Source organism: Psychrobacter glaciei, from assembly GCF_014652895.1.
GTDB lineage: Bacteria > Pseudomonadota > Gammaproteobacteria > Pseudomonadales > Moraxellaceae > Psychrobacter > Psychrobacter glaciei.
Genome location: NZ_BMZR01000010.1, coordinates 1 through 49022, shown reverse-complemented (window position 1 = coordinate 49022; position 49022 = coordinate 1). Strand labels below are relative to the sequence as shown.

The 49022-nt window shown below is 40.6% G+C and carries 49 protein-coding genes and 6 pseudogenes; 22 read left to right on the top strand and 33 right to left on the bottom strand.

The window, feature by feature from the left end; all coding sequences use genetic code 11:
- Nucleotides 1–176: 176 nt before the first annotated feature.
- From IE130_RS13760 to IE130_RS13715, 10 genes are all read right to left on the bottom strand, one after another.
- A complete protein-coding gene (locus IE130_RS13760) occupies nucleotides 177–1535 on the bottom strand; it encodes a sensor histidine kinase (protein WP_102090549.1) in 1359 nt (452 codons plus the stop codon).
- A 100-nt stretch (nucleotides 1536–1635) separates the two neighbouring features.
- Nucleotides 1636–2322, bottom strand: a complete 687-nt coding sequence (locus IE130_RS13755) for a response regulator transcription factor (protein WP_025645038.1) — start codon at nucleotides 2320–2322, stop codon at nucleotides 1636–1638.
- 45 nt (nucleotides 2323–2367) lie between these two features.
- A complete protein-coding gene (locus IE130_RS13750) occupies nucleotides 2368–4038 on the bottom strand; it encodes a phosphoethanolamine transferase (protein WP_102090548.1) in 1671 nt (556 codons plus the stop codon).
- Between the two features lie 914 nt (nucleotides 4039–4952).
- A complete protein-coding gene (locus IE130_RS13745; protein WP_087813587.1) occupies nucleotides 4953–5315 on the bottom strand; it encodes a DUF3817 domain-containing protein in 363 nt (120 codons plus the stop codon).
- 245 nt (nucleotides 5316–5560) lie between these two features.
- Complete coding sequence (gene lspA, locus IE130_RS13740) at nucleotides 5561–6268, bottom strand: signal peptidase II (RefSeq protein ID WP_045448075.1); 708 nt, start codon at nucleotides 6266–6268, stop codon at nucleotides 5561–5563.
- 141 nt (nucleotides 6269–6409) lie between these two features.
- Nucleotides 6410–7690 (bottom strand): c-type cytochrome biogenesis protein CcmI, encoded by a 1281-nt coding sequence (gene ccmI, locus IE130_RS13735; RefSeq protein ID WP_045448072.1) that lies wholly within the window; start codon nucleotides 7688–7690, stop codon nucleotides 6410–6412.
- On the bottom strand, nucleotides 7687–8169 hold the full coding sequence (locus IE130_RS13730) for a cytochrome c-type biogenesis protein (RefSeq protein WP_020443538.1): 483 nt from the start codon (nucleotides 8167–8169) through the stop codon (nucleotides 7687–7689). Before IE130_RS13730 ends, ccmI begins: the two co-directional genes overlap by 4 nt.
- Nucleotides 8170–8252: 83 nt before the next feature.
- Nucleotides 8253–8846 carry a DsbE family thiol:disulfide interchange protein gene (locus tag IE130_RS13725; RefSeq protein ID WP_045448106.1) on the bottom strand — a complete coding sequence of 198 codons (594 nt, stop codon included), beginning with the start codon at nucleotides 8844–8846 and terminating at the stop codon, nucleotides 8253–8255.
- A 69-nt stretch (nucleotides 8847–8915) separates the two neighbouring features.
- Nucleotides 8916–10964: a heme lyase CcmF/NrfE family subunit gene (locus IE130_RS13720; protein ID WP_058368779.1), complete on the bottom strand. Its 2049-nt coding sequence runs from the start codon at nucleotides 10962–10964 to the stop codon at nucleotides 8916–8918.
- 121 nt (nucleotides 10965–11085) lie between these two features.
- Entirely contained in the window at nucleotides 11086–13302 is a 2217-nt protein-coding gene (locus tag IE130_RS13715; protein ID WP_058368778.1) for a heavy metal translocating P-type ATPase, read from the bottom strand.
- Between the two features lie 142 nt (nucleotides 13303–13444).
- On the opposite strand from IE130_RS13715, the gene cadR reads away from it, so the two are divergent.
- Complete coding sequence (gene cadR / locus IE130_RS13710) at nucleotides 13445–13855, top strand: Cd(II)/Pb(II)-responsive transcriptional regulator (RefSeq protein ID WP_060492340.1); 411 nt, start codon at nucleotides 13445–13447, stop codon at nucleotides 13853–13855.
- Nucleotides 13856–14003: 148 nt separating this feature from the next.
- On the opposite strand, the gene IE130_RS13705 is transcribed toward cadR, so the two are convergent.
- The gene (locus IE130_RS13705; protein ID WP_011513678.1) at nucleotides 14004–14726 is read right to left on the bottom strand and encodes a CHAP domain-containing protein; all 723 of its coding nucleotides are present in this window, start codon (nucleotides 14724–14726) and stop codon (nucleotides 14004–14006) included.
- A gap of 799 nt (nucleotides 14727–15525) precedes the next feature.
- Complete coding sequence (locus tag IE130_RS14350; protein ID WP_011513677.1) at nucleotides 15526–16176, bottom strand: DUF411 domain-containing protein; 651 nt, start codon at nucleotides 16174–16176, stop codon at nucleotides 15526–15528.
- A 239-nt stretch (nucleotides 16177–16415) separates the two neighbouring features.
- Between IE130_RS14350 and lnt the strand changes: the two genes are divergently transcribed.
- The gene (gene lnt, locus IE130_RS13695; RefSeq protein ID WP_045448063.1) at nucleotides 16416–17984 is read left to right on the top strand and encodes an apolipoprotein N-acyltransferase; all 1569 of its coding nucleotides are present in this window, start codon (nucleotides 16416–16418) and stop codon (nucleotides 17982–17984) included.
- 186 nt (nucleotides 17985–18170) lie between these two features.
- Here lnt and IE130_RS13690 read toward each other — a convergent pair whose 3' ends face one another.
- From IE130_RS13690 to parA, 4 genes are all read right to left on the bottom strand, one after another.
- Nucleotides 18171–19097, bottom strand: a complete 927-nt coding sequence (locus IE130_RS13690; RefSeq protein ID WP_087813585.1) for a cation diffusion facilitator family transporter — start codon at nucleotides 19095–19097, stop codon at nucleotides 18171–18173.
- A 245-nt stretch (nucleotides 19098–19342) separates the two neighbouring features.
- Entirely contained in the window at nucleotides 19343–19537 is a 195-nt protein-coding gene (locus tag IE130_RS13685) for a hypothetical protein (protein ID WP_140412949.1), read from the bottom strand.
- 356 nt (nucleotides 19538–19893) lie between these two features.
- A complete protein-coding gene (locus IE130_RS13680; RefSeq protein ID WP_025652656.1) occupies nucleotides 19894–20103 on the bottom strand; it encodes a plasmid partition protein ParG in 210 nt (69 codons plus the stop codon).
- A 3-nt stretch (nucleotides 20104–20106) separates the two neighbouring features.
- Complete coding sequence (gene parA, locus IE130_RS13675; RefSeq protein ID WP_101204381.1) at nucleotides 20107–20745, bottom strand: ParA family partition ATPase; 639 nt, start codon at nucleotides 20743–20745, stop codon at nucleotides 20107–20109.
- A 349-nt stretch (nucleotides 20746–21094) separates the two neighbouring features.
- On the opposite strand from parA, the gene IE130_RS13670 reads away from it, so the two are divergent.
- Together IE130_RS13670 and IE130_RS13665 are read left to right on the top strand one after the other, a co-directional pair.
- Complete coding sequence (locus tag IE130_RS13670) at nucleotides 21095–21319, top strand: helix-turn-helix domain-containing protein (RefSeq protein ID WP_025652654.1); 225 nt, start codon at nucleotides 21095–21097, stop codon at nucleotides 21317–21319.
- A 156-nt stretch (nucleotides 21320–21475) separates the two neighbouring features.
- Nucleotides 21476–21751, top strand: a complete 276-nt coding sequence (locus tag IE130_RS13665; RefSeq protein WP_058368517.1) for a hypothetical protein — start codon at nucleotides 21476–21478, stop codon at nucleotides 21749–21751.
- Between the two features lie 188 nt (nucleotides 21752–21939).
- Here the strand turns inward: IE130_RS13665 and IE130_RS13660 are convergent, their stop codons facing one another.
- Together IE130_RS13660 and IE130_RS13655 are read right to left on the bottom strand one after the other, a co-directional pair.
- Nucleotides 21940–22896 (bottom strand): hypothetical protein, encoded by a 957-nt coding sequence (locus IE130_RS13660; RefSeq protein WP_189586940.1) that lies wholly within the window; start codon nucleotides 22894–22896, stop codon nucleotides 21940–21942.
- A 25-nt stretch (nucleotides 22897–22921) separates the two neighbouring features.
- On the bottom strand, nucleotides 22922–25570 hold the full coding sequence (locus IE130_RS13655) for a MobA/MobL family protein (RefSeq protein WP_189586938.1): 2649 nt from the start codon (nucleotides 25568–25570) through the stop codon (nucleotides 22922–22924).
- A gap of 262 nt (nucleotides 25571–25832) precedes the next feature.
- Between IE130_RS13655 and IE130_RS13650 the strand changes: the two genes are divergently transcribed.
- The 7 genes and pseudogenes from IE130_RS13650 (at nucleotide 25833) to IE130_RS13620 (ending at nucleotide 29808) form a co-directional block, all read left to right on the top strand.
- Nucleotides 25833–26174: a hypothetical protein gene (locus IE130_RS13650; protein ID WP_087813582.1), complete on the top strand. Its 342-nt coding sequence runs from the start codon at nucleotides 25833–25835 to the stop codon at nucleotides 26172–26174.
- Nucleotides 26175–26372: 198 nt separating this feature from the next.
- Nucleotides 26373–26543: a hypothetical protein gene (locus tag IE130_RS13645; protein WP_176392978.1), complete on the top strand. Its 171-nt coding sequence runs from the start codon at nucleotides 26373–26375 to the stop codon at nucleotides 26541–26543.
- A 329-nt stretch (nucleotides 26544–26872) separates the two neighbouring features.
- Nucleotides 26873–27826 (top strand): replication initiation protein, encoded by a 954-nt coding sequence (locus IE130_RS13640; RefSeq protein WP_045448300.1) that lies wholly within the window; start codon nucleotides 26873–26875, stop codon nucleotides 27824–27826.
- Nucleotides 27827–27910: 84 nt separating this feature from the next.
- The gene (locus tag IE130_RS13635) at nucleotides 27911–28126 is read left to right on the top strand and encodes a type II toxin-antitoxin system RelB/DinJ family antitoxin (RefSeq protein ID WP_045448298.1); all 216 of its coding nucleotides are present in this window, start codon (nucleotides 27911–27913) and stop codon (nucleotides 28124–28126) included.
- 8 nt (nucleotides 28127–28134) lie between these two features.
- Nucleotides 28135–28421, top strand: a pseudogene (locus tag IE130_RS13630) (BrnT family toxin).
- Nucleotides 28408–28704, top strand: a complete 297-nt coding sequence (locus IE130_RS13625) for a hypothetical protein (RefSeq protein ID WP_227522864.1) — start codon at nucleotides 28408–28410, stop codon at nucleotides 28702–28704. The pseudogene IE130_RS13630 and the gene IE130_RS13625 overlap by 14 nt, the downstream one beginning before the upstream one ends.
- A gap of 135 nt (nucleotides 28705–28839) precedes the next feature.
- On the top strand, nucleotides 28840–29808 hold the full coding sequence (locus IE130_RS13620) for a DNA-binding protein (RefSeq protein ID WP_189586936.1): 969 nt from the start codon (nucleotides 28840–28842) through the stop codon (nucleotides 29806–29808).
- Between the two features lie 1176 nt (nucleotides 29809–30984).
- On the opposite strand, the gene IE130_RS13615 is transcribed toward IE130_RS13620, so the two are convergent.
- Both IE130_RS13615 and IE130_RS13610 read right to left on the bottom strand, forming a co-directional pair.
- On the bottom strand, nucleotides 30985–31239 hold the full coding sequence (locus IE130_RS13615; RefSeq protein WP_189586934.1) for a Txe/YoeB family addiction module toxin: 255 nt from the start codon (nucleotides 31237–31239) through the stop codon (nucleotides 30985–30987).
- Nucleotides 31236–31526, bottom strand: coding sequence for a type II toxin-antitoxin system Phd/YefM family antitoxin (locus IE130_RS13610; RefSeq protein ID WP_087813576.1), 291 nt, complete (start codon nucleotides 31524–31526; stop codon nucleotides 31236–31238). Before IE130_RS13610 ends, IE130_RS13615 begins: the two co-directional genes overlap by 4 nt.
- A gap of 490 nt (nucleotides 31527–32016) precedes the next feature.
- On the opposite strand from IE130_RS13610, the gene IE130_RS13605 reads away from it, so the two are divergent.
- Nucleotides 32017–32304 carry a hypothetical protein gene (locus tag IE130_RS13605; protein ID WP_189586932.1) on the top strand — a complete coding sequence of 96 codons (288 nt, stop codon included), beginning with the start codon at nucleotides 32017–32019 and terminating at the stop codon, nucleotides 32302–32304.
- A 518-nt stretch (nucleotides 32305–32822) separates the two neighbouring features.
- Here the strand turns inward: IE130_RS13605 and IE130_RS13600 are convergent.
- Nucleotides 32823–33656, bottom strand: a complete 834-nt coding sequence (locus tag IE130_RS13600) for a cation efflux transmembrane domain-containing protein (protein WP_025644116.1) — start codon at nucleotides 33654–33656, stop codon at nucleotides 32823–32825.
- A 75-nt stretch (nucleotides 33657–33731) separates the two neighbouring features.
- Here IE130_RS13600 and IE130_RS13595 point away from each other — a divergent pair.
- Nucleotides 33732–33806, top strand: a pseudogene (locus IE130_RS13595) (IS1 family transposase); the annotation flags it as partial.
- Nucleotides 33807–34073: 267 nt separating this feature from the next.
- A complete protein-coding gene (locus IE130_RS13590) occupies nucleotides 34074–34664 on the top strand; it encodes a recombinase family protein (RefSeq protein ID WP_189586930.1) in 591 nt (196 codons plus the stop codon).
- A 21-nt stretch (nucleotides 34665–34685) separates the two neighbouring features.
- Here the strand turns inward: IE130_RS13590 and IE130_RS13585 are convergent, their stop codons facing one another.
- From IE130_RS13585 to merR, 6 genes and pseudogenes are all read right to left on the bottom strand, one after another.
- Complete coding sequence (locus tag IE130_RS13585) at nucleotides 34686–35123, bottom strand: MerR family transcriptional regulator (protein ID WP_008110853.1); 438 nt, start codon at nucleotides 35121–35123, stop codon at nucleotides 34686–34688.
- Between the two features lie 113 nt (nucleotides 35124–35236).
- A pseudogene (merA, locus tag IE130_RS13580) lies at nucleotides 35237–36628 on the bottom strand (mercury(II) reductase); the annotation flags it as partial.
- Between the two features lie 68 nt (nucleotides 36629–36696).
- Nucleotides 36697–37116, bottom strand: coding sequence for an organomercurial transporter MerC (merC, locus tag IE130_RS13575; RefSeq protein ID WP_008467331.1), 420 nt, complete (start codon nucleotides 37114–37116; stop codon nucleotides 36697–36699).
- Nucleotides 37116–37400 carry a mercury resistance system periplasmic binding protein MerP gene (gene merP, locus IE130_RS13570; protein WP_008110847.1) on the bottom strand — a complete coding sequence of 95 codons (285 nt, stop codon included), beginning with the start codon at nucleotides 37398–37400 and terminating at the stop codon, nucleotides 37116–37118. The genes merC and merP overlap by 1 nt, the downstream gene beginning before the upstream one ends.
- Before the next feature lie 46 nt (nucleotides 37401–37446).
- Nucleotides 37447–37794, bottom strand: coding sequence for a mercuric transporter MerT family protein (locus IE130_RS13565; RefSeq protein ID WP_016899520.1), 348 nt, complete (start codon nucleotides 37792–37794; stop codon nucleotides 37447–37449).
- Nucleotides 37795–37981: 187 nt separating this feature from the next.
- Nucleotides 37982–38353, bottom strand: coding sequence for a mercury resistance transcriptional regulator MerR (merR, locus tag IE130_RS13560; RefSeq protein WP_033011277.1), 372 nt, complete (start codon nucleotides 38351–38353; stop codon nucleotides 37982–37984).
- A 350-nt stretch (nucleotides 38354–38703) separates the two neighbouring features.
- On the opposite strand from merR, the gene IE130_RS13555 reads away from it, so the two are divergent.
- Together IE130_RS13555 and IE130_RS13550 are read left to right on the top strand one after the other, a co-directional pair.
- Entirely contained in the window at nucleotides 38704–39327 is a 624-nt protein-coding gene (locus IE130_RS13555) for a recombinase family protein (protein WP_008467336.1), read from the top strand.
- A 16-nt stretch (nucleotides 39328–39343) separates the two neighbouring features.
- Complete coding sequence (locus tag IE130_RS13550; RefSeq protein ID WP_189586928.1) at nucleotides 39344–40864, top strand: Fic family protein; 1521 nt, start codon at nucleotides 39344–39346, stop codon at nucleotides 40862–40864.
- A gap of 530 nt (nucleotides 40865–41394) precedes the next feature.
- On the opposite strand, the gene IE130_RS13545 is transcribed toward IE130_RS13550, so the two are convergent.
- The gene (locus IE130_RS13545; protein WP_240216900.1) at nucleotides 41395–41838 is read right to left on the bottom strand and encodes a recombinase family protein; all 444 of its coding nucleotides are present in this window, start codon (nucleotides 41836–41838) and stop codon (nucleotides 41395–41397) included.
- A 128-nt stretch (nucleotides 41839–41966) separates the two neighbouring features.
- On the bottom strand, nucleotides 41967–42272 hold the full coding sequence (locus IE130_RS13540) for a hypothetical protein (RefSeq protein ID WP_189586926.1): 306 nt from the start codon (nucleotides 42270–42272) through the stop codon (nucleotides 41967–41969).
- Nucleotides 42273–42317: 45 nt separating this feature from the next.
- On the opposite strand from IE130_RS13540, the gene IE130_RS13535 reads away from it, so the two are divergent.
- Complete coding sequence (locus IE130_RS13535) at nucleotides 42318–42665, top strand: AmiS/UreI family transporter (RefSeq protein WP_189586924.1); 348 nt, start codon at nucleotides 42318–42320, stop codon at nucleotides 42663–42665.
- An 87-nt stretch (nucleotides 42666–42752) separates the two neighbouring features.
- Nucleotides 42753–43511, top strand: a complete 759-nt coding sequence (locus IE130_RS13530) for an IS5 family transposase (RefSeq protein ID WP_189586922.1) — start codon at nucleotides 42753–42755, stop codon at nucleotides 43509–43511.
- A 64-nt stretch (nucleotides 43512–43575) separates the two neighbouring features.
- On the opposite strand, the pseudogene IE130_RS13525 reads toward IE130_RS13530, so the two are convergent.
- A pseudogene (locus IE130_RS13525) lies at nucleotides 43576–43722 on the bottom strand (DUF3817 domain-containing protein); the annotation flags it as partial.
- Nucleotides 43723–43895: 173 nt separating this feature from the next.
- Here IE130_RS13525 and IE130_RS13520 point away from each other — a divergent pair.
- Nucleotides 43896–44123, top strand: a pseudogene (locus tag IE130_RS13520) (threonine synthase); the annotation flags it as partial.
- Nucleotides 44124–44471: 348 nt separating this feature from the next.
- Nucleotides 44472–45215 carry a TorF family putative porin gene (locus IE130_RS13515; protein WP_071001644.1) on the top strand — a complete coding sequence of 248 codons (744 nt, stop codon included), beginning with the start codon at nucleotides 44472–44474 and terminating at the stop codon, nucleotides 45213–45215.
- Between the two features lie 208 nt (nucleotides 45216–45423).
- Here the strand turns inward: IE130_RS13515 and IE130_RS13510 are convergent, their stop codons facing one another.
- Nucleotides 45424–46080 carry an IS1595 family transposase gene (locus IE130_RS13510; RefSeq protein ID WP_189586920.1) on the bottom strand — a complete coding sequence of 219 codons (657 nt, stop codon included), beginning with the start codon at nucleotides 46078–46080 and terminating at the stop codon, nucleotides 45424–45426.
- Between the two features lie 46 nt (nucleotides 46081–46126).
- Between IE130_RS13510 and IE130_RS13505 the strand changes: the two are divergent.
- Both IE130_RS13505 and IE130_RS13500 read left to right on the top strand, forming a co-directional pair.
- Nucleotides 46127–46792 (top strand): annotated as a pseudogene (locus tag IE130_RS13505) (amidase family protein); the annotation flags it as partial.
- Nucleotides 46793–46904: 112 nt separating this feature from the next.
- The gene (locus tag IE130_RS13500; protein ID WP_189586918.1) at nucleotides 46905–47216 is read left to right on the top strand and encodes a helix-turn-helix domain-containing protein; all 312 of its coding nucleotides are present in this window, start codon (nucleotides 46905–46907) and stop codon (nucleotides 47214–47216) included.
- Between the two features lie 210 nt (nucleotides 47217–47426).
- Here the strand turns inward: IE130_RS13500 and IE130_RS13495 are convergent, their stop codons facing one another.
- The gene (locus IE130_RS13495; RefSeq protein ID WP_037058916.1) at nucleotides 47427–48185 is read right to left on the bottom strand and encodes a PAP2 family lipid A phosphatase; all 759 of its coding nucleotides are present in this window, start codon (nucleotides 48183–48185) and stop codon (nucleotides 47427–47429) included.
- A gap of 48 nt (nucleotides 48186–48233) precedes the next feature.
- Complete coding sequence (locus IE130_RS13490; RefSeq protein WP_025645042.1) at nucleotides 48234–48704, bottom strand: diacylglycerol kinase; 471 nt, start codon at nucleotides 48702–48704, stop codon at nucleotides 48234–48236.
- Nucleotides 48705–49022: the final 318 nt, after the last annotated feature.

Sequence of the window (49022 nt, the reverse complement as noted above, 5' to 3'; positions counted from 1 at the left end):
GATGATCGTATTAGTAAGCATTTAATCTAAATGGCAGTTACACAGAATCTGGGATGGTCTCAGCTTAATACCTAAATACTGGACAAACCAAAAAGCAGTAACTAACACCTGTGCTATTGAGGTGTCGGCTACTGCTTTGACTAAAGCTATATAATTGGGCTTATCGTTCGATAGCCTTAACGATAATAAATACTAAAGCTGCTGCCCCCAGTTTTATTGGCTTGATGGGTTAATTCCCAATCCATATGCGTCATAATACGCTGCACGATACTAAGTCCTAAGCCCGACCCTTCAACCTTATTACTAAATGCCTTATCTGTGCTCGAATTGTCATCCGTTTTGCCATCCGTTTTGCCATCCGTTTTGCTATGCTCTAAACGCTCAAAGCGCTCATACAGCAGCGGCATCATACTCTCAGGAATACCAAGACCCGTATCAGTAACGACTATTTTGTCACTATCGATAGTTATGATGACTTCGCCATCATCTGTGTATTGAAAGGCATTTTTAATGAGGTTACCTAGCGCCATTTTTAGCAGTTCAGGACGCACGTTTGTAAAATACACTTGTTCAGCGATTATTGTACAAGTGACTGACTTATATTTGAGTAGATAGTTTAAGCGCTGCGCCTCATTTATAGCAATACTATTAATAGAGGTTTGCGGGGCATCCAGTTTTTCAGGGGCACGAGAGAGTAGTAATAAGGCGCTGATAATCTCAGTGGTCTCCTTTGCAGTCGTGTTGATACGGTTGGTAAATTCGCTTAAATAGCTGTCGTGCGCTAATTGGGAGGCTAATACCTCGGATGCGCCCATTATTATGGTTAAAGGGGTACGCAATTCATGGCTGACATCGCCTGTGAATAATTGCTCACGCTTTAGATACTGCTCAAGGTTATTATTTTTCTCATCAATCGCTCGTGCTAACACCCCAACTTCTGAGGGTAGGTGGGTTAATTCGGTTAAATTTTGATGATCGGTCTCTACCGCTTTTTTTAGATCTAATAAAGGCTTGATGATTTGCTTAGAGGATAAATAAGAGAATAGCGCAGCGATTAGTAAGCTCAAAAGGACCGCAATTTTTAGTGCATCAGCAAATATATCTTCTAGATTCTCAAAGATTGCTAAAACAGGATAATTCTCCATCGCCATTTCAGACCCTTCTAAGTAGGTCAAAATATAGTTTTGCTCATTTTGTGGATAAGCAAAAAAATGCAGATTAGTTTCAGTTTTACCCGCTTTATTATTTACGGTTACTCGCATTTCTTGAACGGTTCCGTTGGCTATTGTTTTTAAATTCTCAGGCGCACTATCATAACGATAAATTTTAATACCCGGATTTGCTGTATAAACAGCCTGTTCACCACATTTTTCTTGACTGATTTGTAGCTGCTGTAAAAGTCGCCCTTTCACTAAGTCCTGTTCAATTCGCATCTCAGCATACATAAAAATGCTGACGAAAGCCGTGCAAAGCAATAAAGCGAATACAAAATAGGAGATTCGAAACTTATTGGCGATTGAGTCTATAGTGAACATGGCAGACGCTTATTTAGTGTAAGGCAATAGATAGCGTAAGAAAAAATATAGATATGACTGCTTATAATAGACTCTAATCTGTAAATCGTATTGTGAAATTTTAGACTTTATCAGGGTTGATAATCTGATAGCCAACGCCCGCTATGGTCATGATCATCGGCTCAATAAACGGTTTATCAACTTGAGCGCGCACACTATGCATATGCGTACGTAAAGCATCGCTGTGAGGTATATCTTCACCCCATAATTTTTCCTCAAGCTCATTCTTATTGACGACTCGAGGTGCGGCGCTCATCAGGGTATTCAGTATTTTAAACCCTGTTGGCGTGAGCTTGAGTGATTTACCCTCACGAGTAACCGTGTGCTCATCGGTATTTAAAGACAGTTTGCCAACGGTAATATTATGTTGAAAATGATCGTCTTGATGCCGACGAATCAAAGCTTTAATACGGGATTCTAATTCGACGAGCGAAAAAGGCTTGACCAAATAATCATCAGCGCCACTATCAAAACCTGTGACTTTATCCAGAATCGTATCACGTGCCGTCAGCATGAGCACAGGTGTTTTATTATGCAATTCCTCTCGAAGCGCCTTGCACAATTTGGTGCCATCCATGCCAGGCAACATCACATCTAGTAAGATAACGTCATAACGATTATTTGAAGCTAGCGTTAAGCCACTAATGCCATTATGAGCATTGTCTAACTCAAAGCCTTTAGTCTCAAAAAAAGCGTAAATGTTGGCGACGATATCGGGATTGTCTTCAATAATAAGTATTTTATACATAATGGCTACTACTCTATAAAAAGCGTGAGGCGGATAAAAAATAATTTAATGGGTATACTGGAAAAAAGTAGGTTTTGATAGCATCTCGTCGGTGGTAATACCGAAAAATTTAAGTAAAGTTGGGGTAATAAAATCGTGTGATACTGGCTTATCAAGCATAAGGCTGTTTTTATCAATACTATTATTAGTAGGCGACCAAATAATGACAGGCACCTGCTTTTGCGCAGCGGGTGCTATAGAGTAAGGCAGGCCGTGCAAGTAGATATTATTCTCACCTAAACTCTCACCATGATCGCTAATATATACCATTACCACATCATAATCGGGCTCGTAAGTTTTTAGCGTATCAATCACGTTATTCAAGAAGTAATCGGTATAACGAATCGCATTGTCATAGCCGTTAATAACTGATTGGTCATCGCACTTGGATAGCTCATTGGTCATACAGACGGGTTTATATTCTTCAAAAGCCTTAGGATAACGCTTGTAGTAAGCGGGACCATGATTGCCCATTTGATGTAATAAAATCAGTGTATCTTTAGCAGAAGCGCCTGTTTTTACAAGCTTATCAAAACCATCAAGCATACCGATATCGCGACATTCATCATCGCAATTTGGATTGATATCGCTCGTTTTGTAGTCTTCAAAAGTCACTCGATCCGCCACGCCTTTAGAGCTTGAATTATTATCGCGCCAAATAACGTTTACGCCTTGTTTATTGAGCGTATCTAGCACGTTTTCATTATAGTCTGCTTCATCCGGATTATAGTCTGAACGATTAGCATAACTGAACATACAAGGCACTGAGTAAGCTGTAGAAGTACCGCAAGAGGTGGCATTTTTGAAGCTATAAATATTAGATTGCTTGGCAAGTAGTGGCATCGTATCGCGCTTATAACCATTTAAGCTAATATGGTCAGCGCGCACTGTTTCACCAACGACAAATACCATGAGTTTTGGTTTTGCTGTACTACCATTAGCAGCGTTACGTTTGGCATCAGTTGCGTGCAGTATCATCGTATCAGGACGGCGTAGCTCATCAATATAATCAGTACCGAGTTTGATGACTGAATAAATAGGAGTAATAGGATTGGTATAACTACGCACCATTTTATGCTGACGAAAAAAGGTGGCGTATTGATCACCAAAGGGCAATAAGCAAACGCCTACTAAGGCAATAGCCGCTATCAAAGTAGCTGTCTTTTGTAGTATCGAGCGTCGTAAGGAAGTAGGTTTTATTTTTAATTTGCTAATAATAACAGCAGGTACAACACCTAATATTAGCAGCCGAATAAAAAAGCTTAGCGACATCAGTTCCATCGCTTCTGCTTGATCAGTCTGTAAGCTATTAATTAGCATATTAGTATCAAATATGGTGCCGTAAGCATCGGTAAAATACCCGCACACAGCTGCTATCAGCACTAAAGCAATCAGCACTGGTTTGGCAATGGGTCGATAGCATAGCAACTGAACGATTAGCCACATCAAGCTAAATAATAAGCCTGAGAGAGACACTATAAAGCCAATGTTTGTGCTAAGTGGATAAACACTTAACACTTGCGTAAAAAAGCCAATATTGGCAGTAGCTATTAAATAAAGCACGACAATGATAATCAGAAAGCTAAGATTAATCTTGCGATCAAAAATTTTGCTTGCAAAGCTTTTTTTCGTATTAGCTTGATTACTAATAGTGCTAAGTGCTTGAGAGGGTAACATAAACGGGATTCTCAACAGGATCGTAAGGAGTATGATTCCTTACGATAGCAAGTAGCCTGTTAAGAAGACGTTAAGGGGATTGAATAGGAGTTTGTGTTTTAGTGCTACTATTGAAATTTTTCAGGTATGTAGGATCAAAACCCCATTATTAACCACATCACCTAAGAAGAGTGAGTTTGAAAAACGTTATTATGATCTTTTAACCCTGTCAGGCAGCGATGCCTGACTCAAGTAAATCAACCTTCGATATAGTCGGTGCGTTTTAGTTCAAGCTATTTTTGACAATATTTTGAGTATTTTGAGTATTTTGAGTATTTTGAGTATTTGAGTATTTGAGTATTTGAGTATTTGAGTATTTGAGTATTTGAGTATTTGAGTATTTGAGTATTTGAGTATTTGAGTATTTATGATCATATTTAGTGAGAATGGCCATAATCTAAAGCGGGCTGTATAGACTCTTTTTCAGCACGCTTATCGTCTTACTTTTCGGTGAAAGCCTTCAGATATGGTTTAGTAAACACAATCACCTAAAGTAGTCTGTCAAAAGTAGTTCCATCATATCAGTCTATTTTAAGTGGTCTATTAGTTGATAAGTGAACCTAATTAGGTAGTACCTTTGAGGCATACCCTACGATAACAGGAAATCCATCGCGGATGACAAAACCTGTTTAGCTTTTAAACAAGACGGGTTTGTCGATAGTATGTAAGATAAGTTGGAAAAGTAACTAGAGTGTAAGACTATTCATACTGGGTCTGAATCAAAGTTTTATTGTGATTAATTTCTGCTCAATATTATTCATTTGTCGCCATGATGAGTGATGGCGGCTTGTAATTTAGTTAGGAAAAATAATCTTGAGTAATAATATACGTTTGTATCATTTGTATCATTTGTATCATTTGTAGCAGAGCTTGTTCTAGGCTTCTTTACTTACACTTTTCTGTAAGTTATTTTTTAGTAAATGATCGAATATAAATGGGCCAAAAGGTAAGAGTGAGCCGAGTACGCCCGCAGGTATTGCCCAAAGAGGCATTTTCATTTTGATAGCTGAGCCTATAAGTATTATGATATAGGTAATAAACAAAATACCGTGTGCCATACCGATGTATTTCACACCTTCTGGAATATCCAGCATATATTTTAGTGGCATGGCGATGAAGAGCAATAATAAGAAAGAGGTGCCTTCTAGGTAGCCTATAAGGGTAAGACTTTTTAACGCGGTCTCTTGTTTTTTTCTAAGGCTGTGAATTTTTTCAATAGTTGGCTGAGCCTGTGACACTATATTTTCCTTTTGTTATTATCAATAAAGAATTTATGGATTATTCAATGTCTCTATAATAATGGCTCTACGCAGAGCTTTTAAGTATTGGGTTTTAAGACCTAAAATGAGTGAGTACCTATACCAGTCATACATTACCTTCCAGTTCACATTTTATAAACATACTCAAGTATAAAAAGTATTTTTCCGTATAGAGTGACTACGACGCTAGTTCATTTTGTTTGTGATAATCGGCATCAATGTGCTTATTTATTACGCTTACTTTCTAAAAATATCATGTCAATTATAATCAATGCGACACCGACACAGACACCTATATCTGCAACATTGAAAATAGGATAATTCCAGACATCAGCATAATGCACATGGATAAAGTCAACCACTTTACCAATTCTTAAACGATCGATTAAGTTGCCAATCGCACCACCGAGCATTAAGGCTAACCCCATGGACAATAGCTTGGCTGCACGTGGCGCTTTGATTAAATAAACCGTTAAAAAGATAGCCATTACAAAAGCTAAGCCTGAGAAAAACCATTTCTGCCAACCGCCAGCGTCGGCTAAAAAGCTAAATGCTGCCCCATAGTTATAAGCGAGTGTCCAGTTGAGAAATGGTTCAATGACCGGTACGGGGTCATTGAACGCTAATTTGGTTTGGGCCAACCACTTAGTCCATTGATCAAGTATTAATACCATTATCGCCAACAAATACCAGATAAAAGCGCGACTGCCATTGGCAACCATTTTTGGCATTTTATTCAACTTACCTTTAGGTGTTATCGAGTTGCCTGAGGTTACGTACATAGCTTTAGGCGTATGATTCATGGTTTTAGAGTCAATTGATTGATGAGTACTACTCACAGCTATAGGTACTTTATTGTCAGCAATATTAGTACTAGCCGATTCAACGCTATTCAATTTAGTACTATCTAATCTGTCGGTAGATTCAGTCATAGTTGTTTTCTTTATCTGTGTTTATACAATGAACAATGTTAAACGTATATGTTTTTAGTATACGACTATTAATAGCGCCACTTTTAAAAACGGCTCCACTTACCGCTCTGGTATTATGAAACTTACGGTAATAATTTTTTATTAGGGAATCTGTTGATTGATTTCAATATTAACCTGAGTCTGTTCAGCACTAATCACTATCGGATTACCCGATAAGTCGCCTGACTCTGCTATGGCATTACCGCTATGACTAATACGAGCAACGACTGCTAACTGAGTTTTGTCACTACGAGCTGAATTTAACGTGCGATCTGGCATCATCGCATCAAGATTGCTTAAGCGGATACTGGCCTCACCTTGCTCAATAACACTAATGGGTAAACGTTTGGCGGCAAACGGTGGACCTCCTTTAACGTCACGTATCGCAACAAACAACACATCATCAGCTTTCACTAACGGTAATAAATTAGCGTTAATTTTCACTGTCACGTCAATACCTTCTAGCGCTTGCTTTTCTTGCGTGCTAACGTAGTTGCTTAACTCATCTAAGCTTGCTAAAGCTTTAGTATGATCACCTGGTTTGGCCACAATGCTGCCTTGTAAGCGTTTAATCCAACCTTGCGCTTGGGCAAAGTTACTACTACGAGTCTCACCCATTGCCATGAGCATTTGAGCCCGTTCATGCTGCGGATTCTTAGCTAATATAGCTTGTAATACACGGCGAATATTGGCGTCTAACTGACCTTCATTAACGAAAAAGCTAGTCTGAGCATAAGTGGTGGCGATTTCTTCATTTTCAGGAGCTAAACGATAGGCACGAGATAAGGCTTCCAGCGCAGAATCAGTTGCCTCCATAGATAAGAAAAGCTCGGATAGGCGCATCCAGCGATTAGGATCATCAGCATTACGATGAACATTGGTTTGCATGGCGCTAATCAGTTGACGACCATCTTCAAACGCCCATGATGGCGGCTTGTCAATTTTAGCTGTCAATAGGTCGTCAGCCACTTGTCCTACTTTGTCCTCAGCTGTCCACAAATCAAACACGGGCGTACGATTGCCTATTAGTAAATACGCCATTGCAGCCAATATTGGGATCCAAGCTGCGACAATTAAACGGCTTTTGACATCAGGGGTGACCATAGGTGTTATCTGACGCTGCGCATCTAATAGCTGACGCTCAAGCTCCAGCTTTTGATTTTGATAATGGCTATTATTAATAGTACCGCTGTCTTTATCTGTTTGTAGCTCAGCTAAACGTTCGCGAAATACTGCAACATTAATATCTAGCAGTTGATTGTCTATTGGTTTGGACTGCAAACGCGGTGCTCGTAGCCATGGCATAATAGCAATCAGCGCAAATATAAGAGCAATCAGCAAGCTTAGAGTTACAAATAAGCCAAAAGTAGAAAATAGAGTCATTTTTTGTCCTCTAGGCTAGTAATGTCGTGGTCGACACTCTCAGCTTGCGATAATAGACGATCAAGCTCAGCCTTTTCCGTAGAGGTCAAGGCAGCAGTACTGTTCACTGTGACGCCGCTTTGACCACGGGCAACAACTTGGCGACGCTTACTTTGCCAAAACCAACCAATAATTAAGACGAGCAATAATAGTGGTGGAAAAAACCATAGGATCCATGTTGATGGTCGCATAGGCGGCTTGTAGCTAATAAAGTCACCGTAGCGCTCTTGCATATAGACGCGTATTTCAGCATCACTACGTCTATCTTTAATTAAATCATAGACTTTTTGCTTTAGATCCTGTGCAATCGGTGCATCAGAGGCTGCAAGGTTTTGATTTTGGCATTTTGGGCAGCGAAACTCTTCTATTAATCCACGATACTGAGCTTCTTGCTGTGGTGAGTCAAAATCGTATACGTCAATAGCTGCGTTTGCCGTCATGTTAAGCAGACACGCTAGTATTAAGCTTGCTAGTTTTAAAACTATATTGGGTTTTAGTTGAGGAGCTCTTATTCGAATAACGTTCATTTGCACATCTCCTCAACCTGAATGAGATCAGGACTATCGTTGTTCTTATTAGCCTCATTAAGTACGGTCAGGCACGGCTTAACACGCTGTTGCCAATTGGCTTCATTAACCTCACCAACAATATGCTGACGAATGATGCCATCTCCATCCACAACAAAGGTTTCGGGCGCACCAGTTATGCCTAAGTCTAGAGCAAACTGACCCAATGAATCCTGAATAGACATAGAAAATGGATCACCGCCTCGGTTTAAGTAACTGAGCGCATTACCAATCTCATCCTTATAATTCACACCAACGATATCAACGCCGCGCTCTTCTAGTTGCATTAAAAACGGATGCTCAATAACGCAAGTTGGGCACCATGAGCCCCAAACATTAAGTAAAAACGGCTTATCCGGCAAATTATCATTGGTGATAGTACGGGTAGTATCTGCTAATAACGGCAGCTCAAAGGTAGGAACCGGACGCTCAAGAGCGGTATTGGTCACAATGTCTGTTGGTTTACCTAAGCGCATGTACAATATAACTACCAAACCAAAAAAGAGGATAAGCGGAATTAAGAACCATAGCTTCGTCTGCTTTTTTTTCATTGTCTTTGGGTTACGCTGCTTACTGTTTTGGCTATCTTTTTGCTCAGGAGTATTATTCGACATAGTCATTTATTTCTCCTTTAGTGTCGACATCGTCGATGCTGAGATTGCCTGTTCAATAGCTACCTCATTGACTCCATCAGTAGCCAGATCACCAGTAACTAGCAATGGAGCTTTAACTTTTTTGATGCGGTATCGTTTATCAAGCATGCTAATTAATCCACCTAGAGCCATGATAATTGCCCCTAACCAAATCCAGCGAATTAATGGTTTTACATAAATCCTTAATGCCCATTGGTTACTACCATCGGCAATAGGTTCGCCCAGTGCGACATAAACATCGCGCATAAGATTGGGGTCAATAGCGGCCTCAGTTGTTGGCATAGTGCTGATAATATACGTACGTTTTTCAGGATATAGCGTTGCCACTTCTTGGCCATTCTTAGTCACTACAACCTCAGCTTGCGTTGCATCAAAGTTACTCCCCTTTATTTCAAAAAATTCAGTTACTTCAAAATCGTAACCTTGAACATTGACTGTATCGCCAATACCCATTGCTACGTCACGCTCAATACTCAAGCTACTAGTAAAGGCTATGCCAATGACAGCAACCAATACGCCAATATGAGCAGTCTGTTGACCCCAATAGCTCAGACGCAACTGCCGCAAACCGTTAAAAAGATTAGGCGCATTCTTAGTTTTATCTTTAAAATCAACTGCCATCCATAGCAGTACCCAAAAGCTAACGGCTAAAGTCACACCAATATTAAGCATAGACGATGGATTAACAAAGTAAGTAATAATGGCGGCTAATACTAAGCTACTAACGGCGATGACCATGCCTATACCCAGTAGTGGACGGGTGTCTTTTTTCCAGCGAATATTTGAGCCCATACCCATAGCTATTAATAACAGCCACGTTAAAGGTACAAATAATGCATTAAAATAAGGAGGGCCGACGGACACTTGTCCTAAACCAAAGGCATCAGCGATAATAGGATAGAGGGTGCCGAGCAACACCACTAAGGTTGCAATCAAAATGATGGCGTTGTTGATCACTAAAAAGGACTCACGTGAAATCAGCTGATATTGACTTTCAACGGTTAAACGCCAACCGCGAACGGCAAACATCAATAGACCACTACCGATGATAATGCCAAGAATAGCTAAGATAACCAAACCACGCGTCGGATCAGCGGCAAACGAATGCACTGAGGTAAGGACTCCAGAGCGTACCAGGAACGTGCCAAGCAAGCTTAAGGCAAAGGCGAAAATAGCCAGCATGATGGTCCATGCTTTAAACACCCCGCGCTTTTCAGTGACTGCTAATGAATGCAGCAATGCTAAGCCGACAAGCCAAGGCATAAACGAGGCGTTCTCTACCGGATCCCAAAACCACCAACCGCCCCAGCCAAGCTCGTAGTAGGCCCACCACGAGCCCAGTGCAATACCAATGGTCAAAAATCCCCAAGCCGCCAGCGCCCATGGACGTGACCAGCGTGTCCAAGCAGCATCTAAACGCCCTTCCCACAATGCCGCCATACAAAATGCAAAAGGCACTACCATACCCACATAGCCCATATATAACATGGGCGGATGAATAATCAGACCGAAATCTTGTAGGACAGGATTTAAATCAGCGCCATCGACCGCTAGATTGGGTAAGGTACGCTCAAACGGTGACGAGGTAAATATCAGCATTGTTAGCATCATTAACTGTACACCGGCCAAAATAACTAATACCCGCGCACGCATTGATAACGGCAAGCCGCGACTAAAGTATGATACCAGTGCACACCATGTGGCCATGATGGTCATCCATAGCAGCAAAGAGCCCTCGTGTCCGCCCCATGTCGCCGATAACTTATAGTACCAAGGCAACAGCGTATTGGAATGCTGCGCGACGTAACTGAGGCTAAAATCATTATAATAAAAACCTGCTATCAAAGCGCCAAATGACGTTATCATGGCGGCAAACTGTGCCCAAGCTAAGCTAGGGGCTAGTCGTTGCCAAGCAACTTGGTTACGAATAACACCAATAGTTGGCAGAATTACCTGCAATAACGCCAATACAAAAGCGGTAAGCAAGGCAAAATAGCCCAATTCTGTAATCAACATACGGTCTAACCTTATTTACTCTAATGCGGTTGCAGTTTACTGTAGCGGTGGAATTTTTATTATTAGAACCCACCCCCGAAATCTGCTGCTATCTCTAGTTTTTAATTGATTTCGAAGGGTTTTATTTAACTACTTTAGGCGGAGTTACCAGTGGAGGCGCGCCTTTAAAGCGCAGTAAACGTAACGCATTGAGAGTAACGAGCACTGTTGCTCCAGCATCAGCTAGAACCGCAATCCATAGTCCAGTAATGCCGAATACGGTCGTGATCAGAAAGACGCCTTTGAGACCTAAAGCGAAAATGACGTTCTGATGAATGTTGCGCATGGTGGCACGCGAAAGTGCAATCAGATGGGCCATGTCTGTAACACGACTTTTTAATAATGCGATATCGGCCGTCTCAATGGCCACATCGGTACCACCACCCATCGCGATGCCAACATCAGCGGTTGCTAGTGCTGGCGCATCGTTAATACCATCACCCACCATCGCTATTTTTCTGTTATTCTTCATCTCGTTAAGCAAGCGCAGTTTGTCCTCAGGCAACAGCTCAGCTTCCCATTCCACGTCTAAATTACTGGCAAGTGCTTGAGCGGTTAAGCGGTTGTCGCCTGTTAGCATGACGGAGCGCACACCCATCGCTTTAAGTTGAGCCACACCTTCATGAGCGTCGTCTCGTAACTCGTCTCTTAGTGCGACCAATCCAAGCACTTCTCGACTTTGCTCATCGAAAAGAACTGAGACGGTCTTGCCCTCATTTTGCAGCGCCTCGATTTGTGCCTGTTGCTCGGCTGAAATTGATGCCTCATCTGCGGCATAAACAGGCGAACCGATAGCTAGCGCGCGCCCAGCGATAGTTGCGTGTACCGCTTTACCCGCAGTAGCAGAAGCTTTAGAAGCCACAGGTATGACAACTTTGGCGGCTTTGGCATGACTGACAATAGCTTCAGCAAGCGGGTGACTAGAACCTGTCTCCACACTGGCAAAGAGCGCCAATACCTTATCTTTACCTTGAGAACCCTGATCCTGAGAATCCTGACCTTGAACACTTGAATACTCTTGTGTAATGTCAACAACATCGGTCACGCGTGGTTTGCCTTCAGTTAAAGTGCCTGTCTTGTCAAAAGCGACTGTCTTCACTTGGCCGATGGTTTCTAAAGCACTACCGCCCTTGATCAGCAAGCCGCGGCGCGCACCGACCGCTAGACCAGAGGCGATAGCAGCTGGTGTTGAGAGCACAAGAGCACAAGGACAAGCGATCAATAATAAGGCTAGACCTCGATATAACCAAGTTGACCAATCTCCGCCCATGGTTAACGGTGGGACGATGATAATTAGGGCGGCAATAGCCATCACAGCCGGTGTATAGTAACGACTGAATTTCTCAATAAAACGGGCAGTGGGTGCTTTGGAAGCTTGCGCTTGCTCTACCAAATCAATAATGCGCGAAATAGTGTTATCGGCGGCTGTCTTTTCTACGCGCACTTGGAGCACACCATCGATGTTAATTGACCCTGCAAATACATTGTCACCCATCGTCTTGGCAACAGGAACAGACTCTCCCGTCACGGGCGAATCATCAAGGCTGGACGCACCTTGAACAATGGAACCATCAGCAGATACCCTATCTCCAGGACGCACCAGCACAAGGTCATTCACTTGTAGTGAAGTCGCTGGAACGTTACGCTGCCCACCTTGAGCATCAAGTAAAATCGCACTTTTCGGAACCAGCGATGATAAGGCTCTGATGCCAGCGCGAGCGCGATCAGCAGCGATACTCTCAAACAGTTCACCGATTGAGAACAAAAAGACAACCGCTGCGGCCTCTTCAGCTTCACCAATGATAAGTGCGCCAAGCACGGCGACGGACATCAGCGTTTCAATTGAAAAGAATGAACCTGTTTTAGCCAGTGCTAAGGCTTTGCGTGCAAATGGAAAAACGCCTACAATCACAGCGATGGCAAACACCCATATCCCATAAGCGGGGAACAGTAGTGACAGTGCATAAGCGCTGCCCATCAAAATACCGAGACCAACAACCTGTTTGCCTTTTTGAGTTTGCCACCACCGCTTATCCTGCGGAGCCATCTGATTGTCGCTGTCAATATCAATAGCCGATACAGTTTGTTGACCAGTATTGGCAGATATACCGAACCCTAGGCTTTTGATGGTTTTTTCAATATCACTAGCCTGAGTCGGCGCATCAGGGGCCAAGCTTAGCTCTAGCGTTTCTGTAGCAAAATTTAGCTCAACATCAGAAACCCCAGGCATACGTTTCAAAGCTGTTTCAATCTTGCCGATGCAACTGGCACAGTCCATACCTTCAATATGATATTTCATAATAATTTACCCTTTGAATAATGGTATTATGAACCCTCTAGTGGCTTTAGAGTCAAGGTTGTCTATCTACAGTTTTGTAAATTCAATTTCTCTAGCGCCAGTCTTTACAGCCACTTTAATTATTTAAATCATAGAGGTTGTTATGACAATCAAAATTGGTGAGCTCGCTAAACGCACAGGTGCCACAGTGGAAACCATTCGCTATTACGAAAAGGAGCACTTATTACCTGAGCCTTCTCGCAGCGCAGGGAATTATCGTTTATATAATGAAGAGCACATTGAACGTCTACAATTTATCCTACACTGCCGTACGCTTGACATGGCTTTAGACGAAGTAAGAATCTTACTTGAATACTGGGAGGAACCTGATAAAGACTGTGGTGATGTGAACTCATTACTAGATAAGCAAATTTATGCTGTAGAAATACGAATGGAAGAATTGATGCACTTAAAGCAGCACTTGACTGTTTTGCGTCAGAAATGTGCAAGTAGTGCACCAGCAGTATCATGTGGCATCTTAAACGCGCTGGTCGATAATTCCTGTCATGAGTAATGATATCAGTAGTGTTCATTTCTAACTGATCAAATCATGAAAGGTTAAATACACCCTGATGTTAAGCACAAAAAAACCCAGCAATGATATTAAGATCACTACTGGGGTTGGAGGAAATAATAACTATGTTGTGCTGACTTATCAGGTCTTATTTATCATTCATAGCAAGGTAGATATTTCGATCTGATGCGGATGCGTCATCCACGTATTTTGAATCACGCCATGTGGTATAAGCATAGACACCACTGTATGGGCTGATGCTGTTCTGACGGAAATCAGAAATCCAGTTTTCGCCATCAAAGATTTGGATATGGCCATGTGGACGCTTTGATGAGCGATCATAGACAATAACATCACCTACTTGGGTTGGCATATCATTACTGATTTTGCTAAAACCTGCTTTATCAAGCGTGCCACGAGTGGCGTACTGATAGGCTGAAGGATTGGGGGTGAACTCATAACCTGCTGATTGTAGTGCTTTACGTACGTAACGGGCACAGTATCCAGAGCTACCAGATAGAGCCACTCGTGAAGCACGAGCAGCAGCGATAGCGGGGGCTGAATTGCTATCAGGAACTGTATTGACTTGCTGCTGTTGTTTTTCAGCGTATAAGCGGCTGTTTAATGATGAAAGCCGACTCTCTTTTTGCTTAGCCTGCGCACTTAGGTTGCTAATAGCTTGACTGATTTCGTCATTACTAGAAACATAAGCACCACTGCTAGTGCTATAGATGTTTTTTGATGAACCGTAGTTTGATGCCACAGAAGTATTGGTGATGGTATTATTTGTTTGAGAGATTGTGATAGCAGCACCACTCGTTTGTGCTATGCCCATACCCAGTACTGACAAAATCAATAAAGCCTGTTTCATAAATCTAATACCTACGGTTAATTCAAAATGGTCTGTTATCAACAACAGCGCAGTCAATTAAATTTCAACAACTCAAGTATATATACGTCATAGTGACTGATACTTCTGCTGCATATTATTCATATAAAAAATGATTATTGGCGATCACAGCACATCATTGAAGTCTTACGAAGCTGTTGCAAATCAAGCTGCTGGCCAAAACACAAAGCCGACTTTAGCATAGGCTGTTTAGCCTGTCATCACCCTTAAAAACCCCAAAAATACTTTTTTGATGTTGAAAAAATTGCTAATATTCCACATTTTACAATGTAAGTTTGTGTAACATATACAGAATATAGCTGACTAAATTGACAACAATTTCTACTGTTTTATAAGCAAAAAAACGTCTGAGGGTTAAATCTAAATTATAGATTTAACCCTCAGACGTTTTTTTATTGGATGAAGTAATTACCCTATATAGGGTCTAACTAATTATTAAGATAATATAATAATTTATAATATTAATATAGATGTTAATTCCCTACTGGCTTATGTAATATTACGTAATTGTTTCGATACATCCTGTATATTCTTGTATTAACCCTTAATTATTTATCTATTTTAAGGGTTAATAACCGATAAATCCGCTTACATTGTCATCAAAAGTTACAAATTCAAAGTTATTTTTGCTTTTAAAGTCGCAATAGCTAATGATTTTTTTGATGAAGAATCATTTTATAAGCAATAGAACAGTCTTATACCTGCCTCATTTACTTTTAACGCTAACACTATAATCAAAGTATTCTTAACTGCTAACACACTATAATTGCTGCTCTACCGATTCAATATCAGCATAAACTTGGGTCGTCCCGTCTTTATTGAGCTGCATAACCTGATAGGGCATGAATTTATTTTGATACTCCATACCTGGGCTACCAACAGGCATGCCAGGTACGGCAAGACCCATAGCTTGTACTGGCGGATTTTCTAAGAACTGCGCCATATACTTAGCAGGTACATGACCTTCAAAGACGTAATCATCAGTAGTGACTACAGTATGGCAAGAACGCATCTCAGTTGGAACGCTGTAGCGCTCTTTAAATACGGCTAAGTCCGCAACATCTTGCGCGGTTGCACTTAGACCATTATCTTCTGCATGACTTATCCATTCTTTACAGCAGCCGCAATTGGCATCTTTATAGACCGTAGCTGAGACGTTTTTTAGTAGGTCTGGTTTACTTACTGACCTTGTCATCATGTGAGCACTTTTAGCGTTTGGTTCATCTTCCTTTAAAGTGATAGCTGTTGCATTTTCGGTTGTTACTGATGTTGTGTTTGCATCAGATACGCCACTACTCGGTTGGCTACAAGCAAATAGTGATGAGGCGGCAAGTAACACCAGCGTACCACGCAACCCCTTAGACAGATGACGATTGAATATAAGACTGGATTTTATTTTTAAGGGGGTCATAGTGCTCTCTCATGTACTGTAGATATTGTGAGCTATAGAAGGTCAAGTAACACTTCATATCGTTTGGTAATGTAGCATAATAACCCATCAAACGGGGTACGTAAATTTATACATTGAGCAGTGCGGACTGGTATCATAAGCAGTTTTTATTTTGAAATGCTGCCTGTAGTATTAACGGGTCTATCTGAGTTTTGGATTTTGATTAAAAATTCAAGGCTCATAATTTTGGATAATTTGCGATGCACCTGTCTACTATTAGTCTACAAAAGCGTTTGAGTACTCACTTAAATCAATTACCGCTATGGCTTACGCTAGTAGCAGCATGGCTTGCAGGGGCTATTTTTTTATTTGCATTATCGCCTTATGGGTTCTGGCCGCTAGCAATAGTGTCACCAGCGATTTTATATGCGCTGTTGGTGCCAAATATGAGTGGTCGTCGCGCTTTTATTATCGGTGAAGCTTACGGTATGGGGCTATGGTGCGTCGGCGGCTTTTGGCTCTATACAGCTATCCATGATTATAGCGATACTCCAACGTGGCTCGCATTGATTATGATTGGATTGATGGGTCTCGGTATGGGACTGTTTCATGGATTTTTAGCACTAGCCTTTAACCGTATGGTAGGCAAACAACCCTTTTCATTTGCTGCTCTTTGGGTGCTACAAGAATGGTTAAAAACTTGGTTATTCACAGGCTTTCCGTGGCTGTTTGTTGGTTATGCGTTTACTGAAGAGTATTGGTTATCGTCCTTAGCACCCGTTGCTGGTGTTTTTGCCGTCTCTTTTGTTGCCATACTATTGGCTGCAAGTTTAGTAGAGCTACTGCTTCGGCGCAGTAGTTATGCCGTCGTTTCTGTACTGTTATTGGCCATTAGCACATCATTATGGCTGGTCAATCCGCAATGGACAAAACCTAAGGGCACACCTGATCTGTCAGTGTCATTGATTCAAGGTAATATTTCACAAGATATAAAGTGGCTGACTCAATATCAAGTAGAAACGCTAAAGATTTATGCGAAGTTAACGCGCACTGAGTGGGGACGTGATGTTGTGGTGTGGCCTGAATCATCTATTCCGATGTTTCAGGATGAGGCTGCGGGCTTTATTAGTGAAATGATAGAAATGGCTAATGCGACCAATACGACATGGATAACTGGTATCCCTTATAAGGATAAAGCGGCATTCAATGCCAGTACGGATAAGTATCCCCCATTTTACAATAGCGTGATTGCTCGAGGTGTAGAAGCGGAAGGCCTATACAAGAAGCAGCGTCTGGTGCCTTTTGGAGAGTATATTCCATTTGAAGGCGTGCTCGATATTTTCCCAAGTTTGGCCGGTAGTCAGGATATTAAGAGCTATAGTCGCGGTAGTGATCAGCAGTCACCGCTACAGGTGCGTGGACACAATATAGGGACGGCTATCTGTTATGAGGTAGCTTATCCAGATACCACGCGTAAAAATGCCATCGATACTGACTTTTTGTTGACGGTCTCTAACGATGCCTGGTTTGGCACTTCAGCAGGACCATTGCAACATTTGCAAATGGTACAAATGCGCGCGCTTGAGAACGGGCGCTGGTTTATTCGAGCGACCAATACTGGTGTTACCGCTATCATTAACCATAAAGGTCGTATTGTAGAACGCGCACCGCAGTTTGAGCGTACTGTACTACGTGGTGAGATACAGGCACGGGTTGGTAACACTCCCTTTATGCTTATGGGAAATTATCCTATCTTGATAATAATAACTCTGTTATTACTACTAAGCTATTTTGGCAAAGGTCTAACCACACTTAGAGGACGAGGGTAATAGTAAACTTAATTATAATAATTTAATCAGCGTAAGTTTTTTATTTTTTCTAGGTAACGTCCTAACGCACGTAAATATAAAAGTTTTAAACTATTGATCACATAAGAACTGATTGAAAAAATTATGTCGACATAAAGCACGCGCCTCATACTTAAAAAGAGATAGCTATATACGGTCTATCATCTTTTAGTTGATACTTTCATTTAATGCACGCGATTTTTGATTGTCATCTGCCTTAATACCAAATTCAATAGTTGCATGTTGTATATTCTGATGCGCCAAATCTTCCTTAATATTTTCTTTCATAATAAGAGTCTCTTCTAATGTCACATCGCTCTTCGGTACGATATGAACTGTCAGAGCATTCTCAGTGGTACTCAAGGCCCAGATGTGCAGATGATGAAAGTTTTGAATAAATTTATAGCTCTCTAAGATAGCAGTGATTTTACTGAGATCAACATTTTGAGGTACTCCGTCAATAGCAAGCTTGATACTCTCTTTTAGTAGACCCCAAGTCGATAACAGTATCACGACTGAAATAATCAAGCTAACTAGAGGATCAACGATATTCCAACTTGTATAGTAAATAATAATGCCCGAGATAACGACACCTACAGAGACCAATGCATCTACCATTAGATGCAAGAAAGCACCTTTAACATTAATATCGTCTTTTTGACCTTTGTAGAATGCAAAAGCAGAAACAGTATTTATAAATACACCTATTAGAGCTGTAATAATAATAACTTTTCCTGCAACTTCCGGTATGGTATCAAATCGACCCAAGGCCTCATACGCAATACCTATAACGATTGTAACTAACAATATGGCGTTAATAAGAGAAGCCATTATAGAAGCTTTTTTGTAGCCATAGGTATAAAGCGTAGTAGATGCTTTCTGTGCTAATTTCATTCCAATTAACGAGATTATTAAACTGGCAACATCACTTAAGTTGTGGCTAGCGTCTGCGATTAAAGCTAATGAATTAGTTGAGTAGCCCACTATGAACTCGATGAGCGTAAATGCAGAATTTAGACCAATTCCAATATAGAAAGCCTTATTCATATTTTTAGGGTTTGGAGCTTGGTGACTGTGGTTATCTGAATTACTCATAATTTACCCTTGTTTAGGTTGCTGCATTTTATTAAAGGTAGAAAATAATTTTATTGCATATCTTCTATATTGCACAGTCAATATTGCTCTAATACCGTAGACACACTTATTGTTATCAATAAACTGAGCCACAACTGGATTGTATGTCCTATCTCTCCTTGGGCGAAAAAAGCGGCTTTTACTGTAATCTAACTGGCTTACGTAAGCTTCTTATTTTCACGTTCAAGCTCTTTAGTATGTGTAGCTTAGTCTTGAATGTTGGTTAGTATGGTTTCATTAGTGCGCTTTTTATGACATGACCACAATGTTCCAAAAGTAGATTCTATTTTCAGTACTATAACTTGAATGGTTGACCACATAGAGGTGTAATCGTTTAATGCTTCAATCAGCATGCGAACGGCGCGTTTTTTAATCTCAGGAGTGTAGGTTTGTCTTTTCATTGTCGTATTCTCTCAGAAAGTTGAGTCTCCGACAATCTCGGGGCGGTTCAGAATAATGATGGGGCTAGAAGCCCCTTATATTTTGTGTAACTTAAATCGTTATTGAGTACGCTTTGATTAAGGGCAATATACCTTAGCACTGCTAACCGTTTTTGGTTCTATTATATGGTACTGATATAGGAAACAGTGCTTGTTTTGCCATGGGCATTTTTTTTGCAGCTTGCTTCTACGTCTGGCTTAAGAAAACAAGCATCTGATGATACTAGAAAGGTACACAGCGTTCGATGATATATATAGTTTTTTGAGTTTTTTATACATATCCTTTTTTTAGGTATAGAAAAACGAATTTTTTATACCTATCGCTCAACCAATTTTTCCTCAATCATTTCAGTCAACAACTCAGTCACCGTTTTTCGGCTTTCAAGCGCGTACCGCTTGAGCGCAATGTGTTTATCTTCATCTAAATTAAAATTCACGCGTACCGTCTTTTTGGGACTGTCCGTCACATCCGATAAAGCCAATTGATCCTTAACGTTCTTACTAGGACGACCTGCTGATAAACTCATGGCTTACTCCTCACCAAAAAATATTTGAATCTCACTGACCAATGCGGTTATCTCTTGTATCGCATTGCTACTAGGCGATTCGGTATCAAATACTGTCTTACCAAGGGCAGCACTATTAGGATAAGCAACTCGCTGCATCACTCTGGTCTCTAATACCGGAATATTATAATCAAGCAGCGCGGTTGCAACCTCTTTACCAATATTGGTATTTTGAATGGCGCGTGAGACAACAAAGGCTGCCTTTAGTTGGCCATCCATCATCTCAATACGCTGCTGCACTAAATCAACCAAATCGCTGGTCGCCCAGATATCATAGGGGCTCGGCTGCACCGGAATCAATATAAAATCAGCCGCTTTTATAGCAGAAATAGCCAGACTAGTAGCTTGCGGCGATCCATCGATCACCACATAATCTTTTTCAGAGACGTTTTTTAAATCTTTATCAAGTGTTGGTCTGTCGAGCCCGATCACTGGTACCGGATTGTCTTCATCAACCGCTCTCCAGTCACGCGCACTGCCCTGCTGATCGCTATCTACTAGTAGAACACTATGGCCTTTTAACTGTAAGCCACGAGCCAGATGCGTTGCGATGGTAGTCTTGCCGCTGCCACCTTTTTGATTTAATACCGCGATTACCTTCATAAATACAGATCCCTGTAGCATGCATTGAATATATAAGTATATAAGTATATAAGTATATAAGTATATAAGTATATAAGTATATAAGTATATAAGTATAACTAAAAATGTACGTCACATCACTACTAATAGCAATACTTCATAGTAAAAATAGCATCGCCTTTTCTAACTAGCGCATATCCATCATGATAGACGTCCTGTATCAAAGACAGCATAATAAACTGCCTACTACTAGGTAAATTGCCGCTATTGGATATCAATTTGAGCTACTAAAAGGAATACTTTAGCCGCTCATATTCGTTATAATCCGCTCACCAATCAAAAACCACCAATCGTTAATGAGGAAACCACTATGGTGAAGTGTCACTTATCGACCATTATGGGCGAAAGACGCCTTAAAATTGCCGATGTCGCAAGAGATACTGGTATCAATCGTGGCACCATTACTCGCATGTATCATGAAGAAGCCACCCGAGTTGATCTAGATGTCATCGAGTCTTTATGCACGTATCTTAGAATCAATGTTGGTGATTTATATGAAATTATAAATGAGGACAGCAGTGAGTCGCCTGAGTGAACACCCTCGCTCATAAGACATTATCACCTTTAGACGCATAAAAAGACCTTTAGAAGGTCATTTTCTCTTGCAATAGATTAAAATATAGGTATAATTTGACCTGTAGTAGGTCATTTTATCCATTATTTACATACAATAATCTATAGGAGAATATCTATGAACACTAATTTATCGCGGCTCAACAGCTGCACATGGTTTAGTGAACAGACTAAAGCTTTAGCCTCTCAGCTGTTATTCAGCTTACAAATACAGCAGGGCGTACAACTGGCATCATTACTTGGTGTTGACGCTATCCTTTATAATGATGAAGCGATTTATGTCTGGGTGCAACGACAGCTAGATGACGGTCTTATGATTGATGATTATACGTTAAGCACCCTTGAAACCGCCTTTATAGAGTTGGTCACAGCTCATACTGACCAAGCAGCCTAGTCACTTTAGCTTATATTTACAGACTTCTTGTTTAACAAGAAACAATAACCCTTAAAGCCAGATAAAGTGTCATTATCTGGCTTTTTAATATAGACAAAGATAACGACAATCAAACAAGCCTTTTTTCAGTCTTATATGTTTCAGAAGACGCACTTTTGGGCAATATAGCTCACTATTACCATACGTCTTTACTCAGTCGGCTTTGCACGCGGCACCCCAGCTATTTTATAATAAACAAAGCCTCTTTCATCTCTCAAAACACTCTTACTGTCTGCTCTAACGCACCAGCTGATTGCATCAGGCTGCTCTTTATTAACATCACAAGCCAAAATAAACTGCGCACTTTGAGCATTATTAAAGGCCTGTTTCCAACCCGTTTCAAGCTCATCGATGCCGCGCTGTAGCTCTGCTTGCTGCTGTCTCATTTCTGCAATCTCATCAAAGCTTGGCACATACCAAAATACCAGGGCCACCAAACTTATTATCACAGCCATCGTACCCGCTGCGACAGCGGCTGCAATCCTTTTAATACTCATAGTCTCAATGGACTTATGAATTTTGTCCAAGTCTTTACTAGCTCTACCCTCGACCTGCTCAATCCGCGTTTTGGTGGTGGTCTCAAAGGTCTCAATATCTTCAATAATCTGCTTATGACCAGCTTGGTACTGATTGGTGAATAGGGCTAGATTGTCCGCGCTTGCGCTAAGTTTATCAGCAACTCCTTGCATGGTACTGATTTGTACCTCTATGCTATCGTTTTTAGCAGTGACGACCGACTCTACAGCCGTATCAATCTGCTGTTTCATATCGGTGATGATGCCCGCTATTTTGTCATCATAACGACGCGGCATCTCATTGTCAGTGAAAGCCGTCACTGCTGCTTGAAGCTGCTTTAACACGAGTTCTTGATACTGGCTCAATGCCTGCGAAGTCGTGCTTGCGCTACTACCTAATTCTTCAATGGCAGAAGACACCTCATTCACCTTGCTATCAATACCGCTAAGCGAACGCTCAAGCCGCCTCGCTACCGCATCATCGGCTCGCTTAATCAGCTCACGCAAGGCCCCAATGACCGGAGTCAATGAAGTCACTAGGTTAACAAGTTGATCGTGTATGTCTTGCTCATTGCTATTGTCTTTATTCATGGGGTACTCATTATTATAATGCCGCCTAAAATGGGCGTGGTGAGGAGTAGCGGCGTGTTTGTGCTTGTTCATGCGCTTGGATGGCGTTCTTCGTTTTTTGCAGGTGATCTGTCACAGTTTGTGTGAGCGTTGCCCCATCTATGGTGATAGCAGGAACGTGCTCAAAGCGCTCATTGATCTTCGTTAACACCTCGACCTTATCTTGATTGTCAGACAAGCGCTCAAGCTGTTGCCATAGCGTCGTTGCTGCTTCCCGCACCTGCGATGCAGCTTTTTTGGCATCAGTGTCTCGTAAATTCTTTTGTAGCACGGTAAAGCTGTCAGTGCGTTTTAGAGTGGTAAATATAAATGCTTGCGCGGCAACTGCCTCAGCCGCGTTAATCACTTCGATCGATGCATCAATGACCTTAAAATCAAGGCTATCAACGCGGTCACGCACTCTTACCAATAAATTGTCAAATCGATCTCGATATGCTTTGGTCTCATTGATTCGCTGACGCTTAAGAGATGCCTGCTGCCGCCTCTGTTGTAAGGTTTCTCGCCGCCTGGTTAAAGCCTCCTCTCGTGCGCGCTCAGCCTCTTTCTTAAGCTTTGCTTGCTCATGCGCTTTGTTGAGCTGATATTGCAGCGCCATAGTACGGCTGCGCCAGTCCTCAAGCCGATCTGCATTCAACTGAGTAGTCTTGGTACTTATGATTTCATCGTATAAATCATCATCTTGCACAATCACAGCTTCACTTTGATCCAGTAAGGCGATACGCTGCTCATAAAACGGCGATAGGCGCTGATAGGTTTTCTGACTGGTATTAATTTGCTGCTTTAACTGTTTGATGTCGTTATCATTGGCAGTCTTAAACGCTTTAATATCGGCAGCCAAGGCCGTCAAACGAGTGTCAGCATCCGCGTCTATCTCTACCGCTTTTAACGTACTGAGCGCCTCACGTTCTTTTTCAAGGTACTTAAAGCGCTCAACGTCCAGATCTGCCAGTGCCGCGAACTTATGATAGGTGTCAATGTTGCTCGTTACCTCGATCGCCTGCAAATCCTCAAACGCCTCGCGCCAGTGCCGCTGCAGCTCAGTTTTTTCAATATCAATCTCATCAAGAGCTTTAAAGCCAGTCGCCAGTTTATTCAGCTTTGCGGCAAAGGGTTTTAGGGTGGCCTTCAACCCTTTGTAGTCAGCAATGACTTCATTATTAAGCGGGATCAGCTTTTTTAAAACCGTTTTATTGTTCAGCACCGTTTTATCAATCTGTGACAGCTGCTCTTCAAGACGGCTAACAGCGCGGCCTGTTTGTAGGGTATCATCTTGTCTAAACTCCTCAACCAACGCTAAAGCCGCCTTTAGTGCCTCACTTTGCTCTTTTGTGCTTATCTGCCTGGCAAGCTCAATCATTTTTTGGCGGGGGTCACTAAAATCCTGTCCCACCTCCTCGGTGAACCGCTGGGTACTCTTAATGTTTTTATCAATGGTAATAATCTGTTTAGACTGGTGCGCTAACTCTTCATGCAGCGCATCAATGGTTGAAAATAAGGCGCTGCGTACCATCTTTTTTTGACTCACAAAGTCGGCTGAGATTGCTAAAAGCTCATCAAGTACGTGATCATTGGCCGCATCACTATGCGTCTGACTGTTACTTTTAGGGATAGCGGGTTCAAGTTCAGCGGCAGGATCTACAAAGCGGATATTACTGAGCTCAATTCGCGCAAAGGGTTTACGCTTTTTATAATGTATTGTGACGCCGTTAACCTCTTGTTCATTGCTTTCTAGGTCAATACGTCCCTTGTCGTCGTACTCAATTACTAAACCATTTTTTTCAATGTAAGCATTGATCTCATCAATCGTCTCGTTGTACTCGTGAATCACTGAACGATTGCCTTTGAGAATATCCTTATATAGTGATTTACCCAGTTTCATTTTTGGCAAACGATTGATGCCCAGCTCACGGTAGGATTTCTCACTAATGGTTTTATTCTTAGGCAGTAGCTCATTGGCCATATCCGCCCAAAGGGTGCGTTGATATTTAAGCTCATCGCCGCGTCCGTTTAACCCCTTAGATAACCGCTCCTCCGTTGACCACTGCAACCAATTCTTGCGTGCTGATAAAGCATAACCCTCAACATCCGCTACTATCTCACGGCTTGAGAGTAAAATATGGGCATGAAAGTTACGACTGGTCAGCTCAACCACTTCAACCTCCCTCACATGTTTCTCGTGACTGTGGGGCCGATGAATGGCCACATCGACAAGCACGTTATAGCGATCAGATAAGGTTTGAGCGTAGCGCTCGGCCAGAACTATACGCTGATCCGCGGTGATCCCATCAGGAAACATCACATCAATCTCAGTACCCAATTGCGCGTTTTTACGAGTCTCAATGCGTTCGATATCATTCCAGAAACCCTCACGTGTCACTGCTAGATCCCCAGCAATAGTTGGCGTTAACAACGCCGTATGCACCACATTTTTCTCAATAACTTGCGTGTATTTAGTACCATCACTGTCCACTAAATTTAAGATTCTGTCTTTAGCTTTACTGGTGTAATCGTGGACGACTCCTGACTGCTCATCAACCAGTTTCGAGCCAGAATTATAAGCCGACTTTGCCACCACGCTATGATTTTTTGCCTTACTAACGGCGCTAACCGCCAGATGAAACCCTTTATTATTCATAGCAAAAAAACCCAATATTGAGAGATGATTTTTTGGGGGTTGTAGGGGGTTCGCCCCCTGCCGAACGACGGAGTTTATGTAAAAAAATAGCGCCCCTTGTGGGCCTTTTTTACATAAACTCCTAAGTTCGCTCTTAACAGAGGGTCAAAATACTACTGCGCCCACGAAACGATGTGGTCTTGTGTATTTTACTACCTTGCATACCTATGTATGTACTGCTAGGATCAACTCTATCATAGTTGGCTAAAAAAAGGATGAGATAATGTCAGTAATATCAGATGATCTATTCGCAGATAAGATAAAGCAGTTACAGGCTCTTAAAAAAGAGATTGATCAGGACAGGCTTGAAGCACATAAAATATTGGGGGAGTGGTTGGCCAACGCATTAGACGATGATGAAAATCATGAGCTACAAGCCATATTTTTAGACGCACATGATAATGAAAGTTACGTTCGTTTAAAAAAACACCGTGAGTTTTTGAAAGCAATTGCCAATAAAATACAAAGTAAAGCTCAGGTAGCACCAAGCAGCTTTACGCCCCCTAAGGACAATCATGACAATGAGCACGGTTCATTGTTTGATGATGATTCATCAGCGCAGTAGCTTCTAGAAATTACCTAATTGACGGTACAGCTGGATCATCTGCTAATTAGCGAAAGATCAGGAGGCGATTATCGGCTGTTTTAAGCGTTTTAAAATGGTTTTAGCTACCATCATATCGAACAGAGCTTAAAATGCATATAAGAGGGGTTTTTGAGCGTTTTAGCAGTACTTTGAGAGATGTTTGCAGGGTTATCAACAATGGCTACTGAAAATGAAGGCAAACTATCTACAAAAAATGAGATTGATATTGAGAATGTGAAAACAGGGTTGTCCAGAATGACAGACGAAGATATTCAAAATATCTTTGACCATGCTTTTGAAGATCTTCAAAGATCTAAGCTTGATCCGAACCATGCGAACGTGGAATAACATTAATTAAATGGACAATTGCATTCTGAGCTACTGATCAGTTTTACAAGTGATTGGTCGATCAAATTATCATCTTAAATCCGTCGGTTTTTTGGTTTTTTCCTATTATTTAAAATAAAAAATATATTTTTTACTTTTAAAAACTTTTAAAGACTTTTAGACAGTCTGTAAGCTTTGCTATTAAAGGGTTACGCACTCTATTATGCTACTTTTATCCCGCATTATGCTACTTTTATCCCGCATTATGCTACTTTTATCCCGTTTAAATGCTACTTTTATCCCGCATTATGCTAGTATCTTAAAGTAACTAGCATAATGAGGTTGTCATAATGAATGATGTCGAGCTATACGAAAAAAAATATCCTGAAAAATGGATTGTTATGCAGAATAAAATTACTCAAGCTTTTAGAGAGATGTCTATTGATGAGAAGCGCATCATTATTCTAGCGAGCCCATTGGTTAGGGTTAATAATGCTACTGAAAAAACACCGATAGAGGTTGCGTCTTCTGAATTTGCTAAGCTTAGCGGAATAGATAGAAACTCGGCTTATAAGCAAATGAAATCAGCTAGCAAAAAATTAATGAAGCGTACATTCATTTATGAGGATAAGGATGGTGATGATACAGAGGTTCAATGGCTAATCAGGTCGAAATATGCAGATGGCTATATATCGATGCATTTTACAGATGAGGTAATATACTTACTTCAGGTTTTTGATAAGCTCAACCCTTACACTAAATATTTAAAAGAAGATATCTTAAACCTCAAATTGACTTACTCGTTAGACCTTTACCATCTAGCAAAAAAGTCTGAGGGGAAGGGTGGTTTTTCTATGACTTTAGATCAATATAGGCAAGAACTTGGCACGCCTAAGTCGTATGAGCGCATCAACAATTTGAAAGAGAATGCAGTTGATGGGCCCATAAAAGAAATTAATCAGAAAACCGACATCAAAATCACCTATGAAAACATCAAACGTGGACGCACAGTTACAGGTTTGACATTCACCGTCAAGGCCAAGCCAACTAAGAAAAAAGGACAGGAGGGCCTAAATCAGAATAATGAGGATAGAGATATCCCACCTCTAACCGTTAAGCAAATTGATCGTTTTGCCCCTTTGTTGGCTAACTACTCACCGTTTGGTAGTTACGCACCATCAGGTAAAAGCACTCAAGAAGTTATTAGTTGGTTACACACTCAATTAAGAGATGAGGCTTTTTTAAAGACCCACAAAAAGCACTTACTGGCGATAGGCTATACGTTCCCTAAGCAGAAATCATAGCAAAGAAAAAAAGAGTAATTGAGCTAGCGTAGCCTATACAAATGGCTTATATTATATGTACATAAATAAGCCAAAAGTGATGTTATGACGACAACTAATTATAATATTAGGCTCGATCAAGAGCTAAAAGAAAATGCTTTTTCGGTATTTGAAAGCTATGGATTAACACCGTCTCAAGCGATCAAATTATTTTTGACCCAAGTGGCGCAAACCAATAAAGTGCCACTATCTTTTGAGTATCAGAAAGTAGCAGCTGTCAGTCAAGATGAATTGCCAATCTATAAAGAGCATACTGATTGAGAGAAAAGATGAGTATTAGATTTGAATGGGATGAACAAAAAAACATCACCAATCAGTGCAAACACCGTTTATCATTTGAGGCAGCTACCCGGGTTTTTTAGATCCTTTATGCCTGCGTCAGCAAGACAGGTATGAAAATGGTGAGGAGCGGTGGCAGGCGCTGGGTACAGTAGACGGCATAGCAGTCTTATTAGTAGCCCATACGCAGACAGACATAGATGGTGGCGAGGTTATACGCATTATCTCTGCTAGGCGTGCCACAAAGAGTGAAAGGAGACAGTATGAACAAAGTTAGCTATCACATAGACGAGTTACCGCCACTAACCGCCAAGCAGCAAGCAGATTTAGAGCATTTAGCCACGCTTAGCGATGACGACATTGATCTATCCGACATTCCAGAAGCCACCGACTGGTCAGGTGCTATCCGTGGCAGTATCAGAACGCAAGCGTCCTCTACGGAACCCAGTGTCATCAGCCCAAGCATCCTTGCTAAGTTTAAGGATAGAGCCAAGCAAACAGGTGGTGACTATCAAGAAATGATCAATAATGCGCTAGAAGAGTACTTAACTGATCACTAGCCATAATTTAACGACCATAGCCTCAAGATTACTTGAGGTTTTTTTACATCTTGCATTGTAGTATGTTGTATGTTGTATTATACTATATACATATAATACAACATATCTACTCATACAAAGTTAAGGACAATTATCATGGCCATCACTATTCAGCAAATTCATGCTACTGCCGACCAATTGCAAGAACAAGGAATTAAGCCAACATTAGCTGAGGTGCGTAAGGCTTTGGGCGGTGGTTCATTCACAACCATCAGTGAGGCGATGAAGTCTTGGCGTCAGGATAATCAAGAAGAAGAGCAGCTAAGACAGGTTGAGCTGCCAAGTGGCATTGCTGAGCGCTTACAGTCGCTTGGTGCGGATATGTGGCAAACGGCTATTGATATCGCCAATGATCGGTTGGTGAAAGAGCGTGAAGCCCTAGAGAGCATTAAGACCAAGGCACAAGCTGAGACAGACGAGGCGCAAGAGGCGGTTAAGACGCTAGAGAGTGAACAAGCTAATTTGTTGCTAGAGCTCGATGAGGTCACAGCAACTGCAAAGGCAGCGGCAATCACTTCGGCTCAGATTACTGCTGAACGTGACACGCTGATACAGACACTCAGTGATACTCAGCACGCGCTTGAGCTTGAGCAAGCTAAAACAGATGCAGCCCAAGCGCAACTTGCAGAGCTGCGCAGCAGCTTTGATCAGCAAGCAAAAGAGCTTAACGTCAACTTATCAAAAGTGGCCACGCTTGAAGCCACTGCTAGTAGCGATAAAGCAGAAATTGCACGTCTACAAACAGAACTGACAGTGACTAAGGGTGAGCTAAAGACAGTCACTACGGAACGCAATGAGATGGCGACTGACACAGCAGAGGTTAAAGGGGAGTTAAAGGCCATAATCGCTGAGCGTAACAAGCTATCAGGACTCAACGATCAGCTGACCCAAACACAGGCTAAGCTTGAAGCTGAGCATAGCGTACTGAATAAGCAGTATAGCGAGCTATCAAGCCATCACCTATCGGAGCAAGAACAAGTGACTCTGTTACAAGATCAACTTAAGAAAGCACAAGATGCTCTGATACTTATTCAAAACAAAGATAATGCTTTGGATGCTGATTAAATAAAAGTATTCGAGGTTTCAGTTTAATTAGAATTTCAAGATAAAGAACAGTTATGAGTGTGAAAGATACTTTGCCCAAGACATAGATCTCGTTCTATTCACACTAAGCTTATGAATCAACCATGACAATATCGACTCACTGAATAAGTGATTGTTGTATATTAACTATTCTAAATTTTTCTCTGGACTCTTATAGTATATAGCCTAGTGGGCTATATACTACTTAAGTTAGCCTAAGTGAATTTATGCTGATTTTGGAGCCTTGAGCAGATTTCAAGGAACACTCACCCTAAAGCGTTTGTGAGTATTTTTTTACTCATAAACGCTTTAGTGCATTCCTTGGATTTGATGTGATTAGTCATGCCGACTTCATCGCCCATCGCGTCATCAAGACCGTATCACTGTATCAAGCTACGGTTGTTAAGATTACGGCTGATAGCACCGCCTAGACACGCTCTTAACCGCTACTGTGCTGTCATACGCTAGCAAGGGCCTAAACCCAATATACCGCTACGATATGCACGAGTAACCACTCATTGCGTTGCTCTGATCCTTTGTCTAGTCACCCCTGTAGGGAGCTCACCCTTATGTCAAACGCAGTCGTCACCGAGGCCTGCCACCCATTTGACGGGTAACAATTACAGAGAGAGCTGCACGAGGATGTAACGAGCGAACAAGCAGTTTTTAAAATGTATAGTGAATAAGGTTGATATGAAAGCATATTTTGGATAAAATGCACCTACACGGGCATTTAATGCTGTTCAAATAACGCACTGCGTATGCTTATTTGTTCGTTACAGGGTGCGTCAACACACTGTAACCGTTAATTACATTAAAAACTAAATGCCTCTAGGAGTCAACTCCCAGAGGCATTTTTTTGTTTGTCATATAGATTAGGTTTTTAATATCTAGGGCATTTTTAAATTACTTAGGCTAAAGCAGAAAATAAACATAGAAGCCGTAGACCCGTTACTAAGAAGCGTCAAATCATCGCAAGTCTCTTAAAGGTTGACCATAGCTATTCTGAAATACAAATCGTGGCTAAGTACTCGCGTCAGTTGATTGCTGAGATGTCTCAAGAATTAAAGAACGTTTCTGGACATTAACTAACTACCTATCACTATGAAAAAGTGCCTAATTATAAATCAGGCACTTTTTGAGCTGTTATACCTTTGCTTAGTAATGATAACGGCACTGGACGATAATGATCGCATCATCTTGAATTTCATAAACCAGCCGATGCTCTTGATCAATTCGACGAGACCAGTAGCCTGCAAGGTCATGTTTGAGTGGTTCAGGTTTGCCAATACCCTTAAATGGGTCACGTTTGATGGCTTTAATCAGCTTACCGATCTGTTTGACTTTCTCTTTACTGGTTCTTTGCCAGTACTCATAGTCCTCCCACGCGTATTCCGTCCAAGATAGTATCAAGCGTCTACCTCATCATCAAAAGTGAGTGGCATATCTTTGGCATCAATCTCACGTTCAATCAAGCGACCAGCTTTAGCATCAGCAATAGAGCGTCTGAGACGCTTGGCATTGGTAGGGCTGCTTAAAAGATGCAGTGTTTCCTCATACGAGTTAAACTCTTCTAAACTCATTAATACCGTCGGTTTAGCATTTTGTCTTGTAATTAATATCGGGCCTTTATCAGTGTCTACCTTATCGATATACTTTGCTAAGCTCTTTCTAAAATCAGTGTAGTTCACAACGTCCATAATAATTACTCCACGTTTAATTATGTTGGTTATATGACCTATCATTATAGGTTAAATGTTACACTAGTATATACTATATCTGTACTTATATCTGTACATATATTAGTAAGAAGCAAAGGGATAATTTGATATGTCTTCATGTATCTTTTTAAAACGTACATATGAAAGCTGACATATTGATCTTAGTTTAAATTTCTTGGCACGTTTGCCGCCTTATATTGTCGAAAGAAACAAATTTTACTCATATACTCATATACTCATATACTCATATACTCATATACTCATATACTCATATACTCATATACTCATACCATTTTGCAGAAAAGCAATTATGAATGCAATATAATGGTTATTATCAAGCCTTACTGCATTAAATCGATTTTTATATGGCGTTGTGATGCCTTTAAATAAAGATCAAAGGGCGTAGTTTTATTTTTTTATTGTCGTATTCTCTCAGGATGTTGAGTCTCCGACAATCTCAGGGCGGTTCATGTTTAAGTTTCTAGAACATAAGAAGAATGATACATGGGTTGATAACGTATTAGTAATAGTGATACGCCTTACAATTACAGGGTTTATAGTAATGCTAGGGTTTTTCTTGGCATTTGTTGCTACGATGGGTCCACCTATTGCACCTCATATTTGGAATGTGGGTCTAGATGGCGGTATTAGAATAAGCACTATTGTTATCGGCGTGGGTTCATGTGCTGCTATATTGCTTTGGTTTTTCTGGACACTATGTTGTGATGTTTATCGCTTTATTATTCGTACCAAATAAACCTGGAGACTATTCTAGGTTTTACGTAAGTGTTGGTACAAGCTAGATAATTGTTACAGAGGATATGAGAATAACCAATCAGGTGCTTTCACTAGTTCGGTCCCCTAGTGAGGACTTGAATCTTTGGCTGTGAGCTAATGGTATTAAGGTTTCAACTTGCTGAGATAGCCACAGTGTACTTCATGATGTACTTACCATAGATATTCTATCTATGATCGGTGCGCTAGTGAGGACTTGAAGAGACCATCCCAGATTCTGTGTAACTGACGTTTAGATTAAATACTTACACAAAATTTAGGAAGGTCTCCCAGATTCTTATCAAAGACTTCATCATCTATTATTCGCCAAACGGCAACTTGCTGATGGTCTTTGGTGGTGACTAGATTTAAAGTTTGTTCAATCATTGCTTGAGGTCTCATATCCTTATGATGTTTATTTGCTTCAAACCCAGTTACTTTACACTTAGCGGTTTAATTAAGCTACTTACTTGAGCTATTTGCTTCAGTTATTAGGCTTGGCTACTTACTCAACTTCAATATTCTAAAGGCGCCCTGAATAACTAAAGCAAATACGATGCTACCAATAATCAAATCAGGCGTACTAGAGTGTAACCAATTAACCAAAATCCCTGCAACAATTACCCCTAAATTGATAATCACATCGTTTGAAGTGAAAATCATACTGGCTTGCATATGGGCTTCTTCTTCTTTGCTTTTCGATTTTTGTAGTAAATAGAGGCAAATCGAGTTTGCAATTAGCGCAAGAATCGATATGACTATCATGGTAGAAAAGTCAGGTAACTGCTCATTGCCAAAGAAACGTCTTAGTACTTCTAAAAAACCAAGAATCGCTAGTGTAATTTGAAAATATCCGGCAATTCTAGCAATCCGTTTTTTCTTAATGACCGTTCCACCGACCGCAAATAAGCTAATTCCGTACACGAAGCTATCTGCTAACATATCTAAGCTGTCGGCGACCAACCCCATCGAACGAGAAATCAGTCCCGTGCTCATTTCAATAATAAAGAAAGCAAAGTTAATGACCAGCACTATCCATAGTAGCTTTCTTTGCTCAGCATCTTTTTTGTGACTAGAGTCAGCATCAATTTTAAAATTATTGTTGGGATCAGAGGGGTCAATGGTTTCGGTCGAGAGTAGGGTGTCTCCTAATTTTAGGTCATGAATAGCAGTCTCTATCCCTTCTATATTGTCATGATGAAACACAGTTAATTGACGGTTAGGAATGTCGAACTCAAGATGTTCAATATTCGAGTGGCCCTCTAATTTCATTCGGATTAGGTTTTCCTCCGAAGGGCAGTCCATCTTCGATATTTTAAAAGTTGTTTTATTCATAGCTACATTTATATCCGGGTGGTGGTTCAAAAAGTAGGCTGAAAAAAACAGGCTGAGAAATTGATAAATAGTGAAATGCAAATGACACTATACATCAAATGCCCAGCCTGTCTAAGTGACAATATAAAGAAAAATGGTTTCAAAAGCTATACCTTAGCGGAACCAGCTATCTCACCCTTCAAACATATTAACAGACTACTCAAAATAGACTGTTAATATGGAACCATCTATAACAGACTTTAGAATTATAGGACTGGTTGCTGTGCTTTTTTCCTATCATTAGCCTATACCTAAAACGTAAATCCTCTAAACGATAATTTATCTATCAGTAGACTTGTTTCTAATATTAAATGATAGTAATATCTGTCTATTATCAATGAACATTAATTATTAAGTCTAAGTGATAGGGGTGGCGTTATGACTGTTCGTATTTATGTGAGAGCCAGTACTAAGGATCAAGACGCTAAGAGAGCCTTGTCTGACTTGATTAGCTTTAGCCAAAGCTATGATGATAAGCATGTTGAGTACGTTGAGCATTTCAGTGGTACGAAGCTTGATAGACCAGTACTCACTCTGTTACTCAATGACGCTGAGGAAGGCGATATTCTGTTGGTCGAAAGTGTGGATAGATTAAGCAGGCTATCTCAAGATGATTTTGCAATTCTAAAGCAGCGCATCAAAGACAAGGGCTTGCGATTGGTGGTGGCTGATCTACCAACTACGCATACGGTAAGTAAAGGCATGACAGGTGAGATCCTAACAGTGATTAACCATATGCTGATCGACTTATTAGCAACGATGGCAAAGCTTGATAACGATAAGCGTAGAGAGCGTATTAAGCAGGGGTTGGCGAACAGTGGTTATAAGCCCACTGGTAAGAAGCCTAATACAACGAAACACAATCGTATTAAAGAATTAGCCAGTCAAAACAATATGACAAAAGAGGAGATCGCTAAGGCGGTTGGTGTTGGGGTAGCTACGGTTTATCGGGTGTTAAAGCAGGGCTAGACGACACTATGTCGGAGGGTCTCAATTGCAAAACTCTTCAATTTGGTTTGTTACTAGATTTAAAAATACTTTTCTATGCTCGATTTTAGTAAGTAGCAGCTTTTGGATGTCTTCAGGAACTTTTCTTTCTCCTGCATCTATTGCCATTAGTAATGGCTTGATATCAACTACAAGAAGACCTGCCGCCCTTGCTGCTCGAATGAACTTTAATCTCTTTAATGCACATAAGCCGTAAAGTGAATGGCCTGACTTAGTTTTTTCTTCGCAGTGTACTAAGTTCTCAAGAACATAATTTCTTACCGTATGGACAGATGTTTGTGCAGCTAGTGCCAGTTGAGAAATACTCAAAGGAAAATCCAACGCATCATCATCACTACTAATGAACTTATTGATGTCAGGTATCTCTGTCAAAAAACTGACTTCACCAACAGGAATGTTTTCAACCTTAGATTTAATCATGATTTAGCATGCTTCCAATTTGTGTTGTTAATGGAATGCCTTAAGATATCTTGATTACATTCAATCAATTGGCACTCCATTAACATTTCTGTAAGTACATTACCGTTAAATGATTACCCTGCGCAGCAAGATAGCTCTTTAACGTCTTTGCTAAAGGTTTGAGCGCATAACTTCAATCCTTCAACCATCGTCAAATACGGAAATAGTTGACCTGCCAATTCTTCGACTGTCATTTTATTATGAATAGCAAGAGCCGCACTTTGAATCAGTTCTCCGCCTTCATGGGCTAAAATTTGTGCGCCTATCAGTTTTCCCGTGGATTCTTCAGCTACCAACTTGATAAAACCATCCGTTTCAAAATTTGCTAAAGCTCTTGGTACGTTTTCCATATCAAGTACACGACTTATCGTATTTATTCCTACCGCTGAAGCTTGTACTTCGGTTAGACCTACCGTAGCAACTTGTGGGTCGGTGAATATAACAGCAGGCATGGTAGATAAGTCGAGTTGCGCATTTCCACCTGTCATATTAATTCCAGCCCTACTTCCGGCAGCAGCAGCAACATAAACAAATTGTGGCATATTGGAGCAATCTCCAGCGGCATAAATGTTAGCTGTTGATGTTTCCATCATACTATTAACAACAATGGCACCACTTTTATCTGTTTCAACACCAACATTTTCTAAACCAAGCTTTCCAGTATTTGCATGGCGACCCGTAGAGATAAGCAATTTTTCAGCGATTAATGTTCCTTCGTTAGTTTCCAATGAAAAACCATTGCTATCATAAGAAACATGACTTGCTTGCGTATTATTAAGTACCCTAATACCTTCTTTTTCAAAGCACTCTGCCAGTTTTTCACCTAATAACGGATCTTCAGCATATAAAAGGGTATGTCTGGCTAGAATTGTCACACGGCTACCTAAACGGGCATAAGCTTGCGCAATTTCCAGAGCAACAACGGAGGAGCCGATGACAACTAGACTACTCGGTAACTCTTCTGCAAATAAGGCTTCTGTTGATGTCCAATAAGGTGTATCAACTAAACCCTTAATTGGCGGAATGCTTGGTGTAGAGCCTGTTGCAATTAAAATGCGATCTGCAACCAGCTCTTCTTCACTACCATCAGACTTGTGAACTAGCAAGGTATTTTGATTTTTAAAACGTGCATAACCTTTAAGTAAAGATAGCGCGGGATTACTCTCTAAAATACGTTGATATTTAGCATCGCGTAGTTCTTCGACGCGAGCGTTTTGCTGATGTGCTAATAAGGAGCGGCTAAGTTGTGGCTGAATATTTTCTAAACCATCAAACGGGTTAGTACGTTGCTGATGCGCTAATTGCGCAGCACGGATCAATATTTTTGAAGGAACACAGCCGACATTTACACAGCAACCTCCGATTACATCGGCTCCTTCAATGATAGTAACTCTTGCTCCGCCTTCTGCTGCTTTAATCGCACTGGCAAAGGCCCCTGAACCACTACCAATAATGGCTACATGTAATTGTTCTGGCTGGATGTCATTTGGCGAGCAACAACTATTCGTTGACATATTTTATTCATCTTAAAAAGTTAAGCGGTACAAGTTTCATCATCACAGCGTTTATTCGCAGGAGAAACCATGTCCCAAATTGATACAGCAACCATTAGTCCTAGCCCCGTATAAGTAACGTATGAACTCCACCCGTACTGGAACCAAGGGTATAAAGAGAGTAAAACCAAAATGGGGCCAATTGAACCGATAAAACTACGGTGCCATTGACGATGGCTAAACCAGCCTAAGATATTCATTGCCAGCGCTAATACTGCAAACAGTGGTAACAACGTATTGATAAATACCCCTTCCCACTGACTAAGAAATCCCATCCCAATTGCCGCACCAAGACTAGCTATCGCGGGAAAACACATGGCGCATCCCATTGCCGAAACAAGTGCACCTATAGAGCCTGCTTTATCTCCGATACGCGTAACTAGTTCTAAGGGGCTAAATATTACTTATTTTCACTTTTTAAATTTGAAGGGTAGCCAGCGTTGGTAGTCGCTGCAATTAATGCATTGATGTTGGTTTTAGTGTCATCAAAAGAAACAACAGCTAGCTTAGGCTTGTAGGTAACTTTCGCATTTTCAACGCCATCAACATTTTCTAATGACTTTTTAACTGTGATTGGACATGTCGCACAGTTCATCGTTGGCACTTCCAGTGTAACTGTTTTTACTTCAGCAAAAGCACCAAAACTAGAAAGTGAAAGCAGTGCGGTTAATAATAATTTTTTCATAATTAGCTCCAAATTTTAAAATGTTATAAATTTCTTGATCTGTATATTAAGCAAACAAAAGTATCCAATAATTACTGGTCACTAAAATTGTCGCAACTATAGCGCTCAGCCAGAAAATGACTTTTCGTTGTTGCTGTTTCTTAGGAATTGCACAGGCCGTTCCCGGCTCACACTCTTCTACAGGACGGTAAATTTTCCAACCTGAGTAACCAAACAACAACACTACAAATGCGATAAATAATGGCCTATAGGGTTCAAATGCAGTTAAATTACCAATCCATGAGCCACTTACCCCAAGTAATAACAGGAGCAAAGGACCTACACAGCATACGCCTGCGCCTAATGCTGCTATGATGCCTCCTATCATTGGAAGGTTTGATTCTTTTTGATTCATATAGATACCTCATTAGATAATGCAAGTGTATTGCATGTACCTAAGTACGGAGTCAAGGGTGATTTATAAAAAATTTATCTTTGATAATCTGCTACGACAGATACGGGGAATAAGCTAACTTGAATTAAGGCGCAGAAGTAAAATTGGATATGCTGTTTTAGTGGGAAATGGTAGTTAAGTGAATCATTTACTTCGGTTGCAACGAATCAATTATTGGGCAGTGGCTATCGTCATCATTATTTTGGCATTGTCCTAAATGTTCTTCCAAAGCGTGTTCTAACAACAACAAGTCAGCCATCTTTTTTTGTACTGCGATCAGTTTTTTATTAGCTAATTCTTGTACTTTACTACATGGACTATCGTTTAACGCAAGTAACCCTTCAATCTCATTTAGCGTAAAACCTAATTCTTGAGAACGCTTGATAAAATGTATTCTATTTACCGTTTCTTTCGGGTAATGTCTATAGCCCTGCATAGGCTTTGGTGGTTGTTTAATTAAGCCTTTGCGTTCATAAAAGCGAATTGTTTCGACATTTACACTCAGTTCTTTAGCCAACATACTTATGGTTCGTTTAGACACGTTATCAATTACCTTACTGACTTTTTGTTTACTTACTTTATATCTAATTAAAGTGACCATCAATGAATACCAGTTTAAACATCGCTAATTGATTTTGTTTTTTCTTCTATTAAATAAGTAAAGTTACCGTTGTTACAACAATATTAAACCACAACAATGTATGGTTTATCCTTTTTCATTATCAAAGTCCAAATTAGTGTTATTACATGCAGTTCTACATGAGTACACCCTAAAGATACTGTTAATATATCACAGGCAATTACGTAATGACACCACTTAAATAAACCTATATGATATGACACCATCTAAATAGACCTAATTAGGCAAAAATGTTCATAAGAGCATATTTACGAGCATCAACTTCTGAGCAAGATGCAAATAGAGCAAAAAGCTCATTAAAAAAATTCGTTTCTGGCTTCAGCAAACGAATTGCTTCTTTTTATATAGAAAATAAATCTGGTAATTCTTTAGATAGACCAGAGCTAATTCGTTTATTGGATGAATCAGAGTCCGGTGATGTTTTGTTAGTTGAATCAATCGATCGTTTAACAAGGCTAAGCCCTGATGATTGGAAAACTCTTGTAGCCTCAATAAATGAAAAAGGAATTAGTGTTGTTAGTTTAGATCTACCAACCAGTCATTTAACATTTGGCAGTTTTCCAAGTGATGATTTTATGAGATCAATACTTAGTGCTATTAATAATATGCTGTTAGAAATATTAGCGGCCAGTGCATATAAAGAATATCGAGAACGTGAACGTAAGCAAAAAGAAGGTATTGTAAAAGCACAGCAAAAGGGACTTTATCACGGTCGTCAGCCTGATTTAGAGGCTCATGATAGGATTGCCTCGTTTACTGAAGCTGGATTTAGTATTAATAAAACGGCTGAAGCAGTTGGAGTTAGTCGAAGTACGGTAATTAGAGTTAGAAAAAAGCTTAAAAATTTAGACTAAGGTTAATTTCGAGGGGATGGGCGCAAAACCCCTATATGTCAGCAGTAGTATCGGTGGGCGCAGGCAAACCTATAAAGACGGTGATGTCATCCATAACGCTTATCAGGAAACTGCGCGGCCACTGGACACTATCATTGCGCACTTACAGTTTCACATGCGTCATGAAGTGCTGAATTTAGAGTTACTGGTTCGTCTATTTGAGCAGGTAGGTGCTGATGACGTACAAGCATGGGTAAACGCTGAGCCCACAGGCAGCTATGCCCGTAGAATGGCTTTCTTGTATGAATGGCTCATGGGTCAGCAGTTAGCAGTACCGAGTAATTTAGGCGGTAACTATGTGGATGCTCTAGATGCTAAGAAGCAGGTTACTTCAAGCCCTGCGCATGTCATCAAGAATGCTCGTTGGCGTATCAATGACAATCTTGCAGGAACCCGTCATTTCTGTCCTCAATTGGTGAAAACAGAGTTGTTTACGCAAGCCGCTGCACTCGATATTGCCACAATGGTTGACAAGCTGAACGATGAATTTGGACAAGACTTACTGATGCGCGCCTCTGTATGGATGACTCTACGAGAGAGTAAAGCCAGCTTTACTATAGAAGGTGAAGGGAAAGAGTTAAAACGTATTGAACGTTTCGCCGATGTGATGGCACGGCGTACCGGCTTCGGCGACATTCCGCTTGACCCTGAATCATTGGTAGAGCTGCAACAAGAGATACTCGGTAGCAAAACAATTATCCAGCAATATGGCATCCGTCAATCACCAGTTTTTGTGTCGCATACTCAGGTGAATGGCTTTAAAGAAATTGTGCACTATATCGCGCCACCTGCTGATGACATTGCTAACAAGCTAGCAGGGTTACAGGTATTTATGGAAAAGACTGAGGGACAATCAGCACTGATGCGTAGTGCGGTTGCCTCCTTTGGCTTTGTATATATTCATCCACTAGCGGATGGTAATGGCCGAGTACATCGCTTCTTAATTAATGACGTCCTCAGGCGAGACCAGGTCATTCATGAGCCGATTATCCTACCTATATCACAAGCCATTGCTGAGCATCCCTCAGACTGTCATGCCTATGACAAAATTTTAGACCGTGTCTCTGTGCCGCTTATGAAGCAAATCCGTGATCATTACAGCTTTGATAAAAAGGCAGTTACTTACCCTGATGGTATTCGCTCAAACTTAAATTTTGGAAATACTCACCTTATTCAACCGGCATGGCGCTTTATGGACCTGACGCCTCATGTTCAGTACTTATCAGGACTGATTGCGCATGTTATTGAAAAAGAGATGCATAACGAGTCACAGTACCTAAGACAACATGACCATGCACGACTGGCGATAAAAGAGATTATTGAGATGCCCAACAGCTATGCCGATAGAATCATTCGCAGCATGCTACAAAATAAAGGTGCTAAAAGTAATAAGCTACTTAAGGATTATCCGTTTTTGGCAAATGAGGCAGTTTGGGATGACATTTTTGCTGTCGTTGTAGAAACCTTTAAAGATGAGACAGATGATTTGAATAGGTAGGGGAAACCCTGCTATACGCAGGGAAGCCTACTTTGATAATCAATCTGGTATAAATATCATCGTTGCGATGATGATTCGGCTATAAGAGATTCGGCTGAAATACCATAGCCTAAAACGTAATCAATATTTTTCTTGACCCTATTTACGCTAATAAACTACTTAAAACAGACTGTATAAAAGGAACTGCTGATAACAGACCATTGTAATTTGACAAGCCTTGATACAGATAGTCAAAATGATTTTGAGTATTTGAGTATTTGAGTATTTGAGTATTTGAGTATTTGAGTATTTGAGTATTTGAGTATTTGAGTATTTGAGCATTTGAGCATTTGAGCATTTGAGCATTTGAGCATTTGAGTATTTGAGTATTTATTTAGCTATACAGCTATCAAATGACGCGAGCACTTAGCTGTAGCTTGTATTTCAGAATAACTACGCCCAGATTTCAGAAGGCTAGCGATAATCTTACGCTTCTCGGTATCTTTCCTACGTCCTGAATATTTACTTTCTACCTTAGTACGAGAAATACCTTACATCTGACGGTTACGTCGATCTTCATAGTCCTTTCTAGCAATAGCAGCGAGCATATAAAGCATCATCGAGTTAATGGCCTGCAATACACTGCTCATAAATTCAGTGCTGCTTTCAGATTGAAGCGCCATATATGAGGTCGGCAGCTCTTTTGATACGATAGAGAGCTTTTTTTCTGACAGCATTCTTTTAAGCGTATCCCAATCAGCTTGATTCAAACGTGCCAAGCGATCAATTTGCTCAACTAAGATCACATCGCCCTTATGAGCATCTTCAATCAGCTGCATAAGCTTTGGTCGCGCCAAGATAGCGCCTGATTCGTTTTCGACATAGAAGGCAGCAATTTTGTGGCCATGATCGTTGGCAAATGCTATGAGTTCGCTTTTGGCACGTTTAGCGTCTTGTTCTTTGGTTGACGCTCGTAGATACGCTCTGATAAACATAAACACCTAAAATAGTCTGTTATAAGTGGTTCCATTATACCAGTCTGTTTTAAGTGGTCTGTTAATAGGTTTGAAGGGTGAAATAGGTGGTTCCCTTAGGGTATGCCTTTAAAAACTGCCTAATTTCATTAAGCTTTAAGCTTAAGCGTATTCATATTGAATATTAATATTTGAGAATACAATTGATTATTTTCGAAGAAAGCAACTAACCTACCTTGGTCATTAGTTGAATTAATCTCATTTAGCCAACACACATATACATCCAAGCCCTCATATTCTTCAGTATATGTATTTTCATCTATATAATTTCTGCAATTCACCCAATCACCACTAGAGTGACCAAAAATATCCCTCAGAATACGTTGAGAACTTTTTTTAGCTATAATATGATCTATAAGCATCTCAAATTTAAGACTCAGATCGTCTTCATCCATATTATAGTTCTCTTAAATCAGTTGTTAAGTTATCAAAAATAGTGAGTGTACAGTTTTGCTTTTACCTTTCTTTTTGCTTTTACATACATATGGGTTGGCGCAAATCAATTTTTGAAGTCAGATTCAAAGGGTTTAGGTTGGTTTTGCTTTTTTGTAAGCCTTACAGCTCTTACTGTAGCATTAAATTCGACGTTCAAAATAAGTATGGACGTTAGTATTTGGAGCATATTTAACTGGTATGCTTGGTCAGTTCTTTGGTTTTTATTCTTTGTTATGCTCAGCTTATCAAAAAATATTCAGAGACAAGTTGGTCTATTTACGATTTTTTGCGCCGTTACGACTGGATGGATACCAGGACTACTAATCCTGCAAAATATATATGAGATATACTAGGGGCTGTATAGAATTGAGGAACCATTGAAAAAAATAAGCAACGCCTTACTCTAATGTTTACCACAACAAAGAAATAAGGCATCACTTATGACTCGCACCAAGCTCAGCGATGAACTTTGGCACAAGCTATTTATTATATTGCGACAAATTAACGTATATAACAAGCCCAATCTAAGACGTACCGTTGAAGGCATGTTGTACCGCATACGAGTAGGCTGTCCATGGCGAGACTTACCTTCTTATTTTGGTCATTGGTCTCGCATATATCATCAATACCGTTACTGGCGTAAAACCGGTAAATGGCAAAAGCTCATGAAAATAATCACAGCAAACTATGATAGTGAATGGTTATTTATAGACGGTAGCGTGGTCAAAGCTCATCAGCATAGTTCAGGTGCAGCCAGTCATCTTGATGAGGCCATTGGTAAAAGTGTTGCAGGTAATAGCAGCAAACTGCACTTAGTGGTCGATGCTTGTGGTAACCCTATACATATTGAGCTGACAGGTGGGCAAGTGCATGACGCTAAGATGGCAAAGACGTTGATAGATAGCACGATTAATAACCAGACTAAAGCGGTGATTGCAGACAGGGGCTACGATAGTAGTGATATTAGAGAGTGTATCTTCAAGCACTGTGCTGAGTCAGTCATACCCGTTAAGTCGAACTCTAAAAGCTGTAACGACACACTAGATTGGTATTTGTATCGTTGCCGTCATTTGGTAGAAAACGCTTTTGCTAGATTGAAACATTTTAGGGGCATTGCCACGCGATATGATAAGCTCAAAGATAGCTATGCAGCGGCGGTAATGCTCGCTTGTGTCTTTATCTGGTTGCCACTCATTTGAGTTCTATACACACCCTAGTGAGGTGCTCTTCTTTTTTCAATCACTTTCGAAGTTGAGAGTGGGGTATGATATAGGTAATAAACAACATACCGTGTGCCATACCGATGTATTTCACACCTTCTGGAATGTCCATCATATATTTTAGTGGCATGGCGATGAAGAGCAATAATAAGAAAGAGGTGCCTTCTAGATAGCCTATAGTCAGCTGAATGTAAAAATGTTATGGATTTAAACGCGCTACTGGTATAAATTTTCTTTGCGTGCTGCTTACACAGAGGCTGCACAAAATTCATCCCAGTAGCACTGTATCATTTTTAAAGTGGGTTAACTAGACAGCTAAAAGGATAAAAAATGACCAAACCTAATCCAAGAGTATTAGAAGTAAAAGGCGTATTCGTTGAGCCTGCATCGGCGGCTTCAATCGGCGGTGCAATCCGTGATATTAAAGCAGGTAAAATCGCTGAAGGTTCGGTGATCGTTTGCACAGTGACGGGTAATGGTCTAAAAGATCCTGACACTGCGATCAAACAATGTGCCGATGCCGTGATGCTCACCATCAATGCCACATTGGATGATGTCAGAACATCAATCCTATCAAATATGGAAAAATAATTTTTCATGCTTTGCTCAGAAGAAAATACTTAAAAAGCCAACCAACTGCGGTTGGTTTTTTTTATTGCATCGTGCAGAATATAAACTGTATAAGAATAATTCCTATTTACAAACAATTTGATACAGTTTGATTTATTTTGGTGCAAAATCAATAAATCGCCCAATATTTGTGCAATACAATAATGCTTCAAAGTTGGTTTTGTAAGTTATTGCAGTTTTATTGCAAAGAAATAAGATAAAACAGTAACTTAATAAAGTTGGCACGCCCTTTGCTATTTCAATAACAAGTTCAGAGTCAAATCATTTCGATTTGAACATTTGTAATAAACAGCTTGGGGGAATACCAACATGAACTTTAAACTTTCTACATTAGTGGCTGCATCTTTACTCACTTGTGCAAGTGGCTTGACTATGGCAGCTGAAAGCGATGTATCATTCTCTGGTACTGCAGCAATGACTTCAGATTACCGCTATCGTGGTATGACACAAACTGAAAGCGACCCTGCCGTTCAAGTTGGTTATGGATTAACCCATAGCTCTGGCTTATACGCAGGTGTCTGGGGCTCGAATGTCGGCTTTGGTAGCTCATTAGAGCTCGATCCATATGTAGGTTATAGCACTGAACTTGGCTCTTTGGCGTCTAAACCAGTTTTAGATGTCGGTTTATGGTACTACGGCTATCCAAGTGCTTCTGATTTGAATTGGCTTGAGCTGTATGCACGTCTAGGTTTTGCAGACACCATCACTGTTGGTGACAGTTTGCTTGCAAGCGTGAATTTCACTAATGATTTTTTTGGCTTAGATACTGATGCATGGTATTTAAACCTGACTTATAGCATGCCATTGAGCGCATCTTTCGGTGGTGTAGCAAGCTTAGGTTATACCACTGCTGACGATTATGATTTCAGTGATAACGCTAGTGGCGATGATAACTACATCGACTGGAAAGTTGGTGTGACTTACAGCTTTGCTTCTGTTGAAGACCTGTCAGCTGAGCTTGCTGCTGTCGGCACAAATATTGACGCCGACACCAACCCGTACAAACGTGGTGTAGAGACTGGTGCTGTATTTACAATTACTAAAGCATTCTAAGTTGTAAATAGCATAGGCTAGAAAATTAGCCTTGCGATAAAAAAATCCTGTCTTACTTCAAGGCAGGATTTTTTTATGGAGAATTGGTTCTAAATACGTCTTGGCATGTTAAATGCTTAATATTTATATCGAATAAAGATTGTTTGAATAGATTAAAAAGAAGGGGCTGTCCTAGATGAGTAAAATTAGGGGCTGTAGTAGATAAGGATTAAATATCACACCATTTTCTCAGGAATTTTAGCTGATTAGATGGTGAACCATAGTTAAATCTAAACTCACATTCTTTTAAAAATAAATGGAAGTTCTTCTTATCGATTCCATTATACTTTCTGAGTGTTCGTTTAGACTGATTCCAGAAGTTCTCAATGCCATTGATGTGATTGTTTTTACCGCAAGTGAACTCTTTAGAGTGATTGACTCTGAAATGTTTAAACTCGCTCACATCCAGTGCATTGTAACTTCGATAGCTATCCGTATAAACAAAGCTGTCAGGCTTGATTTTACGCTTAATAACAGGCATTAGAGTAGTCTGTTTGGTGTCTGCTACGACAATGGTATACACCTTACCGTTTCGTTTTAGAATCCCAAATACAGCGGTTTTACCAGCAGCCCCGCGACCTCTTTTGCCTTTGCGTACACCGCCAAAGTAACTTTCATCTAATTCGACCTCACCATCAAAAAGCTCATCAGCTTGTAATGAGAGATGGTAATCTATCACAAGTCTTATTTTATGATAAAAAAGTGCAGCACTGTTAGGCTGGATATTAAGCAAATCTGCGGCTGTTCTAGCAGTCACTTCAGCCGTAAAAAACTCTAACAGCCTTCGCTGTATTTTTTTACTTAGTTTACAATGGGTTATCTTCATAAAAGTAGTCTAGCATAGTGCTTATCTACTACAGCCCCTTTCCGAGGAGACAACAGGCCTTTATGAGCGCGCCCAAGAAGAATTGAAGAAACTTGGAGCAGAACTCGTAGACGACCCTTTTGCCAATTCCGGATTTATGGAACTTCGCAAGGCGGTCTTGCCTGGAGCCGAGTTCGACGCGCGCGGAATGGAATCAATTGCCTATGATATTCAAAAATATCTTGAGCGCATGGGTTCAAGTGTCGCTCTGAAGACATTCGCGGAATTTGCCGAAGTGACGCAGAAGGAAGATGCGTTTGGGCCGGACGGAACGTTGAACTATATGAGTCATGTGCCCGCATTCGTAGAATCAGCGAAGTCACCATCTACACCCACAGATATGACGTCGTTCATCGAGCTGAGGGAAACCTATCTCGATATATTCAACACAGTTTTCAACGAGCATGGGCTTGATGCGGTCATCTACCCGCAAATGCAGGGTCCTTTAGGTCCGCTGCACGGAGACGAGACCATCGATGGGATGGTAGTCAGCGAGGTTAATATCGCAGGCCTACCAGCGGTGACGATACCAGCTGGCTTTTACGCCTCCGGTGCCCCATTCAATCTCGTTATTGTTGCGCGGCAGTGGACCGAAGCCGAGATGCTTGCCATCGCGTACGCCTACGAACAGGGAACGAAGCATCGTAAGGCGCCAGAACTCGAAAAGGCCTAGTGAAACTCTGATTAATACCAGGTAAATCGCCGCCTCTGGCGGTGCGATTCAAAAGGGCTCTGTCAATGTGAACTGTCCCCCATAAGTTGGACACAACTTATGGGGTTATTTTATGCGTTATGATCTAGACTTTAAGATCAAAGTCATAGCATACTATAAGCAAGGATATAGCGTAGGTGCTACAGATGAGAAGTTTGCCGTAAACCCATGGTTTATAAGCAAATGGGCTAAGAAGTATCAACATGGTAGTATAGACGCTATAAAGCCTAGAGTCAGTAAGATTAAATACAGTGCTGATTTTAAGTATAAAATAATAGCCTTGATGCTGACAGAAGGGTTGAGCCAATCTGAAACCGCACTTAAATTTCACATCAGCTCACCTGCTCTCATCAGTCATTGGCGCAAGTTATGGGTAAGGATATGACCATGAAGTATACTGAGACTATTTTAGTGAGCAAAACCGCTTGTACTAGTAGCCCACAGCTTAGGGTTCAAGTCCTCACTAGGGAACCGAATCAGTGAAAGTACCTAATTGGTTCCTTATGGGTATACCCTAAATAGAACCATCTAATATTTTATGCATAGCTTAAGTATTATGACGTGTGATTATAGGTGTTAATAATAAATGTAGTTATCAACTTATCAAAGTATTAGACTCAATGTTTCTGCCTTCATAAATGGTTGCTTTTTTGAATAAGAAGCTGGCAAATGTACAAGTTGTTGTCAGTGACAGCAGCATTGATACCAGCGTATGGCTAAAAAAGTGATCGCCAAAACTCATTTTATACAGCCCCATCGTCCAGCCTAAAACAGTCACTACTGTAAATATCCTATAGCGATATTTGTGTAGACTAGGTAAAAAAGCCAGGCCATATAAAGAGAACCCTGCACTGGCATGGGCGGCTGGGAAGCATTTGGAATCGGTTTTAGCGGTTATGTTTTGCCAAATATTCAGATAAGGTAAGTCCCCACCAAACAGCGTTAAATGATTGGGGCAACTGACATGAGTGACACTCTTTAATAGGGCAACAGTAGAAGGTACGACGATAAGAATAATCAGTAGGTAGCTTATTTCACGTACTGAAAAGGGAACCATAAATTGATTGATACTTCTATTCTTGATGATAGAAACATTATTCGAAGGCTGTCTGTATTTAATAATTAACACAGTGATTAAGTAGAGGGCTAGCAAAATCAATAATGCTTTAGGAGCATCATAAAAGATGAAAGCATAAGGCTGTGCGCCCTTTTGTATAAGCCATTGCCCATTAGTATAAAAAAGCTCGCTGATGTGAATATCAAACTGGCTATGTTCAAAGATTAACGCTGTAATGATCGTTAAGCAAAGCAGCTTAAGCCACATCCAATCAGATGAGTTATTTTCCAATGCCATTGAAATACCTTTCAATATATTAATTTGCAAAACCTCAAGTGCTATTCGCTATAAGACGTTAAATAATGCCATCAGCCATAAAACAAACAATAGCAATAACGCCAAAAACTGGGCAGCAGAACCGACATCTTTAGCTATTTTAGCGAGCGGATGTTGTTCTGTAGAAGTATGGTCAACGCAGGCTTCGATACCTGTATTGAATAGCTCGACGATAAGCGATAGAAACGAAACTATTAACAGCAGCATTTTTATATAGATAGCAAAAGGCATAAATATTAAAACGATAAGTAGTAAAAAGTTAAGCCAAATAACTTGCCTAAAGGCCGCTTCATATTTATAAGCCGCTTTAAAACCATCTATCGAGTAGCCCGTCGCTTTTAAAATACGAGACAGCCCCTTTTTACCTTTAACTTCACTCGCAAAGCTATCAGCTACCAGTAGAGAGCCAGTTGTTTCTTTAAGTTTATAATCAAAATCTGCGGCTTCATTATCGAGAATAGTAGGTTTGCGAGTACTCATGTTGATTGCTTAATAGTCATTAAAGTTAGAGGGTATGGCAAGCTTTGGGAATAAAATAAAAAGTGCAATCACCGATATAATTCTTGTTGTAATGATCCCAGTGTAGGAGGGCACTGGTTAGCACTTAGGTATCATTATAAGATTGGTATCGTTAAGAAAGCGTTAAGATAAAACCCTGAAATTAAATTTATACCGTTGCTTAAGTAGGGCAATTGCGGGTTTTAGACTTTTGATATAGCGTCTTTACTAAGCTTAATGAGCCTTTCCCAAACTTTGTGTAACTGCTTATAATCCACTAACAGGAGAATAAGCAATGAC

Coding starts and splice junctions, on each gene's coding strand:
- IE130_RS13640 (WP_045448300.1), top strand. CDS start 26,873: ATGAATGATGTCGAGCTATACGAAAAAAAATATCCTGAAAAATGGATT.
- IE130_RS13725 (WP_045448106.1), bottom strand. CDS start 8,846: ATGAAAAAAAAGCAGACGAAGCTATGGTTCTTAATTCCGCTTATCCTC.
- IE130_RS13650 (WP_087813582.1), top strand. CDS start 25,833: ATGTCAGTAATATCAGATGATCTATTCGCAGATAAGATAAAGCAGTTA.
- IE130_RS13555 (WP_008467336.1), top strand. CDS start 38,704: ATGTTCATAAGAGCATATTTACGAGCATCAACTTCTGAGCAAGATGCA.
- IE130_RS13625 (WP_227522864.1), top strand. CDS start 28,408: ATGAACAAAGTTAGCTATCACATAGACGAGTTACCGCCACTAACCGCC.
- IE130_RS13515 (WP_071001644.1), top strand. CDS start 44,472: ATGAACTTTAAACTTTCTACATTAGTGGCTGCATCTTTACTCACTTGT.
- IE130_RS13670 (WP_025652654.1), top strand. CDS start 21,095: ATGGTGAAGTGTCACTTATCGACCATTATGGGCGAAAGACGCCTTAAA.
- parA (WP_101204381.1), bottom strand. CDS start 20,745: ATGAAGGTAATCGCGGTATTAAATCAAAAAGGTGGCAGCGGCAAGACT.
- merR (WP_033011277.1), bottom strand. CDS start 38,353: ATGTTGGCTAAAGAACTGAGTGTAAATGTCGAAACAATTCGCTTTTAT.
- IE130_RS13600 (WP_025644116.1), bottom strand. CDS start 33,656: ATGAATAAAACAACTTTTAAAATATCGAAGATGGACTGCCCTTCGGAG.
- IE130_RS13565 (WP_016899520.1), bottom strand. CDS start 37,794: ATGAATCAAAAAGAATCAAACCTTCCAATGATAGGAGGCATCATAGCA.
- merP (WP_008110847.1), bottom strand. CDS start 37,400: ATGAAAAAATTATTATTAACCGCACTGCTTTCACTTTCTAGTTTTGGT.
- IE130_RS13720 (WP_058368779.1), bottom strand. CDS start 10,964: ATGTTGATTACAGAATTGGGCTATTTTGCCTTGCTTACCGCTTTTGTA.
- IE130_RS13540 (WP_189586926.1), bottom strand. CDS start 42,272: ATGGATGAAGACGATCTGAGTCTTAAATTTGAGATGCTTATAGATCAT.
- IE130_RS13585 (WP_008110853.1), bottom strand. CDS start 35,123: ATGATTAAATCTAAGGTTGAAAACATTCCTGTTGGTGAAGTCAGTTTT.
- IE130_RS13550 (WP_189586928.1), top strand. CDS start 39,344: ATGGGCGCAAAACCCCTATATGTCAGCAGTAGTATCGGTGGGCGCAGG.
- IE130_RS13590 (WP_189586930.1), top strand. CDS start 34,074: ATGACTGTTCGTATTTATGTGAGAGCCAGTACTAAGGATCAAGACGCT.
- IE130_RS13635 (WP_045448298.1), top strand. CDS start 27,911: ATGACGACAACTAATTATAATATTAGGCTCGATCAAGAGCTAAAAGAA.
- IE130_RS13645 (WP_176392978.1), top strand. CDS start 26,373: ATGGCTACTGAAAATGAAGGCAAACTATCTACAAAAAATGAGATTGAT.
- IE130_RS13690 (WP_087813585.1), bottom strand. CDS start 19,097: ATGAGTAATTCAGATAACCACAGTCACCAAGCTCCAAACCCTAAAAAT.
- IE130_RS13530 (WP_189586922.1), top strand. CDS start 42,753: ATGACTCGCACCAAGCTCAGCGATGAACTTTGGCACAAGCTATTTATT.
- IE130_RS13660 (WP_189586940.1), bottom strand. CDS start 22,896: ATGAATAAAGACAATAGCAATGAGCAAGACATACACGATCAACTTGTT.
- IE130_RS13680 (WP_025652656.1), bottom strand. CDS start 20,103: ATGAGTTTATCAGCAGGTCGTCCTAGTAAGAACGTTAAGGATCAATTG.
- IE130_RS13730 (WP_020443538.1), bottom strand. CDS start 8,169: ATGACGGCAAACGCAGCTATTGACGTATACGATTTTGACTCACCACAG.
- IE130_RS13545 (WP_240216900.1), bottom strand. CDS start 41,838: ATGTTTATCAGAGCGTATCTACGAGCGTCAACCAAAGAACAAGACGCT.
- IE130_RS13605 (WP_189586932.1), top strand. CDS start 32,017: ATGTTTAAGTTTCTAGAACATAAGAAGAATGATACATGGGTTGATAAC.
- IE130_RS13495 (WP_037058916.1), bottom strand. CDS start 48,185: ATGGCATTGGAAAATAACTCATCTGATTGGATGTGGCTTAAGCTGCTT.
- IE130_RS13715 (WP_058368778.1), bottom strand. CDS start 13,302: ATGAAATATCATATTGAAGGTATGGACTGTGCCAGTTGCATCGGCAAG.
- ccmI (WP_045448072.1), bottom strand. CDS start 7,690: ATGACTCTATTTTCTACTTTTGGCTTATTTGTAACTCTAAGCTTGCTG.
- IE130_RS13500 (WP_189586918.1), top strand. CDS start 46,905: ATGCGTTATGATCTAGACTTTAAGATCAAAGTCATAGCATACTATAAG.
- IE130_RS13490 (WP_025645042.1), bottom strand. CDS start 48,704: ATGAGTACTCGCAAACCTACTATTCTCGATAATGAAGCCGCAGATTTT.
- IE130_RS13510 (WP_189586920.1), bottom strand. CDS start 46,080: ATGAAGATAACCCATTGTAAACTAAGTAAAAAAATACAGCGAAGGCTG.
- cadR (WP_060492340.1), top strand. CDS start 13,445: ATGACAATCAAAATTGGTGAGCTCGCTAAACGCACAGGTGCCACAGTG.
- IE130_RS13685 (WP_140412949.1), bottom strand. CDS start 19,537: ATGAAAAGACAAACCTACACTCCTGAGATTAAAAAACGCGCCGTTCGC.
- IE130_RS13665 (WP_058368517.1), top strand. CDS start 21,476: ATGAACACTAATTTATCGCGGCTCAACAGCTGCACATGGTTTAGTGAA.
- IE130_RS13610 (WP_087813576.1), bottom strand. CDS start 31,526: ATGGACGTTGTGAACTACACTGATTTTAGAAAGAGCTTAGCAAAGTAT.
- IE130_RS13655 (WP_189586938.1), bottom strand. CDS start 25,570: ATGAATAATAAAGGGTTTCATCTGGCGGTTAGCGCCGTTAGTAAGGCA.
- IE130_RS13755 (WP_025645038.1), bottom strand. CDS start 2,322: ATGTATAAAATACTTATTATTGAAGACAATCCCGATATCGTCGCCAAC.
- IE130_RS13620 (WP_189586936.1), top strand. CDS start 28,840: ATGGCCATCACTATTCAGCAAATTCATGCTACTGCCGACCAATTGCAA.
- IE130_RS13760 (WP_102090549.1), bottom strand. CDS start 1,535: ATGTTCACTATAGACTCAATCGCCAATAAGTTTCGAATCTCCTATTTT.
- IE130_RS13750 (WP_102090548.1), bottom strand. CDS start 4,038: ATGTTACCCTCTCAAGCACTTAGCACTATTAGTAATCAAGCTAATACG.
- lspA (WP_045448075.1), bottom strand. CDS start 6,268: ATGACTGAATCTACCGACAGATTAGATAGTACTAAATTGAATAGCGTT.
- lnt (WP_045448063.1), top strand. CDS start 16,416: ATGCACCTGTCTACTATTAGTCTACAAAAGCGTTTGAGTACTCACTTA.
- IE130_RS13705 (WP_011513678.1), bottom strand. CDS start 14,726: ATGAAACAGGCTTTATTGATTTTGTCAGTACTGGGTATGGGCATAGCA.
- IE130_RS14350 (WP_011513677.1), bottom strand. CDS start 16,176: ATGACCCCCTTAAAAATAAAATCCAGTCTTATATTCAATCGTCATCTG.